The sequence below is a fragment of the Ralstonia sp. 22086 genome (genome assembly GCF_052045975.1).
Taxonomy (GTDB): domain Bacteria; phylum Pseudomonadota; class Gammaproteobacteria; order Burkholderiales; family Burkholderiaceae; genus Ralstonia; species Ralstonia wenshanensis.
Window position 1 is genome coordinate 113,260 of record NZ_JBQEPZ010000005.1, and the last position, 54,569, is coordinate 167,828.

Genomic DNA, 54,569 nt, shown 5'->3' on the forward strand with positions numbered 1-54,569 from the left:
CCGCACAGGCGTTGCTTGCGCGCGTCGCTGTTGCAAGGTCCGCTCAGGCGAGCGCCGCATCGATGCGCGCCCGCGTGCTGCGGCGCGCGCGCTCGAATACCGCCATGTCGCCCATCAGGAACGCCACATTGGCGTTGGAGCGAAACGATTCGATTTCGAAGACGAGCTGGTCGACGTCGACATCGGCGCGCAATTCACCAGCGGCCTGTGCCGCCGTAATCGTCTCGCGAAAGCGGGCGCGCATCGCCTCCCGATGCCCGCGCACACGGTCCTGGATGGCGCCTGGCCGCGCGCGGTATTCGTAGCTGGCCGCGCAGACAAAGCACCCACCCGGCGACGCCCCACTGGCCACGTAGTCGAACCAGCCTTCGGTCAGGGCACGCAGACGGGCAAGCGGGCTTTTCAGCGCCAGCGCCGGCTCGACCACCGTCGCGCGGTAATGCACGACGCCCGCGTCCAGCGTGGCCAGTTGCAGCGTTTCCTTGTCGCCGAAGAGCACTTGGATATTGCCCTTGCCCACGCCCGCATCCGTGGCCACCCGGCCGATCGTCAGGCCCTCCAACCCGTCGGTGGAGGCGATGGCGGTGGCGTGCTCGAGCACCTGCGCGCGCGCACGTTCGCCACGCTGGCGGCGGCCGTCGGTTTCGTTCATGGCAATGCCCTATCGGTGAGTGGGGTCAACGCAATCGGCGCTTGACGTGGGCAGATTGCTCTCTAGTATACGTACGACCGTATATTAATAAACCGAGATCCCCCATGTCAACGGAATCCCTTGCTGCCGGCGGCGTTGCCTCGCCAGCCAAACGGCACTGGCCGGCGTTGGCGGCGCTGCTCACCGGCAACTTCGTCACCATTCTCGACCTGTTCATCGTCAATGTGGCGATTCCGGACATCCGTGCCGGTCTACACACCAGTTTTGCCGAAATCCAGCTCGTGATGGTCGGCTACAGCGCCGCGTATGCGGTGTTCCTCCTCAACGGCGCGCGCCTGGGCGACCTGTTCGGGCGCAAGCGCATGTTTCTGGCGGGCATGGCGTTGTTCACGCTGGCATCCGCGCTGTGCGGCCTGGCGACCACGCCGTGGATGCTGATTGCCATGCGCGTCGGCCAAGGCCTGGGGGCGGCCATTCTGATGCCACAGGTGATGGCTTCGCTGCGCGTGCTGTTTGATGGCGATGCGCGTCGCCGTGCGTTCGGCACCATGGGCGCGGTGCAGGGCGTGGCGGCGTCGGTCTCGCAGATCATCGGCGGCTGGTTGATTGCGCATCCACTGGCGGCCGACGTGTCGGGCTGGCGCGCGGTGTTCCTGGTGAATGTGCCGATCGGCATTGTCGCCATCTTGGCGGCCCGAGCGTTCGTGGCGGAATCGCGTGCGCCGGTGGCGGCCCGGCTGGACGTGCATGGCGCCGTGGCAGGCGCGGTGGCGCTGGCGATGCTGCTGGTGCCGATCATGCAGGGCCGCGAGTCCGGCTGGCCATGGTGGTCGTGGGTGGTGCCGCTGGCTTCACTGCTGGTGTTCCGCCATTTTGTGCGGGTGGAACAAGCGCTGTCGGCGGCTGGCCGCGTCCCCATCATCGAGATGGCGCTGTTCCGCAACCGCAGCTTTGTGCTGGGCGTGCTGGCGATCTTCCTGTTCTACACGGCCATCAGCTCGTACTTCCTGGCGCTGACGATCCTGCTGCAGTTCGGGCGCGGCCTGTCGGCGCTGGCAGCGGGGTTGGTGTTCACGCCGGCGGCCATCGCCTTCTTTGCCGGCTCGCTCACAGCGCCTCGCCTGGCTGAACGCATCGGGCAGCGCGCCCTGCTGCTCGGCGTGGCGATCTTCGCCGTGGGCATGGTGGTGCTGGCGACAATGGCACAACTGGGCGCGGGCACCGCTTGGCTGATCCTGCCGCTGATGCTCAACGGCTTTGGGCAAGGCATGGTGATTCCGCTGTCGCTCAACACCATCTTGAGCGGCGTGGAAACGGCCCAGGCCGGCATGGGCGCCGGCACCGTCACGACCATGCAAGCCGTCGGCAACGCGGTGGGCGTGACGGTGGTGGGCGTGCTGCTGTTCTCGCTGCTGGGCCAGGTGGATGGCGCAAATGGCGCGGTGACGATGGACGCCGCCACGCACGCAGCGCACTACGGCCACGCGTTTGCACTGGCCACGCTCTACAACGTGGGCGCGACGGTGCTCTCGTTCGTACTGTTCTGGCGCGCGTGGCGCCGGCACGCCTGAGCCACGCTTACTTGCGCACCCAGCCGCGCCGCACGCACGGTGCCAGCACCACACCATGCAACGCCAGCCCCAAACGGTGCAACGGCTCCGACAGGGTATGCGCCACGCGGCCGCTGCACAGCCAGGCGCTCAAGGCCGACACGGCCGCCGCACCCAGCATGTCGAACGGATAGTGCACACCCAGGTAGATGCGCGCCCACGCCATCGGCAAGCCCAACAGCGCCAGCAGCACGCCCACCCGGCGCAGGCGTGCGTTCCACATCAAGCTGAACGCCACGGTCCACAGCGCGGTCAGGTGATCGCTAGGGAACGATGAATCCGGCGCGTGCGGCAGCAGATTGGTGCCCAGCGCAATCGCAAACGGCCTCGGGTGATACCACGCGAGACCGAAGCCAACGTTGACGGACAACGCCAGCGCGGCAGCCACACCGGTCTGCAGTGCCTGGCGCCGCGTGGTCGGCTCGCCCCATAGCCAGGCGGCCATAAGCGTCAGTGGCACCAGCCAGATCGCGTATTCGGCAAAGGCCATCGCCAGCCAGACGGTCGTGGCCGAAGCGTCGTCCGGCGCGTTGAGCCAAAGAAACAGCGTGTGATTGAGTGATTCCATACAGCGTCGGCCAACGGCCCGAGTGATTCAACAACGGCGAGAATGCCCGGCCCACACTACGGAGGATTCCCTTCAATTCCCTTGGAACACGGCCGCCGACTTAGGCCAGCCGTAGCGATATCCCGATCCCTGCCTAGGCTTTTCGCACCGTCGGCCGCTGCCTATGATGTAGGCACACCGACACGCGAGCAGGTCGGGTCACACAATCTCGAACCCCGGGGGGTCGATGGAAAGTTTTCTGATTCAGCGAGCCACACGCCGGCAAGCGATGGTTGCCGGCGCGATCGCGCTGCTGATCCTGTTGACGCTCGCCATGGCCGCACCACGTGCGGGCCTGCAATGGCCGGCAATCAACCCGTTCATGCCGATGTGCGCCTTGACGGTGTTCACCACGGCCGGCATTGCCGCGTTTCTGCTGGGCGCGCAGTTCACCGTGACACGGCAGCCGATGCTGGGGGCGCTGGGCGGTGCCTATGCCTTTACCGCGCTGGCCGTGGCGCTGCAATTGCTGACCTTCCCGGGCGTGTTCTCGCCCACCGGGCTGTTTGGCGCCCGCCCCGCCAGTGCGGCATGGATGTGGGTGTTCTGGCACGGCGGCTTTCCGCTGTTCGTGATCCTGGCGGTGCTCATGCGCGATCGGCTCTCGCGCGATGCCGTTGCTGACGGGCGTGTCGGCCGGTGGGCCTCGCTGCTGATCGGCGGGCCGGTGGTGGTGGGCGGCCTGCTGTGCAGCCTTGCAGTGCTGACCGACCTGCCGCCGCCGCTGCGCTCCAGCAATGGCAACAACCCTGTCGCGGTCGTCCTGTGGGCCATCAACACGGTTGCCGTGCTCGCGGTAGCGGCCAGCGGCCGCTTGCGCACGGTGCTCGACGTTTGGCTGGCCATTGCCGCACTGGCCTGCCTGACGGACACCACACTCAACCTGCTGAGCACCGATCGCTTTACCCTGGGCTGGTACGTCGCGCGCCTGTTCAGCATGTTCGCGCCCGGGGTGCTGGTCTGCATATTGGTTTGGGAAGTGACCACGCTGTACCGGCGGCTGTTCGAGGCGCACGTCTCGCTGCAGCAGGCGTCCATGCGCGATGCGCTGACGGGCCTGTACAACCGTACCTACTTCAACGAGCAGGTCGACAGCCTGATCAGCACCGCCCAGCGCAGCGGACAGCCGCTTTCGCTGGTGATGGTCGATGTCGACCACTTCAAGCGCTACAACGATGCCTTCGGCCACCTCAAGGGTGATGCCTGCCTTGCAGCCGTGGCCCACGCGCTGGCCGGCGTGGTGCACCGTCCGGCCGATTTCATCGCGCGCTACGGCGGTGAGGAATTCATCGTCGTCCTGCCCGACACCGATGCAAGCCAAGCGCAGGCTCTTGCCGAGCGCGCGCGCGAAGCCGTGCTGCGCCTGCGCATCGAAGCCACCGCGCCGTCGCGCTATGTGACCGTCAGCGCCGGTTGCGCCACGTCCGTACCGGGCGACGGCGCCCTCTCCATCGACACGCTGGTCGAGATTGCCGATGCGGCGCTGTATCGTGCCAAGGCGGGCGGACGCAATCTGGTGATGAGTGCGCAGCCACTGCCGGCCGCGCTTACGTAACGCACGTCAAACGATCAAGCATCTTGCGCGTGTGCCCCACCCGTCTTTGCTGTCGTCTTTATTTCTTCTGTATATAAAAATAGTAGTAGTAGATAACGGTGGATCGTTTCTGTGGATAGCTGCCGAAAACGCTTTCGCGTCAACGGCTTGCGAACTGCACAACCCATCGGACAGTGTGTGCCGACGCGTGGATGACTCGTGAAGAGCGCGCCCCACCCTCTCGGCAACCACCAAAGTTATTCCCGTGCTGTGGACAACCTGACCCCGGACAGCCAACACAGTTGTCCCTGAAGTTCTTCACGTGCTTATCCACATATCCACATGTCCACAGCGGCAATGGCGACCATGCTTCTCAAACGCGCACTGACGAGCGGCGCCCTGGTGGCTCTGCTCGCCGCATGTGCGCAGACGCCCGATCGCGCAGCGCCCCAACTGGCCACGGCCGACACAACCAACGCGGCTGTGCGTCACGCGATGGCCGATGTCCCCGCCAGCGGCATGGCGGTCGCGGTTATCGACGCTGGACAAACCGTGTACCTCCACGCGTTCGGGCGCCGCAACGCGGCCGGCGAACCGCTGCGAACCGACACAGTGATGGTGGCGGCATCGCTCACCAAGCCGGTCTTCGCCTACTTCGTCATGCAACTCGTTGATGAAGGACGTATCGATCTGGACACGCCAATCGAGCGCTACCTGCCGCAGCCGCTGCCAAGCTATCCGCCCTGGAGCAGCCTTGCCGCAGACGAGCGATGGCGTGCGATCACGCCGCGCATGCTGCTCAGCCATCGCTCGGGCTTACCCAACCTGCCGGCGCTCGAACCTGACAGGCGGGTGCATCTGCACTTCGATCCGGGTGCACGGTTTGCCTATTCAGGCGCTGGCATCAACCTGCTGCAGTTCGTGCTTGAGCGCGGGCTTGGCCTCGATGTCGATGCGGAACTGCGCCGCCGCGTTTTCCGGCGCTTCGATATGCGTCGCACCAGCATGACGTGGCAGCAGGCCAATGCCGACAATCAGGCCGACGGCACCACGCAGAACGGTGAGCCGCGCCGTCATCCGCACCGGCGGCGCGCCGCAGCCGCCAGCTCCATGGACACGACGGTCGAGGACTACGCCCGCTTTGTGGCAGGCCTTGTGCGAGGCGACGGCTTGTCGGCGGCATCGCGCGCCGCCATGACCGCGTCACAGGGGCCAATCACCACGGCCACGGAATTCCCCACCCTCCAGCCGGAACTCCCCGCAGCGCTTCGGCGGCCTGATCTCGCAACGGGCCTCGGTGTGGTGGTATTCGATGGGCCGCAAGGGCCCGGTTTCTTCAAAGGCGGGCACGAGGATTTCGCTGGCAATACCTTCGTCTGCCTCACGCGATCAGCGCGGTGCGTTGTGCTTCTGTCCAACGACGTTCGGGCAGAGCGGGCGTTTCCCGGTTTGGTGGCGGCAATCTTGGGGGAAACAGGCGCGCCATGGCGGTGGGAGTACGGATATTGAGCGGTTACCGCTTCGGCGCCCGCTCAAGCCGCGCCGGGAAAGCCTCCACCAGCCAGTCAATGAACACTCGTAGGCGATGCGTGACATGACGCGTCTGCGGATAGACGACGTGAAACGGGTAAGGCGCCGGCCGCCACGGCTTCAAAATTTCCACCAGCGCGCCCTCGTTGATCGGCGCTTGCGCCGCATAACCGAAGGTCTGCACGATGCCCAGGCCCGCCAGACACGCGGCCAGATGCGCGTTGCTTTCGTTCACGCCGATGCGATGCTCGACCTTGATCTCGGTCTTTTCGCCATCGCGCTCGAAGCGGAACGGAACCGCCCGGCCCGTCTGGCTGAACACGTAGCTCACCAGCCGGTGGCCATTCTTGAGTTCATCGGGGTAGGCCGGCGTGCCGTACTGCTTGAGGTATCCGGGCGTGGCGCACGTGATCAGCGGCGCATCGCCCAAGTGGCGTGCGACCAGAGAACCGCTGTCCAGCGGGCCACCACGAATCACGCAGTCGACGTTGTCCGCAATCAGATCCACCGAGCGGTCTGACACGCCAAGGTCAATCCTGATCTCGGGATAACGCGACGCGAACTCTGGCAGCAGCGGAATGAGCACGTCACGCGCGGTCGACCCGCCGACATCGATGCGCAACGACCCACGCGGCCGCCCGCGAGCGAGGCTGAACGAGGCATCGATGTCGTCCAAGTCGCGCAGGATGCGCATGCTCTTGGCGTAGTAGTCCTCACCTTCGGGCGTCACTGTCACGCGCCGTGTCGTCCGCTGCAGCAGGCGCACACCCAGGTGCGCCTCCAGTTCCTGCACCTGCTTGCTGACCGTGGCGATGGGCATGTCGAGCGAATCCGCCGCCCGCGTGAAGCTGCCCGCTTCCACCACCCGCGCAAAAGAGCGCATTGCCAGGAGCTGATCCATTCGAATGTCCGCGCAAATTATCCACAACTGTGGATAGTAATTCTATTTGCAGCGCTTTTTCGAAAAGTTTCTGAGCCCTACAGTGCCTCCATGCCCAACGCGACGGGGCGACGGGGCGACGCAGAGTAAGGCAGCGCAAGACACAAGCCGTCGCGAGGTCATTCATCCAAACCTGAAATCACGACATGGAGCACATCATGAGCAAGCAACTGGAAGGCAAGATCGCCCTCGTCACGGGTGGCAGCAGCGGCATCGGCCTTGGCGCGGCCAAGGAACTCGCAGCCCAGGGCGCGCGGGTTTTCATCACCGGCCGCCGTCAGGCGGAGCTGGATGCCGCCGTCGCAGAGATCGGCGCCGGCGCCACCGCATTGCGCGCCGATGCATCGGTGCTGTCCGACCTCGACGCCGTCTATGCCCAGATCGCCAAGGTGGCCGGCAAGCTGGACATCCTGTTCGCCAATGCCGGCGGCGGCGACATGATGCCGCTGGGCGCCATCACCGAAGAGCATTTCGACCGGATTTTCGGCACCAACGTGCGCGGCGTGCTGTTCACGGTGCAGAAGGCGCTGCCGCTGCTGACCGACGGCGCATCGATCATCCTCACGTCCTCCACGGTGTCCGTTCAGGGCACGGCCAACTTCAGCGTCTACAGCGCCAGCAAGGCCGCGGTGCGCAACTTCGCCCGCTCGTGGGTGATGGATCTGAAGGATCGCGGCATCCGCGTGAACGTGGTGAGCCCTGGCCCGATCCGCACGCCCGGCCTTGGCGGCCTGGCCTCGGATGAAACGCGCCAGGGCCTGTTCGACTACCTCGCTGCGCAAGTACCGCTGGGTCGCCTGGGCGAGCCGGCCGAAGTGGGCAAGGCCGTCGCGTTTCTTGCCTCGGATGCGGCAAGCTTTATCAATGGCATCGAGTTGTTTGTTGATGGCGGGATGGCGCAGGTTTGAGCGTCCGTAGCCGGAAGCGGCGACCAACTTCCAGGCCGCCGGCGTACACCTTGCAAAGCGAATGCTGAACAGCATGCAATGCGTGCGGGCAGCCAATCCTTGGCCAGGCACTTCTGGCACCTCATCGCAGTGGCCGGGCATGCTTTGATTGCTGTCGCCGGGCAGCATATTCTTATGCAGATGCACGGGAAGCGACTTCCAACAGGTTTGCCTTGGGCGCTCGAACCCGTTGCGATGAGGGCTTGGTATGGATACCAACGCAGGCAGATTGCGAAGACTGGGAAGCGATGCAGCAATCGCTCACGTGCCCGTGGAGGAGCGTTATCGCACCTTGGTGGACGCGATACAGGACTATGCAATCTTCCTGTTGGATCCGACAGGTCACATCGCCAGTTGGAATGCCGGTGCCCAACGCATCAAGGGCTATCGCGCCGATGAAGTCATCGGCCAACACTTCTCGGTCTTCTATCCTGCCGAGGCAATTGCGCAGAACTATCCGAGCGAAGAGCTCAAGCGTGCCGCCGCGCTTGGCCGCTGGGAGGACGAGGGGTGGCGCATACGCAAAGACGGCTCGCGTTTCTGGGCCAACGTGGTGATCACCGCCCTGCGGGATGAAGACGGCGAGCTGATCGGCTTTGCCAAAGTCACCCGGGATCTCACCGAGCGTGAGCGGCTCAAGCAACTTGAATACGCGAGCGAGCTGGCATCCCGAGTGGAGGCCACTCGCGAAGAAGAAAAGAAGCGTATTGCACGCGAGCTTCATGATGACCTCGGCCAACAATTGACGGCGCTGAAGATGATCATCACCGGCTTGCTTGCCGATGAAGGCACCACGCCAGAAGCCCAGGCGTATGCGCGCGAAAGAACTCAGACAATGAGCAGTGCCATCGACCATGCACTGGCGTCGGTCCGGCGTCTGGCCGCTGGGCTGCGGCCGACCATCCTCGACGACCTTGGGCTGCTCCCCGCGCTCGACTGGCTCGTGACCGACTTCGGCCAACATACCGGCCTGCGGGTCGCGCTGAATTGCAACACGCATGCGGTAGCGTTCAGCGACACCGCCTCCACTGCGCTGTTCAGAATCGTGCAAGAAGGGCTGACCAATGTTGCCCGGCACGCGACTTCGGCAACGGAAGTGGTGATCGATCTCCGATGCGACCGGTCCAGTTGCGAGCTGACGATTCGCAACGATGGCGCTGTTGTCACGCGCTCGACCGAACCGGCAGCCGGGCGGCCGCCGTCATCAGGTATCGCGGGCATTCGTGACCGCGTGCGCCGCCTGGGCGGGACTTTCACCGCAGGGCCGCAGCCACACGGCGGGTACCGCATCGAGCTTTCGATTCCGCGAAAAGCGGTTGAACTTGAATAGAAAGCCCTGCCGGGGACGAGCGGCGCTTCGTCGCAGCGGTATTGGGCGCCGGGCAGGCACGCTTTGACGACGGAGTTGCCCACTCGGCGGTCTGCAATGTCATGGACTCACCGCCCGCCTCGTCATGCCGCAGCAACACGCTGCCTCCAGGCGGCTTTGGCGACGGCAGTGCTACTCGGGCTTTTCCGCGCCCATCGCGTGGTGATGCATTGAACCGGAGTCGTGCCCCGCCATGGCGTCATGGCCGTGATCGGCCAATTGGGCATCAAACCACTGGTGCAGCGCGGTAACCAGGCGACGCCGATCGCTCTGATAGATGATCTCGGCGCCGTTGGACAGCTCGCGATAGCTTATTTTGAGCTCACCAGGCTTTGCTGCGCGCAGTGCCGCCAATCCGGGCATGGCGTTGCCATGGATATGCTCCGGGCCTGCGAAGTCGCCGTCGGAGAATTGCCGAGCGATCATTGCCAAGTGCTGGCGGATCAGCGCAGCCTGGCTGGGATCGTCCCGCTTGGTCACGACCTGCTGGACACCGCCGTCGGCCGTCTTGGTAAAGATGTGGGTGGTTGCCGAGAGGGAAAATGGCATGACGTCCGCCCCCCGCTGAGCGACCTCCTGCTGCCGCGCCTGCGTGTCGGCAATCGCGGGGCACGACAGTATTCCTGCCGTCAGCAATGCAGCGAGTAGATAAGCCACTGATGTGCGCGGCATGAATGTCTCCCGTGTCGGATGCAGCGCAGTCTGGCGTTACCGTCTACCGCGCACTATGACTGGAATCATATCGTGCGGTTTGGTGCTGGCGACGCGCGTTGTGACATTGCTGCGGCAGCGATCAGCGGTGGCGCAATGTTCGGCACCGCTCCCCGAGACCGTGCGGTAGCCAAACCGGAAGGCATTCATTGATCGGCGCTACCAGGCATCGATGCGCGGGATCAGGAGGGAACATCATGGTGCGAACCGTCAGCGCTCGTCGTTCTGTGATCAAGGCCGCGACATATCGGATCGTGATCATGTGCCTGGACTTCGGCACCCTTTATCTGCTGACCGGTACGGTTCACCTGGCAGTCGGTTTCATGATCGCCAGCAATATCTACACGTCGATCGCCTACTTTGCCCACGAACGCATATGGGCTCGCATCAAGTGGGGAGTCTTCGAAACGTAGATGAGCGGCCGTCCTTCGACAGAAGCAGAGAACAGCGACCGATCCGCATATACGAACCCCATGGGCAGTGCGACGCAGAATGCCCGCGCCGTCCGCACAGCGTGCAATAGTCGTCCATGACAATGACCTTTATCGAGAGCCGGGTGCCGACAGGTTCAGTATCGGAGGGGCGCCCGGCCGCCGCTATCAGGGGACGCCAATTGTCGTGTCCGGGCGTGCCCTTGTTTCTGTAGGTCAATCCCGCAGGCGCTGTCAGCGCAGGCTGACAGCATCCGGCGCCGCCGATTGTCGTGCGTGCAGTGCTGCTCAGGCTCTGGAAGCCACCCAGATCTTTTTGCGGTTCAGCAGCAGCGGGATCACGCCGATGGCGATGCCGCCCATCCCGACGAGGTTGGTGACCCAGTCGAAGGTCGGGATGCTGTAGAGCGCGATGAAAAACAGGAAGAGCCCGCTCGCGACCGGCCAGATGACATGGGTGATGGCGACCCACGGCCCCTGTGTCAGCACCTTGCGGTAATACCAGCCGCAGGCAAGCCCGGTAAGCCCGAGGTAGAAGCAGATCTGGAAGCCGATGGCGGTAATCGAATCCTGCAGGATGACGTTGATCGTCGGCAGGTAAGACGACACGAACAGCAAGGCAAGCCCGGTAATCCAGATGAAGAAGATGGCGATGTGGGGCGTGCGCCAAACCGGATGCAGTCGCGCATAGCGCGCGTGAAGTGCGCCGTCGCGGCTTTTGGCAAACAGCGTGCGCGTGAACTGCAACATCTGGGTTTCAACCGTTCCCACCGTGCTCAGCAATACCGCAACGATGGCGACGTAGCCCCAGGTCGGCCCAAACAACTTCTCTGCAATGGCGAAGATGATGTTCGTGTTGTAGTGCTGGATCTCGGTGTCGGACAGTCCAAGCTGCGTAATGACGATGAAGATGAGAAAGAACGCCATCAAGAACACCATCGACCAGAACGCAGCCCGGCCGGGCGTGTGGTTCGCGTCCCGCGTCTCTTCGCTGAGGTTCATCGTCACGTCCCAGCCGTAAAAGAAGAAGATGGCCACCAACGCGCCGTTGGCGAACATCTGGGGCGTGAACGTGAAGGGCCAGAACCAGACCCACGAGAACGGATGCGCTGGCGTATGCGGGAACACGATGAAACTCGCGACGATGATCACGAGCAGGATGATGCCCTCGACAATCGTCATCAGCACCTGCACGTAGCTGGTGAGCTTGATGCCCTTGACGACCACCGCGCTGACAACCGTGAGCCATGCCGCAGCGATCAGCGTCACGTAGTGCACGTTGTTCATCATGGGCCGATCAAAGATGAGCAGCGTGGCATTTGCCGCCGGAATCATCGCCGACACCATGAACACGCAGCACAGCACCAGAAGCGCCCAGCCCGCAAGGAAGCCGAGCGCACGCCCGAATACCATGCTCACCCACGAATATGAGGTACCGGCGCTCGCCAGGGCGCGATTCATATTGATGAACGCGTAGGCGATGCCAAACATGATCAACCCGCACACCAGAATGCTCGCCGGTGACTGCGTGCCAGCCGTCCCGATGATGGTGGAAGTCGTAATCTCGATGCTGTAGGCCGGTGCCGTGCCGGCAATGCCCATGATCACCGATTCGACGACGCCCAGGGAATCGGCATTGAGCTTGGCTGGTTGGTCCATGGGGGTAGGCGACTCCGGGTCGACATTGGGCAATAGACCGATTTTTACCCTGTGCCGGATGTGCCGGCAATAGGGGCCTCTCTGGACCGGGCCAGTGCTTGGGCGGGGGCTGGCAAGCCTTTGGCGATAGGGCGACGTAGCACGCGTTTGCGCATGGGTTCTTCGTCCAGCACGCAATGGCCTCTTGAAATTTCTCCTTGCTTCCTTATTTTAGGTGTCGTCAATGCAGTCGCGGTTTTCGCGCTGCGTGTTTCGATTTGTTTGTCAGTGGCCCGCCACGGACCGATGAACTGGAGCGCGTAGTTCGGTTCAGTCTCCGTGCGGGCCCTTCAGGAGCCAGCCATGAGCGATCTGTTTTTTGGCACCGATCTGCTGGGCGAATTCGATCGCCTGCAACGGCAGATGGCCACTCTTTTTGCGGGGGCACCCGCAAGCCTGCGCGCCACGCGCCTCGGCACTTTTCCTCCCGTCAACATTGGCAGCACCGATGACTCGGTCGAGATCGTCGCGTTCGCCCCGGGGCTCGACCCCGCGCAGATCGATGTCTCGATCGACAAGGGGCTGCTGACCATCAGCGGCGAGCGCAAGCGCCCCGATTTCCAGCTCACCGAAGAGACGCGCGTGTATGCCGACGAGCGCTTCACGGGCGCCTTCCGCCGTGTGATTGAGCTGCCACAGGACGTTGACCCCGACAAAGTCAGCGCGCGGTACGTCAACGGCTGCCTGACCATCAGCGTCGGCAAGTCGGAGGCATCGAAGCCGCGTCAGATCACAGTGCAAGGCTGAGTCGCGCCCGGCACAAGCATGAAGGAGCACATCATGAACGACACCACCCAATTGGCGACCCATGCACAGCCCGGCAAGGCTGCGGCTGCAAAGCAGATGGCTGAACAGGCGGCCGCCCGGCAGACTCACATGGCGCCCCCGGTCGACATCTTCGAGAACCGCCAGGGCATCACGCTATATGCAGACCTACCAGGCGTGCCGCGCGAGAAGCTTGATATTCGCGTTCAGGACGGCACGCTCACCGTCGATGCCGAATTGATGGTGCCCACACCGGCGGGGCTGCGGCTGCAGCACGGCGAAGTTCGGCACCCGCATTTCTCGCGCACCTTTGTGCTGAGCCCCGACTTTGACGCTTCGCGCATCGATGCGCAGTTGCGCGACGGGGTTCTCAAGCTGACGATCCCGCGCCGCGACGAAGCCAAGCCGCGGCGTATCGAGGTGCAGGCCGGCTGACCACATCCCCGGCCGTTGTTTGCCTTGCAAGCGGGCGCGCTACTTGCGCGCCCGCGCATTTGGCACGGTGCTCTCGGGCAATCGTTGTTTGTCACCAGGAGACAAAAGCGTAGCTCCGATCCGGCACTGAACAATTCACAGAAAAATAGCTTGCAATTCAGTAGCGCACTATCTATATTTGCGTTCATGAACACACGCAAGCCCTCCTCCGCACGCCGCGACCTCGCCCTGGACGAGCAGCTCTGCTTTGCCCTGTACTCGACCATGATCGGGATTAACAAGGCGTACCGGCCGCTGCTCAAGGCGCTGGACCTGACGTACTCGCAGTACCTCGTCATGCTGGTGCTGTGGGAACAGGATGCGCAAACGGTGTCGCAGATCGGTGAGCGGCTGTTCCTCGACTCCGCCACGCTCACCCCGCTGCTGAAGCGGCTGGAAGCATCCGGGCTGATCGAGCGACAACGCTCGGCCGAAGACGAGCGGCGGGTGATCATCTCGCTCACGGCGGCCGGCAAGACGCTGGAGAAGCGGGCCGAGAAAGTGCCGGCATGCATGGCTACGGCCATGGAGTGTGCGCCCGGCGAGTTGGAAGAGTTGCGCACACAGTTGAATGCATTGCGAGGACGGCTCTTCAAGAACGCCGCCTGAGCACACACGTATCACCGACGGGCGCCTGACCGCGTCCGTTTTTTTAAACCTATTAAGTAGCGCGCTATTTAATAGCAAGCAATGCGGCACGGCCTCGACAGCCGATGCGCGCACCTCAACCCCTCCCTAAGGAGAACCACCATGTCGATCGAAAACGTCCTCTACCGTGCCAATGCTCGTGCCACCGGCGGCCGCGATGGCCGCGCCATCACCGACGATGGCCGGCTCGAAGTCCGGCTGACCACGCCCGCCGAACTGGGCGGTGCAGGCGGCGAAGGGACCAACCCGGAGCAGCTGTTTGCTGCGGGCTACAGCGCGTGCTTCCTCGGTGCAATGAAGTTTGTTGGTGCGCGCGACAAGATCCGCGTGCCGGCGGATGTGTCCGTGCAGGGCAGCGTTGGCATCGGTGCCATTCCGAACGGCTTTGGCATTGAAGTGGACCTGAAGATCAGCCTGCCCGGCATGGACCACGCCGAAGCGCAAACGCTGATCGACCGCGCGCACATCGTCTGCCCGTATTCCAACGCCACGCGCGGCAACATCGACGTGCGCCTGAGCCTGATCTGACCCGCACGTCCATTCACACCATTCCCCAACCAACCGATTGGAAGCACTGCCATGAACCGCATCACCAAATTTGCCGCCGGCACCCTGCTCTCTTTGGCAGCGAGCGTCGCCCTTGCTGCGGGCAGCCCCGGCGTGGAGCGCAACACCCAGGCGTTCCTCGACGCCCTGGCTGCCGGCGGTGGCCAGCCGCTGGAAACGCTGTCACCCGCCGATGCGCGCGCCGTACTGGTGGGCGCGCAAGCCGCGGCAAAGGTGTCGCTGCCGCCCGCTGACGTCAGCCAGAAAACCATCACCGTGGATGGCAAGCCGATCAGCCTGACCATCGTGCGCCCGGCCGGCGCGAAAGGTACGTTACCCGGCTTCATCTTCGTTCACGGCGGGGGCTGGGTGCTGGGGGACTTCCCCACGCACGAGCGCTTTGTGCGCGACCTGGTGGCCGACTCCGGCGCCGTCGCCGTCTTCGTCAACTACACACCATCGCCCGAGGCGCGTTATCCGGTGGCAATCAACCAGATCTACGCCGCCACCAAATGGGTGGCAGAAAACGGCGCGCAAATCGGCGTAGACGGCAAGCGGCTGGCCATTGCGGGCAACAGCGTGGGCGGCAACATGGCGACCGTGGTGGCGCTGATGGCCAAGGCGCACGGCACGCCCGCACTGCGCGCGCAAGTGCTGTTCTGGCCGGTCACGAATGCCAGCTTCGAGAACGCGTCGTACGACGAATTTGCGCAGGGGCACTTCCTGACCAAGCCGATGATGCAGTGGTTCTGGAACGCCTACACGACCGACCCGGTGCAGCGTCAGGAGATCTACGCATCGCCGCTGCTGGCGACGCCCGATCAGTTGAAGGGGCTGCCGCCCACGCTGGTGATCACGGCCGAGAAGGATGTGTTGCGCGATGAAGGCGAAGCCTACGCACGCAAGCTCGATGCAGCGGGCGTGGATGTGACCGCCACGCGCTACAACGGCATGATCCACGACTTCGGCTTGCTCAATGCGCTGGCCGGCGTGCCGGCAACGCGTGCAGCGCTGCATCAAGCCAGCGAAGAACTGAAGGCGCGGTTGAAGTAATCGGCTGGGCGGGTTGTCACCGCCCATGCCTCATTGCAAACGCCGAGGAACAGCGCGTAGGCGGGATCACAGCTCAAGACAGAAGCCCTGCCTTGCGCAATGCTTCCTCGGCCGCCTCGTGGTCCTGGGCAGCGCTGCCCCCAGAGATACCGATGCCGCCCACCAGCCGACCCTCGTAAAAGATCGGCACGCCGCCGCCCACCGGCATCAGGCGCGGGTGGTGCGCCAGTGGGGCAACGGCGGGCTCGGCCATGTACTGGTTCCATTGGTGCGTGCTCATGCCGAACGAGGCTGCCGTCCATGCCTTGTTGATGGCAACCTCAGCGGTCAGGAAAGGCGCGGCGTCCGCACGCTCGAACGCGCGCAGGTGGCCGCCTGCATCGGTAATGGCGATGGTCGCGGCAAACCCGCGCGCAGCACAGGCACGGCGTGCCTCTGCCAGCAAGGCCTGCGCGGCTTCCAGGCTGATCGTTGCCGTGGGGACGATAGGGAGTGTCATGGTGAGGCTCCTTGTCAGATGTCTGCAGGGTTCAGCCGTTGGCAACAACGACTTTGCCGATCATGTTTCCGGCTTCCACCAGCGCATGCGCCTTGATCAAGTTCGCGGCGTTGATGCCATCGATACGCTGCGTCAGGGTGTGCTTGATGTCGCCGCGATCGACCAGTTCGGCCACACGGCGCAGCAACGCGTGTTGTCGGGCGATCGTGGCGGTGGTGAACATGGCGCGGGTGAACATCAGCTCCCAGTGAATCGAAATGGATTTCCCCTTGAACGGGCCGATATCCAGATCCGCCGGGTCGTCGATGAGGGCGAATTGCCCCTCGGGGCGCAGCACAGCGGCGATCTGCGGTACGTGAGCGGCGCTCTGGTTCAGCCCAGCCACATGCGTCACGTGATCAATGCCAAGCGCTGCCAGTTGGGGCGCCCACGGTTGACGGTGATCGATGACGTGGTGTGCACTATGCGCCAACACCCATTCACGGGTTTCGGGCCGCGAAGCCGTGCCGATCACGGTCATCCCCGTCAGCGCGCGCGCCAGCTGGGTCAGGATGGAACCGACACCGCCCGCCGCTCCGGTCACCAGCAGCACGCTGTTCTCCGTCGGATCGGCCGCCTGGACCCGCAGTCGATCAAACAGCAGTTCCCACGCAGTGATGGCTGTCAGCGGCAGCGATGCGGCCTGCGCAAAATCCAGCGATGCCGGCATGGGGCCCACGATGCGTTCGTCCACGGCATGCAGTTCGCTGTTGGTGCCAGGCCGCGTAATGTCGCCGGCATACCAGACACGGTCACCCGGCTTGAAGCGGGTGGCCAGCGGGCCAGTCGCGCGGACGATGCCCGCAGCGTCCCAGCCGGCAATACGCGCCTGCCCTCCTGGAATGTCTCCGCCACGCCGGATCTTGGTATCAACCGGGTTGACGGACACCGCTTTGACTTCCACCAGCAGATCGTGGTCGCGAAGTTCAGGCGTCGGCAGCTCGATGTCTTGCAGCGCCTGGGGATGGCTGATCGGGTGGTTCTGATAGAAACCGATGGCTTTCATGCACGTTCTCCAGGAAGTGAATGAGGGCCATGCTATCTTTCAGCGATATGCGGATAAACGGGCTGCGCGCCCAAACACTTTCGGCATTTCAATGAAAATCATCCGCCTCGATGACGTGCAAATCTTCGTGCACACGGCCGACGCCGGTAGCTTCTCGGAGGCGGCGCGGCAGCTGAACATCGCCCCCGCGCAGGCAAGCGCGTCTGTGCAGCGGCTGGAAAAAGCGCTGGATGCGCGCCTGTTCACCCGGTCCACACGCAGCATGCAGCTGTCAGAGGCTGGAGAGCGCTACCTGCCGCATGCGCGCGTCATGCTGGGCGCGCGAGAGCAAGGCGAACAGGCGCTGGCCGGTGGCCGGGAAGCACTCTCCGGCCCGTTGCGACTGTCTGCTCCGTCCGATTTCGGGAGAAACCTGCTGCTGCCGTGGCTCGACGATTTTCAGCATGAGCACCCCAGTTTGTCAGTGCACCTGAAACTGAGCGACCGGTCTGCCGACCTCATCCGCCAGCCGCTGGACTTTGCCGTGCGCTACGGGGCGCTGCCCGATTCATCCCTGCTGGCCATCAAACTGCTCGACAACAACCGGCGTGCGTTGTGCGCGGCGCCGTCGTACATCGAACGACATGGCGCCCCGGCCAAGGTGGACGACCTGCGGCGACACAACTGCCTTCGGTACATCTGGAGCGAGCAAGTCCACGAACGCTGGCGCTTTACGCTGCCCGGCGGCGAACGCACCGTGGCAGTCACCGGAAATCGCGTCAGCGACGATGCCGATGCGGTGCGCCGCTGGGCCATCGCAGGCGAAGGCCTGCTCTATAAATCGCGACTGGATCTCATCAACGATTTGAAGGCCGGCCGATTGGTCGAGATCTTTCCGCAGGAATACGGCGAGCCCGCGCCGCTGCATTTGATTTGCGCCCACCGCGCGCAACTGACACCCGCCATCAAAGCGCTGAGTGCCTTTCTGCGGGAGCGCTGTATGGCGCTGCTTGCAAGCTATTCCGCGAAAGGCTCGCCATCCGAGTAAAACGGTGCCGACCGACTCACACTGAATTCGCAGCCGGGCGCGGACAACTCGAAGGCTGCACGCTGAACAGCCGCGCTCCGGCGGCCCGCCTTACGATTGCGCGTTGCGGCCCGACGCAAGGTTTGCATGGATCCACGCTGCCACGTCAGTGACAGGAATGGCGTGGCGTTGATTGAACGTCCCGCGCTTGTCCCATGCGACACCCCGCCCTTGGGCAAAAGCCGCACGATACTTGCGCATCATGTTGTGCGGGTCGCGTGCCAACTCGTCGAGCAAATACTGCTCGGTCCACTCTGAGCGGCTGAAGGGACGACCGAGGGCCGCTTGCAGCTTGTCCGCGACTTCACCGTAGGTCACGGTGTCGCCGGCCAGATAGACGATCTCGTTGCGGATACGTGGTTGAGCGAACACGATCTCGGCAGTGAGCGCGCCGATGTCATCGGGCGTTGTCAGCGTCACAGCGGTGTCCAGGCTGCCGAGGGCGTGAACCGCATGGTTTTGCAGGTCGACAACACCAAAGTCCGGCTCAAACAGGTAGCTCATGAACATGCCGGTCGAGATGATGACCCACTCGGTCTTGTGCTGACCGCGCAGCAGTTCGCGCACATCCAACTGCGCATCGAAAATGTCCTGCGGACTGCCGCGACCGATCACATCAAAGTCCACCCCGAACTGCCATGGGAAGTACCTCGGGATACGCGCCTGCAAGGCAGCCCGCGCCAACTTCATTGGCGTGTCGATGCCGGCTGCATAACCCGCGCAGCCGATGACGGTGTCATATTGCGCGAAGACGTCGGCAAGCTCTTCGATGGAGCTTTTCACAAGATCGCCTACGACGATCTCGATCCCGAGACCTCGGATCTGAGCGATATCTTGTTGCTTGCCGGGTGCGCTGGACTCAACGGCACTGGCGCGCAGCAGCACGCTGATCTTCGCGCCGTCCACGCCCTGCGCGCGGCGTGCAAGATTGCGCAGTACAGGGAGACCGAGTTCACCGGCACCGAGCACGAGAATGTTCTGGGACGTAGCGTTAGGATCTGTTTGATTCATCATCTAGCCTGCCAAGGAATGTGTTGCGGCAGTCTAGCGATGCATGGGTGTGCATGGAAGAAGGCACACGCGTGATACTGGGAGCCACGCAGTTGGATCGAGACGAACTTCTCAACTATTCGCAGACCGTATGTGACGGCCTGAGAGACGACGATGATGGATTGCGGCGAGAGGTGCTCGCCCATGCCGGAAGCCGTTGGTCACTCGGCGTCGTCCACACGCTGGGCGTGTACGGCAGACTGCGCCATGCAGAAATCGGCAGGCGCATGCATGGCGTGACTCAACGCATGTTGACGCGCACGTTGCGACAGCTCGAGCGTGACGGCTTGGTGGTCCGTCACGACTTTGAAGAGATACCGCCCAGGGTGGAGTACGAGCTGTCCGACACGGGCATGGAACTGCTCGTTCGCATGGTCCCGTTGTGGACCTGGATCGTCGAGAATGCGGACCGCTTCCGAGAAGCGAGGCTGAATTTCGACAGCGAGCACCGCGATGCAGACGCATAGCCGGCTGGCGTTTCGATTCGCCTACGCGATGTTGGCTCGGGCCCTTCACCCCTCAGGCCGTCGACGCGCCCGGCAGGGTTGGTCCGCGCTTTACACCACGGAAGAGAAGGAGCGCCACGCCGAGCATGATTCCCATGTCTGCGACGTTGAACACCCCTGTTCGCAACTGGCCGATGCCCATGTTCAGAAAATCAAAAACCCGGCCATCGTAGACACAACGATCGAACAGGTTGCTCAGCCCTCCACCCAGAATGCAAGCTGCCGCAATGACTTCGGTACGGCGGAGCGTGGGCGAACGCAGCACCCACACGAACAGGCCGACCAGAATCGCCAGGACGCCATAGATGAAGACGATATTGCGCGTCGCATCCGACATTCCAGCCCCCAGGCTTAGGAACGCGCCGTGGTTATAGGTGGGTAGAACGAGCAGGCTTCCTGAAAGCAATGACACGACTTCGCCGGGCGTCAATATTTGCTTGAATAAAGCCTTCGTCGCCTGGTCGATGATGATCCAGGCGAGCGCGCCAAGCAGCGCAGTGGCAACTCTTTGTTTCGTCGTCATTCGAGAGGTCATCTGTAAGCGGGACCCCATTCTAGTCAGAGTCAGATTCGGGGAACGGCTGCACGGGAGTTGTCCACAACCGCACTGAGGATGTCGACCGGCCGCTCCTGGCCGTAAGCTGCCTGATGCGGCTTTCGTGAACTGCGATTAGGTATTCAGCAGCCGATTCCCGCATGCAGCGAAAGCGATGCCGCTGGCGTCAAAGAAGAAGGGGCCGAAGGTGGCGGCGTCAGCATGCCATCTGACAAAAAAAGGCCCCGGCCGGGACGGGTGGCCGAGGCTAGCTAGGACTGCATGGACGACTAGGGAGAGGGAGGAGCCTCCCCTTAATTTTCCAGGGGCGGAGTCTATGGAAAGGGCCCTGCCGAGGCAATTCAACAATTCTCAGCGGGACCGATGCTGCAAGGATGACGCCTCCGCAAACTGAGGGGTGTCTCGGGCCTCTTGAAGCATTGGAAGCGCTGACGTCATTGGACCAACGTCTGCTCTCTGCTGTGTGGGGAGGGGGGACTGCCACCCTCACCTTGCCCCAGCCTTCCCGGCCCGTCACGGGAAGGCGTCAATCCATTGCAATTGGTTGTAGCCCGTGCGCTTTATGGCGGCTACCACATGCAACGTTTTCGGATCGACATCGCGGCCCCCAGCAACATCGAGAACAGCCCAAGTTTTCTCCCTCGCACAGCGCGCAAACGTACAACCGGCATTTCCACGAGGAACGCCCCCCTTTTTTGCAAGCACGCCCTGCCTTTGTGGCACGCGTGAAAAGTTGATCCGTATCAGGCTAATCGCGTCGGAGCGTTTGACAGTTCCGGCAGCGGCGCCTTTCATAGATGAGCGTGCTGGTGAAAAAACCGAACAAAAAAAGTGGGGAGGGGCACCATGCGACGTTTCAATACTGCGCTCCGTGCGCTTGCGGGGCTGCTGATCGGCGGCCTGATGGCGTGGTCAGGACAAGCCAGTGCGGTACCGGCTTTCGCCCGCCAGACCGGAATGGCATGCATGGCGTGCCATGTCAGTTTTCCTGAACTGACACCCTTCGGCCGCTTCTTCAAGATGACCGGCTATACGCTGGCCAACAACAAGACGATTCCGCTCTCGGGCATGGTGCAGATTTCGCGCACCAACACGCGGACGATCGATCAGGACAACTTCGACTTCGTGCGCAACGGAGACACGGTGCCGCAGCAAGTGAGCCTGTTCTACGCTGGGCGCATTGCGGGGCCCGTGGGTGCCTTCGCACAGTGGACGTACGACGGTGTTGCGCACCACAGCGCGCTGGACAACACCGATATCCGCGCTGCATGGCACCTCACGCGTGAGGACGTTGAGTTCATCTACGGCGTCACGGTCAACAACAACCCGACGGTGTCTGACGTGTGGAACAGCACGCCGGCGTTCGGGTATCCCTATGCCGCGCCCAGCATCGGCGTGCCTCCACTGGCAGGCACCCTTGTCGACGGTGCATTGGCACAGCAGGTGGTAGGCGCCAGCGCATACGCATTCTGGCAGCGCCATATCTACGCAGAACTGGGCGCCTATCGGACTGCCGATCAGGCCTTCTCCGTGTTCCGTGCTGGGCAGGACACGGCAACCCCGGGCGGCGTTGCGCGCTTGAGCGGCGCGAACCCGTACTGGCGTCTGGCATACAACCAGGAGTGGGGTTCGCATTCGGTCATGTTTGGCACATTCGGGTTGCTGGCCAACCGGTATCCCGACAACACCATGCCGGGCACACCAACCGATCGCTTCAAAGACTATGCACTCGACGCGCAGTACCAGTACCTGACCATGACCCATGCGTTCACGGCGCAGATGGCATGGATTCACGAGCAACAGAACTGGCGGGCCAGCTTCCCGAGCGGTGGCATCGGCGCGGGCCCCACGCCGGCCAACCCAACCGATCACCTCGATACCTTCAAAGCCAAGGCGTCGTACTACTACCAGCGCAAGTACGGGGGGTCGGTTGCGTACTTTTCAACAACCGGCAGCGCAGACCCCGGCCTGTACGCTCCAGCGCCTGTAACCGGCAGCGCCAACGGGCGGCCCGACACGCAAGGCCTGATTCTGGAGCTGGACTATCTACCGCATCCGCAGATCAGGCTCGCGCTGCAGTACACGTGGTACCTGAAGTTCAACGGCGCCCATGCCAATTACGACGGCAACGGCAGAAACGCGGTCGATAACAACACGATTTACCTGCTTGGCTGGTTCATGTTCTAGCCGTAGGTCACGCGCGAAGATGCGAGGGGGGAGAACGCCATGAATGGATTCCATCAGCACAGGCGAGTCTGGCTGACCGCGCTGGCAGCGTTGGCGATGATCGGCTTGTCAAACATGGCGGGCGCGCAGGATGGCGAGAAGCTGGCCGCGCAGCTGTGTTCTTCGTGCCATGGGGTGCACGGCAAGAGCGAAGCGCCGATGTTTCCGCGCCTGGACGCACAGGTGCCGCAGTACCTGGAAGCGCAGCTGAAAGGCTTTCGCAACCGCGGCCGGGGTGAGACCGACGCACAGGCCTTTATGTGGGGTATTGCATCGCAGCTGGACGACGCAACCATTGCGTCTCTGGCCGAATACTATGCACGGCAGACTGCACCTGCCGGCCCTGCGGGTGACCCGGCACTGATGGCGCGCGGCAAAGAGATTTTCGAGCACGGCCTGCCTGCGGAAGGCGTACCGGCGTGCGCGTCGTGCCACGGGGCGCAAGCGCAGGGCAACGGAACCTTCCCGAGGCTGGCGGGCCAGCATGACGCCTATCTCTTGCGGCAGATTGCGGTGTTCAAGAACGGCACGCGCGCCAACGCTCCCGTGATGAGCGCCGTTGCACACACGCTGACAGACGACCAGGCGAAAGCCGTTGCTACGTTTTTACAGGCGCAGTAGCGGTCTGCATTTTTTTGATCGTACCGACAACGTACGTGACTGGCCGGAAGCGGCCGATCACGACAGCGTTTCGACAACGAACATCCGCGCTTGCTGGGCTTCCAGACGATCCGCCTTGATCGGCGCATAGGTCTCGGAATTGTAGAAAGCCAGCGCTTGGGCCAGCGTCGGGAACTCGAACACGCCAGCCATCGGCAACGGGTCTTCATCGCCCTCCAGAACCTGCGCGACCGGGCCGAAATGCAGGATTCGCCCACCCGCGTCTTGCAGTGCAGCTTGAAAGCGCGGAGCAAGCGCCGCCTGCTTGGCAGCGTCGAGGATGCGTAGATTGACGTGTACGTATGCCGGCATTGTGCCTCCTAAATAATGCATATACAGTATTGATGGCAGGCACGATTGTCAAACGAGGTAGGCATGAAGGGTTTTGATCCAGAGGCTTTGAAGAACGTTGCAGCGGAGTGCCCAGGCTTCCAGGCACGCGCAACGGCGCGCGCGCTCACGCGTTACTACAACGCCTGTTTCAAGCCGCTCGGGCTCACGGCGGAGCAGTTCAGCCTCTTGGTTGGTATCGGCGAGGCCGAAGGCACGACGCTGGTCGAGCTGGCGGATAAGGCCGGGGTCGACCCCACTACCCTCAGCCGATCTGTCCAGAATCTGGAAAGCCGGGATCTGCTCCATGCCACAGGCGGACGCGGCCGCGCTGGAAAGCAGTTGACCCTCACGACATCGGGGCGTCGGCTCGTGGCCGATGCGCTCCCGGTGTGGAGTTCGGCCCGAGCAGAACTTGCCGAGCAGATGGGCGACAAAGCGCTTCGTTCGGCAACGCAGGCAATGGCGAAACTGGCCAACGCTGCAGGATCTTCGCGGGCGTAATGCTTCAGGTCACGCAGGCCCCGATTTTTTGGACCAACCTGCGCTGCACTGGCGTCTTGAGCGCATGGGCCGTTCGGTAACGAGGTGTCACGTTGGCTTGTCGTGCTGGATGCAAAAAAAGGGGGATGCAGATACCTGAATCTACTGCCGTGAGAAGAGCGTACTCAGATACGCGCGAACGTCACGGATGGCCGCTTCGCGTGCCTGGGCGTTGGCTCCAACATGCGGGCCCAGTTGAACGCATGCATCCTTGAAGGTGAACTCGGAGTGGCTGGCGAGGTTGATCAATATCCCTTTCTCGTCTTCGGCGATCTCGCACGCGCGCACCGTTTGCGAGCCTTTGGCTACGGTGGGTGGCATGTCGAGCGGCAGATCGAATGCATGAGGCGCATCGGGGTACACCGTCATCGCAACGTCGTTACCGGCCTTGCGCAGGCGCTCCACATATGCCTCGCATTTTTGGGGCGGGTCGTAATCGTCGGCAGCGCCATGGAACTCCCGGATGGGGGCATCTACATCGGTGTCGTCCCGATAGCGCGTCATGCAGTCGGGATAAAACGGAATGTATGCCTGGAAGCGCGCACCGCTGGTATTCCACAGCCGGTGAAGCCGGCGCATCGCCGCATACAGCGTGGCCTGCCCGCCGCGCGAAAAGCCCATCAGCACGATCCTTTTGGAATCGATTCTCGGATGATGTGCCAGAACGGAAAGCGCACCATATGCGTCGATGATGAGATTCAGCCGCCCCAGCTGGCTTTGGTCACGACTTGTCGAAACGATGCCTCGCCCCGTGAAGCCGTCGATGGCAAAGGTGGCGATGCCCATGGCATTGAATATGCGCTCCCACATTTCGATGTTGGGGCCAATGCCGCTGGAACCGTGAATGAGCACCACTGCCGGCTGTCGCCCGCTCGCCTGGGCGAGGCGTAGCACGCCTCCCACCATCACAGGCTTTCCGTCTTTGCTGCCGGTCAAGACCTGAGTGTCCGACAGCGTGAACGACGGAATCGCATGCACTTCGACATGCGCCGCAATATCACCGCTTTGCGCGTGCGATGTGGTGGCCCAGCAGCACAGGGCAAGGGCGAAAACAGTCAACCACTTCATTGCCTAGCCTCCTGGCGTCAGCCGTCGGTTTTGAGCGTACCGCGCGAAGTCTGATCGCGCTCCAAAGACTTGAATACTGGCCAAAACAAAGCGACGCAAAGACATTTGCGCCAGCCGGCATCTGATTTCAGTCGATGACAGAAACCTTGATCGGCGTTCCATACGCATGCTGCCGGCTAAGCGCAAACAGCTGACCCAGGCTTAGCCTTTCGTTCCAGATATGGCGTAACTCCAACCCATACCTCGCCTCAACATCCTCAGCCAAGGTTTCGAGCTCAAGGGCGTCAGGAGTCCATTGCCGAGGATATAGCGCTCGGTATATAGCCAGAATCTCATCATCCGGGCTGAGCATCAGCTTCTGCCTATCAGGTAGCGCAAACGCGCCTACAAAGACGAGTAGGAATTCGCGGATCTCCAACTTTGAGGCGGACGGGAAAGCTCTGCGCCAACGCTTTCCCTGACAGCTCCGGCCACTGAACGTTGCAGGCAAGCCCCATCCAAGGGACGCTGACCATAGTAGGGAAACCAGAAGGAGTGCGATAACGATGAATGTGGTCACGACCTACCCATATTGGAAATGGAGATTCGGAAACCGCCCAGCCCACGAAATGCCGGCAAAGTCTTTACAGCCAGTTCTAAGGAGTGGTCCTATCGGCGGGCTTCAGCGTTTCGCGCCGTGCAATTTGTCGGCTCCTTGACTATAGGGCACTGCGCAAGGGCCTCGACTTTTACCGAGCCATTCGCGTTTTTATATGGGCCAAAGCATTCCTGCGCCTGGCGGTACAGCTTCCATTGCTCGGCGCAGCTGAGGCCATCGGTTTCCGTTGAGGGTGCAGCGGCATCGACGACCGCAGGCGCGGCGGGGGCCGATACGGAACGCTTCGCCCGCGGGGATTCCGTGGATTGCTGCAAGCGAAATAGCGCTTCTCGTTGCTCCGCCGGGCTTGGCGCATCGTTTCTTAGCGTCATGGCTTTGGCGTTGCCTCGGTATTTATCGGGCACAACGTCGCCATAGTGCACAACGCCTTTCTCATCCACCCATTTTGAAACCTGGGCCTGGGCCATGCCGGCGCCAAGCAGCGCCAATGCCAACGCGATCGATACACACCAGTTGCGCGCGAAGAGGGCTCTCATGAACATGCATCGGCTCGCTAGTTTTTGAAGGGAGGGAGCTTATTTGGGCGGCCACCGATCACACATGCCCGGCGTACCGGAACGTCGGTGCAATCCAAGCCTTGAAGCAAAGAAATCTCTGTCCGGATTCTCACTCTACGCGACTTGCATTGAAATCCCCCGCCCGTCTCGGGGAACCGTCTTGCTGCTGTTATTGGTTATAGCCCCGCCGCTCTATGGCGGCTAACACGTCCCACGTTTGCGGATCGACATCGCGGCCCCCCGAGCGACATCGATACGTACGCATCAATCGCATCCACAATGCCTTTGATGAAGGCCGGCGGGAATGGGTGTGCGCAGACCCGTCGCACAAAGCCACTACAATAGCGCCCCTTCGCCGGTGGCCCCCGCTCCTGATATCCCGTGCAGGCGCATGCCTCCAGCTGCACTCCAGAAGCCACATTCCTATGATGTCAAACGCCTGCGGCGTCGATTTCGGCACGTCCAACTCCACCGTTGGCTGGCTGAGATCGGACGCACCCACCCTGCTGCCGCTCGAAGACGGCAAGGCCACGCTGCCTTCCGTCATCTTCTTTCATGCCGAAGACCCGACGGTCAGCTACGGCCGTGCCGCGCTGGCCGACTATCTTGCCGGCTACGAGGGCCGCCTGATGCGCTCGCTCAAGAGCCTGCTCGGCACGTCGATGATGGACGACAGCACCGAGGTCATGGGCCAGGCCATGCCTTTCCGCAAGCTGCTCGCGTATTTCATCGGCGAACTCAAGCGGCGTGCCGAGCGCGCGGCCGGCCATGAATTCCGCCGCGCCGTGCTGGGCCGCCCCGTGTTCTTCATCGACGAAGATCCCAAGGCCGACCAGCTCGCCGAAGACACGCTCTCGGAAATCGCGCGCGACGCTGGCTTTGACGAGATCGCCTTCCAGTACGAGCCCATCGCCGCCGCGTTCGACTACGAGGCCGGCATCAGCGGTGAAGAACTTGTGCTGGTGGCGGACATTGGCGGCGGTACGTCGGACTTCTCCCTGGTGCGCCTGTCGCCCGACCGCGCGAAACGCCTTGACCGCCGTGACGACATCCTCGCCAACGGCGGTGTTCACATCGGTGGCACCGACTTCGACCGCGCCTTGAGCCTGGCCAGCGTGATGCCGCTGCTGGGCCTGAACAGCACGCTGCGCAACGGCAAGGCGATGCCGTCCGGCCAGTATTTCGACCTGGCGAGCTGGCACACCATCAACCACGTGTACACGCGCAAGGCGTGGACGGTGGTGATGGACAACTACCGAGATGCCGCCGACACCGAAAAACTCGACCGCCTCATCCGCCTGATCCGCGAGCGCGCCGGCCACTGGCTGGCCATCCAGGTGGAAGCCGCCAAGATCGCGCTGTCGGACGCTCCGGTGGCGGAGATCGACCTGCACCGCATCGCGCCCGAGTTGAAGCAGCCCGTCACGCGCGAGGACTTCGACCAATCGATTGGGAAGCTGGTCGGCAAGACGGTCTCGACGGTGCAGGCCATGCTGAAGACGGCGGGCGTTGCAGCGGAAGCGGTCGATACCATTCTCTTTGCCGGCGGCTCCAGCGGGGTGCCGTTGCTGCGCGAGCAACTGGCGCAAGTGCTGCCGTCGGCGCGGCGCGTCGAGGGCGACCTGTTCGGCGGGATCGGTTCTGGCCTGGCGCGCGATGCAGCGCGCAAGTTCGGCTGATGGGCGGCGGGACGTTTCGAGCGTATCGAACCAGACAACCCCGGGCGCGGCAGGATGTCTCTAAAGGAAAACCAGATGAAGCTCCTAGCCATCTCCGGCAGTGCCCGCCGCGATTCCGTCAACACGGCGCTACTGCTCGGCTTGAAAGACGTTGCCCCTGAGGGCGTTGAGCTATCGGTATTCCATCGCCTCGACACCTTGCCGGTCTTTTCCCCTGACCTGGAAGGGAAACAGACACCCGCCGAAGTGCTGGAATTCCTGGCGCTCGTGTCCGGATGCGACGGAATCATTATTGCCAGCCCCGAATACGTTCGCGCGATTCCGGGAGGGCTCAAGAACGTCATCGATTGGATGGTCTCGCGATTCGAAGTCATCGGGAAACCCATTGCGCTCGCACATGCATCTCATCGTGGCGACGACATGCTCACATCGCTCCGGCTGGTGCTGTCCACCGTCAGCGATCAGTTTCTCGAAGACGTATTTCTGCGCATCCCGTTGATTGGAAAAATGCCAGACGAAATCAAAACCCTACTGAAGGTGCCTGAGCGGCAGTCCGAAATGCGCGCATTTCTGTCGGCTTTCGTGGCTGCGATTCGCTCTCGGCAGACAGCTTCAACAGCCAACGCCTAGCTGCCACTCCGACCTAACGCAGGCATTCCCACCCGTCACGGGACTGCGTCAATCTCTTGTTATTGGCTGTAGCCGCCCGCGCCAAGTCCAATGCCCGCCAGGCGCATCTCGGTTGCCGGATCGCTCCTTGCGTGTGTCTATAACGTTGAAGATGACGTGATTGCGCATTGCGCATTCTTCCATGGTCATTGGCGCTGAATGCTGCAATGCTGCAATACTGGCGCACAGAAATAACGCACACCGGAGGCAACATGACACGCACCACCGACTACCGTGGCTTTCAGATTCATGTGGAGCTTGCTCAGACGTCTGAGGACATGTTTGATGTGTGGTTCCGGATCGAAGGGCCGATGGAGCCTGCGGGCGTGGCAGCCCTCGGCAAACGGATCAAGGCCCATGGCGGCCCGTTTTCACGGCGATGGGCGCACTTGGTGGGGGAGGTGGCGGGGCGCGCCGCAGTGGACGTCATTCTTGGCCCTGAGGACGTCCCTCCAGCGACGCAGGAATGGTGAGCGCGCTGGTGGCTTACCAAGTGCAGATGGCTTGGTCGGTCGGCATTGGCAGATCGGCCTTCGGCTCTGCGCTTGTGAGCGCGTGCACCTGGACGCTGGGACGCGCGGGTTCGACATCACCAAAGATCATTGCGACGGGGACTTCAGTGGCATCGCGGCCGGTGCCAATCCGCAGGAGCCCCATGGGCATCGATCCGTTTGATGGATCGAGCAGATTCCATCGATTGCCAAGGTACACCTCCACAAATGCGTGGAAGTCAGGTGGGCCGAGGGCAGGGTCGGCTCCGTAATTGACGCTCGTCGCGAAGCGGGCCGGAATGCTGAGCGCACGACACAACGCGATCATCAAGTGGGCGTAGTCCCGGCATACGCCATGCCGATCCACCAATGTGCTGACCGCAGAGGTCTGCTCGCTCGTGGAAAGCGGAATGAATTCCACGTACCGGCAGACCCAATCCCGAATCGCAAGGACAAGCGCGTACCCGCGCTGATATCCGCCAAACTCCCGGCGCGCAAACGCCATGAGGCGGTCTGATTCGCAATATCGGCTAGGGGCTAGGAAGGGAATAACGTCCAGCGGTAAATCCGCCACCCGCACCTCAAACAATGACTGAGGCGGCGTGAGCAAGTGATGCATATCAACGGTCGCAACATAGTTGATAGCGAGATGGCCGCGCGGTGCCTGCACCCGTAGATGACGGTTGAGCAGGCCCGGCTCAGTCTGAAGCGTGGTCGGAACTGCAGGGGTCAGTTGCAGCGATTCGGCAACGATGGTCTGCCGCGCAGTCTGCGCTGCATGGAAGTTGAAGATGAAGTCTGCAGACTGATCGTGAATCTCATAAGTTAGGCAGATCGAGTACTGCATTCGAACCATGCGCGCTCCTGGTGCCCAGCATTGCTGGGCTGCTTGATTGGATGATGGCGCCTGAACAGGCCACCGGGCAGACGTTCCGAGTTGGGCATCACAGAACCCTCTACTCGCCCGCCATGGACTGGCCAGGCACGAGCCCATCGATGATTTCCTCGGCGCCATGCGTGGCCGCGCGCTTTGCAGCGCCTACGTTGTCCCATGGCTCGCCTCTGAGGCGAAAGACGCGGGAACGCTCATCGTCCATCGTCTCGCCTTCACGGCAGATGACGACCGAGACGCTGTACGCACGGTCGGGGCGTTTTTCGTGCCACTCGCGTGGCGGGTTGAAGGGGTAAATCAGGGGGTAAATCGCGAACCCTTTGTAGAAGGATGTCGGGTAGGTATCCATGGCGGATCTCCCATAGGAAATGCAGGCAGGCCGGAGCGACTAAGCGTGATGCTTTGAGGGCAAGACGAGAATTCCCCGGGGCGGGTGAAGTGCGGGCCGTGCCGGAAAACCGGCTCGGAAAGGCAGCGTGGGTGGCTGGATCGAGGTGGGACGTCGGCGACGCGTCGATCAGAGGCGAAGCAAATTTTTCTTGTGCCGGGGCCGATGATGGCCCCGCTGAAATCCGTACCTCACTCTACTCCGATATCGGGATCGTGGGCCCGGGTATTTCTGGGGGCGCTGCACGTCACATTGCGCGCTGTGATGCTGTGGGTTGCCAGGTCAGCAATGCGAGTCGTTCATCCGCAGAGCTGTCACCCTTACCACGCCCCATCTGCTCAGCATTCCCGCCCGTCACGGGAATGCATCACTCTGTTGTTATTGGCTGTAGCCCCGCCGCTCTACGGCAGCTAACACATCCCACGTCTGCGGATCGACATCGCGGCCCCGAGCGACATCGAAACGTACCCAACGCCACCCGATCGCCGCAGCGCCACGCCCTGAGCGTGGGTGCGCTGCGCGTGTCGCGAGGTCTCAGAGGCCGAGATCGCTCAGGCCAGGATGATCGTCCGGACGGCGCCCCAGCGGCCAGTGATACTTGCGCTCGGATTCCTTGATCGGCATGTCGTTAATGCACGCATAGCGGCGTTGCATCAGGCCGTCTTCGCCGAACTCCCAGTTCTCGTTGCCATAGGAACGGAACCAGTTGCCCGAGTCGTCGTGCCATTCGTAGGCGTAGCGGACGGCAATGCGATTTCCGCCGAATGCCCACAGTTCCTTGATCAGACGGTACTCGTGCTCCTTCTTCCATTTGCGATCGAGAAACGCCTGCGCTTCCGCCCGATTGTTCGCAAACTCTGCGCGATTGCGCCATTTCGTATCGAGCGAATAGGCGAGCGCGACCTTGGCGGCATCGCGCGAATTCCAGCCGTCTTCTGCGAGACGGACCTTTTCCTTGGCCGATTCCAGCGTGAACGGCGGAAGCGGCGGACGAACTGCTGGCTGTTGAGTCGACATGACGGCCCTCCTTTTTCAGATTAGCGATTGGGTTGCATTGCACTTCATGCGTTGCGGATCGCCCGACCCGCGACGCGATGAACTCAGAACGGCTTGGTCGGCAGGTACTTGCCGTTGAGCGTGATGACGGCACGCTCGCCGCCTTCGGGGTCCGGCACCTTCTGGATATCGAGCTTGAAGTTGATTGCGCTGATGATGCCGTCGCCAAACTTTTCGTGCACGAGCGCCTTCAATGTCGAGCCGTACACCTGCACCATTTCGTAGAAGCGGTAGATGGTGGGATCGGTGGGCACGCCGCCCGGAATGCTGCCGCGCACGGGAATGGTTTGCAGCAAGCGCACGGCGTCGGCATCGAGTCCAAGGCGCTCGCCGACCAGCTTCGCCGCGTTCTCCGGCAGCGCGTGCTGACCGAGCAGCGCGGCTGTCGTGTACGCAACGCTCAAGCCCGTGCCTTCGTTGATGGCTTCAAACGTGAGGTTCTTGCGCACCTTCGCGTCGATGATGGTTTCCGTCAACGCTTCGCGCGCGTTTGGCGTGACTTGCGATTGGGTCATGATGTTGCTCCTTGAACAAGACAACGTGGTGAGATCTGCAGTCGGAATAACGCGCTGGAAATCAGTGCGCAGCCACGCACTCGGCGGGTGTTGCGGTGACATCGGGATGCGCCGCGAGCGGCACGAACCGGCGAGTCGCGGCGTCGAGCGCGTCGATCGAACCGGATTCGATGTCGTAGACCCAACCGTGCAGATTGAGGCGGCCCTGCGCGAGCGCCAGTGCAACGCAGGGATGGGTCTTGAGGTTGTTGAGTTGCACGATGATGTTCTCGCGCACCATCGAGTCGACGCGCGCGCGCTCGCTCGCATGTTCACGCGACTCGTTGACCAGCTTTGCCGAGTCCGCGTAGCGCAGCCAGTTCGCGACGGCAGGCATATGGTCCAGGCACTTGCACGTCGCGATGGCCGTCATCGCGCCGCAGTCCGAGTGGCCGCATATCACGACGTCCGTCACGCCAAGCGCGGCCACTGCATATTCGACCGTAGCCGACACGCCGCCAGGCTCGGGACCGAACGAAGGCACGATGTTGCCGGCATTGCGAATCACGAACAGATCGCCCGGTTCGCGCTGCGTAACCAGTTCAGGAACCATGCGGCTATCGGAGCAAGAAATGAACAGTGTGCGCGGCGTCTGGCTGGTGGCCAGCTTGCGGAACAACGCCTTGCGTGCGGGCACGACGTCCCGTTGAAACTTCAGAAAACCTTCGATGATCTCTTGCATGGTCTGCTCCGTTCAATCTGGCGTTCGCAACGTCGGTCAGTGCGATGCGTTGAACAGAGAATGGACCCGCCCCGTCATAGTGTCCAAGACGGGTTTATGATGCTCACCATAGGCAATACCAATAGTTAGAGGACGAGGGAGTTCGCCATGCTGTTGCGTCATATCCGTTACTTCCTGGCCGTCGCGGAACACCGCAATTTCACGCGCGCCGCCGAGGCGCTGCATGTTTCGCAGCCCACGTTGTCGCAGCAGATACGGCAACTGGAAGACGCGCTGCGCACTCAGTTGCTGGACCGTTCAGGGCGGAACGTGCAACTCACGGATGCCGGTGCGGCGTGGATGCGCTATGCGAAGCTCGCGCTGCAGGATCTGGATGCGGGCGTGCGAGCAATACATGACGTCGGTGAACTGAGCCGCGGCAATCTGCGCCTTGCCGTGACGCCGACCTTCACGGCGTATCTCGTCGGCCCCGCGATCGATCGTTTCTATAGCCAGCATCCCGGCATCGCGATCGACATTCAGGAAATCACGCAGGATCAGATCGAAGCGCAGCTCGCCGATGACAGGCTCGACGCCGGCATCGCGTTCGAGTCCTCTCACAGCGCGGAAATCGACAGCGAGCCGTTGTTTCGCGAGACGCTGAGCCTCGTCGTCGGCGGCGGCCACGCGCGCGCAAAGCGCCGCAAGCCGCTGTCAGCGCAGGACTTCGCCAACGAACGGCTGGTGCTGCTGAACAAGGCGTTCGCGACGCGGCGTTACATCGACGAATACTGCTCGCGGAACCAGATTCGCCCTCAGGTCGCCATCGAGGTCAGTTCGATCAGTGCAATCGTTGAGATCGTTCGGCGTGGGCAGCTCGCAACCGTACTGCCCGACGGCGTCGCGCGCGAGCATACCGAGCTGCACCCCGTGCTGCTCGACCCGCCGCTGCCGGCCCGCACGGCCGTGCTGCTGCAACGCAAGGATGCGTATCGGACGGCTGCGACCAAGGCCTTCGTCCAGGTGTTGAGGGAATTGACGGAGAACTTCCAACGCTGATGGGATGCGCGTTACGTGCCGGTCTCTTCGCTTGGCGAGTCGCGCGCTGTGATCTTCAGCTGACGCAGCACGCTCCCTCTCCCCTGGCCTAACCACTGTGGCATCCCCGCCCGTCACGGGAATGCATCAATCTGTTGTTATTGGCTGTAGCCACGCCGCTCTATGGCGGCTAACACGTCCCACGTTTGCGGATCGACATCGCGGCCCCCGAGCGACATCGATACGTAGGCATCAATCGCATCCACAAAACCTTTGATGAAATCCGGCGGGAAGGCGTGCGCAGAGAGGTGTTGAAGCTCTGCGCGCAGCATGCCCGGCCGGCATTGGCCGTGGCTGCACATGGCGGTGCGTGTGCGCTTGAGATACGCCTGTGCTGCGATGGCGCCGTTCAGGTAGGTGCGGTTCTTGGTGAGCCTGCCTGTGTCGGATGACGTGGGCGCTGGGCTGGGTGGTGGTGCTGGTGGAGATGGGTACGACGCTGGTCGCGTCTCGTCTGTAATAGGCATGGAGCCTCCGTGAGTATTGATTGGAGGTCCGCCTTCTCGTCGCCAAACGAGGTGGCGGGCCCGACGGCGGGGTTGGCGAACCGGTACTCACGGCAACCGGCAGACCTTGCGGTCTCCCCACCCGGCCCGCCATAGGAGGCATGCGCGAGTGTGCCCGAGCGTATCCGCCAAGCGGATGCTCGTTGTGAGTATGTCGAGTCGCCAAACCCGGCTGCCGTTGGTGCGGCAGCGGGATGGATTATAGCGACGGGGGCTGCTTCCAACTTCTGATTCTGTGCACCGAACCTCCGGGCTCCAATGGTCCCGCGCGCACTGCGAAATGTGGTCCAACGCGAGCGGCGGTTGCCCCTCCGCCAAGCACGTCCGCTCTTCTACCCCTCGCCGTTGTCCTGCAGACAGCCGAGCGCCGCAGTTTTAGGTGCGCGTGTCGACCTTAAACATTCGATCTCGACAGTCCGAGGGCGACACGCCACCCTCGGACACGGGCGCATGGCCCTCAGAGGCCCGAACACGGCCCAAAAACATCCGACACATCGGACCTCCGAGACCCGAGCTTGGCCCTCAACCCCCCGACGTTGACCCTTTGAGGCCGACGCTCCACCGTCTGAGGCTCACCGCCGGCAGTCTGAGGTCGAAATTTTCGAGCTTGGACGGCGGAAGGTGGGTGTTTGGGGGTCAAGCTCCGCCCTCGGAGGCCCGAGCTTGACTGTTGGAGGTCCACGTTCGGACCTCAGAGGCCCGTCATCGGCAGTTTCTGGCCCGTGCGCCGCCCTTCGACATCGGCGCGCAGAGGCCGCCGTGCTGCCGTCGCAGCCGCCCCGGGTTCTGTCAAATGTGGTGACCTGTCTTGATATCGGGGCGGTGGCAAACCAATCTCGCCGGGGTCGCGTCAACGGGCGCGACCTTGTTATTACGTAGAGAAGGAATGCAATGTCACAGAACCTGATTTCGCTTCAACTCACCACCGCAGACCTGAGCGCCATCGATGCCGCGCTGAAGACGCTCGAAGACAAGTTCGTCGGCCTGATCGACCTGTCGATCGAGCAACGCAGCACGGTCACCAAGATGGGCGACAAGTCGGAAGCGTTTTGCCGCAAGGCCGTTGAAGTGCTGGGCAACAACCCCGGCGTGCTGGCGGCCAACTACAACTTGGCCGAGGTGAAGCGTGACCTCGCAGCATTCGACGCCCTGCGCCCTCGCCTCGTCCGCGTGGAAAAGCTGGTTGAAAAGATGCGCGACTCGCAGATGGCGCTGGGTAGCGATTTGATGACGGCCTCGCTGGAGGGGTATGCGTACCTGAAGGTGGCCGGCAAGGGCGAAGCGCTGGATACAGCTCGGGCGGCGCTTTCGGTGCGGTTTAACCGGGGGCCGAGGAAGAAGGTGGAGGAGAGTGTGCAGTGAGGTGATGGGCTGCTGATGGTGGCCTAGATTTGGAAAAGCCCGCGATGCTTTTTGGGTCGCGGGCTTTTTCTTTGGCTTTGCTCGTTACGCCTTGGGGGCCGAAGGTCCCCCGAACAAATCCAACAAATGCCCGTGGTTAAGCCATTTATCTTCCAGTCCTCTGAGACTTGCCCCCAAACTTGCCCCCATAGGTAGGCATTCATCCGTTGCAGCGGCCAGGGCACAACTAGAACGGCTACCCATGAAAGCACACCATTGGGCCAACGGCGGCACAGATCTAATGTCACGAAACGTCAACGTAAACGGACCTCATTCAAATCGGCCATCCCTGGCGCGATCACGCTTGGTTTCGTTCTGCCGTTCTTCGTCTATGTTTCTCGCTAGCACTGCCCCCGCTTGCATTGCCACCGCGCGGAGTTCTGGATGTGACTGCACCTGTACGCTGTCCAACAGTCGGGCGTTCTCCTCAACAATGGCCGCTCTTGAACCGCTCCAGGCCGATGGCCAGAATCGTTCGATAAACAACTTAAGAACACTCTCTTTACTTGGGGCAGCGGCAAGGAGCATTTGCGCCTGCTCCGTCCACGTTGGAGCCGCCCCGTTTTTAGGACCGTAGGCGAAAGTCACAACGGAGGCGGCAACTGCAAACCTAATCGTTGGGTCTTCAGCGCACCATGCGGTGAGCACATCGGCGGGAATCACGTCTATCCAGTTCGCCCCCAATGTTGGCGTCGGCTGGAACTCAAGTACTGCAGCCTCGCGCTCCTCGGTGCTTCCGCCAAACAAGGCATCTAACACCGCCCGTGGCTGCGCACTGGCGAGGGCGACAAGAAATTCGGAACAATCAAATACGTATGCTTCGCGTGACTCAACAGCGCGACGAACCGCCATAGCCGCATCAGCAGCAACAAGCGCGGCATTTGGTCCAGTAACGCAAAATTTCACTAACTGACCAAGGTTGTAGTCATCGCTCGCGTTTCGCCTCCGGAACGTTGGCCTTCGTAAGAAATCGCGACCGCAATCAAGCAACTCTTGCGGCGCGGGCAGCCCATCGGTTTGATCGGAAAACAGGCGCAAATAGAGGATGTCCACCGCCACGTAGTAGCCGTCTGGTTGCTCCGCAATCTCAGCGAGTAGGTCGGCAAGAACCTGCCCGCTTAATTGAGAGGTAGTCCTCGCGTACGCTAAGTTCTCATATCTGCGCACAGGGACGTGACCGCTCTTTAGTGCTCGACTCAAGCGCTCCACGCTACGATCATCGAGAACCACGCTGGAATTTAGAGTCGGCAGCCACGGCAACAAGAGCGAACTGAAAAATGCGCCGTCTAGGAGTTCATGGGCAAGTTCGCGATCGTGATCCCATAGCTCGGCAACAAATCCGATAAGTACGCGGATGTCCAACTGTTCTGACGGAGTTTGCTCTAGTTGGCCCACAAGGAGTGTCCATGTAGCGCGAACATCTTGGGCCGCGCGGGCAAGCCCGCGCCCGAAAGATGCAGCTCTCACACCGCCGACTAACAGGTCAGGCAACACTGATCTAAGCGTGTCGTAATCTATAGCGACCGCACAGCCAAGCTCAATTGCAAGGTTCTCCATCCGCTGATATGGAGCCATTGGATCATCTTCATCGGCTTCCAGCGTTTCCATTCCTTCCCAATCTGTGGGATCTCCTTGCACCACTGCACGGGCCCTATCGGCAAGGTTTCCCGGTCTAAGCATGATCTCCAATGCTGCTACGCGGGATGTTAAATCTGGAGAAAGCTGGCCGGAATCGAAGCGAATAATCTGCCGGCATCCTCTCCACCCCTCCGGCCAAAATCCAACGGCCGCGATCTTGGTAGAAAAAGACTCCAACTCGTCATACATATGAGCCCAAGTCCATAGCGGACGGAACTTCTCACCTAACAAGCGCAGAAGTTCAGCCGTGAGTATCCCTTCCCCGAATGCAAGGCGATCTATGAGCACCAGTGCTGAGCTATACCAAAGTCGCTGTTCAACTGACGTTCCTGGCCGGTAACCAAAGTCTCGGGGCCTAGCTCCAAAATCAAACTCCCACGCCGGACCGAAATGAACGGCCTGAAGCACGCTCTTAAGCGCGGCAAGACCAAGCTTTTGCTCGCGGCGGTCAGCAGATCTCAGCAGCCCCTCTGTTACTTGAAGACGCTGCTCGATAGTGGCGTGCGTTCCAGACAGATAGAGCGGGAAGAGCGAGGTGAAGATATCTGTCGCCTGCTTGCGAGTTCGATCATCCACTCCATCCACCGCCACTCGCGCCAACAGCGCTGCGCAACGCTCAAACAATGCGGCGTCATATGCGATGGAACGGAGGACGGGCACGTATTTTTGCCATGCATAAGTGCTGAAGCATTCTGCATTTTCTGAACTTCTTTCCAGCGCCAAGAGGGCGAAATCAGGCGACACAGGAGCGACGTTCTGAAACATCGCCATACCTAGTTCGTTTAATGAGAAGACGTCCCCAAGAAGCCCGTTCGGTTCGAGCCAAGACCGGACAATCCTCTCCGCTGAAGGGTGTCCATGCAAAAAAGACAGCCGCCTTGAGAACGACCGGGCCAGTCGGTCAGCGCCCTTCTGCAAGAGCGCTTGCTCTATTAGGCTGTATGGGATGCCATCAAGAGCGCGAGCTGCAAGACGGTTCGCAATTGCGTGAGGAAGGACAGCGCGCCACACCCCGCGCCGCTGAACCAAATTTCGATGAAAGAGCTCGTCGACGTGCCGATATATCTCGGCCGCATTCTGATTCGCTAACGCGGCTAAACGCGAAAGTTCGCCGCCATCCCCTGACAAGGACTCGCCCTCGAACGAATAGACAAGTGAGCATACCTGGGCTGCAATTAGGAGAGCGTTGTCATGCTGGTGACGCTGTCGGAAGAGTCGATCAAAAAGCTCATCGTTCGACAATCCAGCGATAGAGCCCGAACGCTTGACCGTTTCGGCCAGTGCTATGGCGATTCGAGCATTACCACCTGAAACCTCCGCGAGGGTACGCGCATCCACGCGAGACAACTGCGGATACCTGCGTGCGACTAACTTCTCAATCAGCTCAGGTGACGACGTGTCGAGTGTGACAACCCTAGTTTGCTCGGGCTGATCGTCTCGGACATCGTATTCGATAGTAAGAACACTGACGGTGCTCCCTTGCTTGCTGCACACGTCGGCAAGCCTTCGGTGCAAATCCGGTGGACAGTTATCTACGACAAGAACGGCTCTCGTGCCGGTGGCAATTACATCTGAAGCTAGGCCGATGGGTTGTGGAGAGGGGTCGTCGGAGAGATTGGTATAAACAGCGAGCGAAGGTGCTAGAGCACGCGCACCGATCCGAGAATCGAATAGCGCCTGAGCCAACCTCGTTTTGCCGACACCCGACAAACCGACGAGCCGAACGACGCTCCCCGATCTAGCTAACTCGTCTCGTAAGTCGTCGATACACTGAGGTATTGGTTGTGCAGGCGCATCGTTTTGCTCTCCCATGTGCAAACGAAGCTTGCCATCCACCAGGTATTCGTCCTCAACGTTGCCTCCTGCCCATGGGCCATAGGGATGCCAACCGGCGAGCGCTCTTCCGACGCGCTCCCGCGTCCATGTGATAAGCCCCGGAAATTGCCGGACCCACGTGGCGAGGCGCGTCCGATCATAAAAGTCTGTGTGAAGGTCGTCGGCATGTTCCACGTCGACAAGCGCCTCTCTCATAGCTGCCTTTCGTGCTCGGAGAGGTCCATCTGCTGTCGAGCCATGAGAACTCACGATGATGTAGGCCCCCATCTCGTGAGCGAGGTCTTGGATAACGGATCGTATCGCTCCAGAGGGCCGCATTTCGGTAAGAATTTCGGCCCTCGGCATATCCGGTGTTTTGACCTGAAAGCCGGTGGATTCGCGAGGCACAAAACCGTCAATAGCGGCGGTTACAGGCAGGGCCACACGCACGTCCAATCCACCATCTGCGGCGGTTTGAGCGCCTCCCCATGTGACCGCCACAGGCGATAACCCGCGCTGAAACAACTCTGCTTCGCACAGACGGCCAACCAACTCCCGCAAATCAATATCGTTTAGTCGCGATATGTCATCCGGCGTGATATCAAACACGATGTTCCTTTTTTATTCTGTACTGGTCGGCTCTTGTCCTTTCCCAGTCTTAAGTTGACTGATACCGGACTACGCGTGCCGAGCGTAACTCTCGCCTCAACAACGCAACTCATTCATCCGCTTACGGATGTAGTTCAAATTGTCCCGCCAAGGCGACATCTGCTGCGTAGTCACAGACAGCCGCAAAATCCCATCTCGCTCCGCCTTAAGCCGCGCACACTCCGCATTAACACTGCTGACCTGCTGCTGAACCGCAACCGCCTCAGCCGCCAAGTCCCGATCCCGCTGCGCCATCCGCTGATCCCACTGCCGCGCAAGCTGCTCTTCAGCGCGCTTCGCCGCTGCCGCAGCCTCTTCCATCTCACGCTGACGAGCGTTGCCCGGCGCCTCGGTGGGCGCATTGCCAACGAGCGCGCGCATCGCCTGCCCGCACGGTGCTTCCGTGTAGACCGTCTGTCCGTTGATCACGCATTTGTTGACGCCGGCCGGAGGCGTGGTGGCTCGTGCTGTGGGTTGCTGCACTGTGGGCATCGGCTGACGCTGCGGCGGCGTCGCGATGGGCGCCGGCTGTGTTGAAACGGCCTGCTGGCTCGGCACGGCTGTGCCATTGCCAGTGAGCCGCAATTGCTTCGCGGCGATGTAGACGACCAAAAGAACGGCCACCCACACCATCAAGGAAATAATCCAGTGCACACCCTGCTTGGCGCCCTGGGGTGGCTTGCCATACCAGCGGGCGTATTCCTTTTGCCAGTCGGGATTGCGCAGCTGCGGCTCTCGACGGTCTCTGAACCAATCGCGATCTTGTACTCCCACGCCCTCACCCCTTTCTATGGCGGCTTGTTTGTTATTCGCTGGAACTGCGCCGGACATAATCCGCTGGTCGGAAATAAATGGTGCGCCTGCTCCCGGCGAGGACCTACGCTACAACGAATTTATTCGGCGCGAAATGCCACAAATTGGGGTATCGAACGCTCGCCTTGCTAAGGCTCAAAAATAGATAACGCCTTGCGACTGTCAAACGCCCTTCCCCGGCTGTTCGCCTGCTTCGACGTTTCTCTTTGATTTTTAAGGAGAAAGCGACGTGTGACGGACGCGGCCGAAACTGCGGCCTTTTGCAGGCAAACCCCGGGCGCTACTTCGGTCGTAAATCGAAAGGGTTAGGCGCATGCCTGCATTACGCCGCGCGATACGGTACGCAGAAAAATGCGGTCGAGTCGGAGAATGCGGACAATAAAAAACCCGCGACGCTCAACGCTTCGCGGGTTTTTTGGGGCATCGCTCATCAAACGCTGCCAGTAACTTGGTGGACCGAAGGAGGATCGAACTCCCGACCTCCGCATTGCGAACGCGGCGCTCTCCCAGCTGAGCTATCGGCCCGTGGAAAATGAGTCTACCCGAACTCCCCGGGCCCTTTCAATCGGGGGTTTAACCCCCGTTTTCCATGCCCGGATTGCCTTCCATGCCGACAATGCGCGGCGTGTTCAGCGGCCTTGCGGTCACTTCGCGCTGGTCGCGCAGCCAGTCGGCCAGCACGTCCCACACGGGGCGGCCGCCGGCCTTGCGGGCTTCGGGCGATACGGCGGCCCAGCCGGCCACTTTGTAGCGGCGGTCGGCGTCGATGGGCTTGCCGCTTCCCGGCCCCAGGCGCATGTCGGTAATGCGCTGGCCCATCGGCTTGGTGGGGTCGATGGTGTAGCGCAGGCCGCCGGTGCGCACCATGTCGCCGCCCTGTTGGTAGTACGGGTCCGGGTTGAACAGGTTGTCGGCCACGTCTTCCAGCACGGTCTTGATGGTGGCGCCCGTCATTTCGGTCAGCGTGGTGGCCGGATAGGTGATGGCGGTCTGGGCCATCAGCGCTTCCATGGTCAGGGCCTCGCCGGGCAGCAGCGTGGTGCCCCAGCGGAAGCCGGGCGAGAAGGCAATCTCGGCGCCCTGCGCGTGCATCAGGCCATCAACGATGAGCTGGTCGAACGTGCCGTTGAAGTTGCCGCGCCGGTACAGCAGGCCGCGGTTCGTGGCCAGCGTTTCGCCCAGCTTGTCTTGGTACGGCGCCCGCACGCGGTCAATCAGCGCGGTCATGGCGGGGTCGGGCGGCAGCAGGTTGGCAAACACGGGCAGCAACGTATAGCGGATGTCGCGCACGGTGCCGCCGCGCACATCCAGATCGAGCACCCCCACAAACTTGCCGTTGGCGCCTGCGTTGGTGACGAGCGTCACGCCGCCCGCGTTGCTGACCTTGACGGGCGCTGGCACCGCATCGTGCGTGTGGCCGCCCAGGATGGCGTCCAACCCGCGCACGCGCGAGGCCAGCTTCAGGTCCACATCCATGCCGTTGTGCGACAGCAGCACGACCACCTTGGCGCCCTTGCCGCGCGCCTCGTCAATCATCTTCTGCAGCCGTTCTTCCTGAATGCCGAATGTCCAGTCGGGCGTGAAATCTGCCGGGTGCGCGATGGGCGTGTACGGAAACGCCTGCCCGATGATGGCGACCGGCACGCCGTTCAGCTCGCGGAGCACGCACGGGTCGAACACCGGGTCACCAAAGTCGGCGGTCTGGATGTTCTGCGCAACAAAGGCGACCTTGTTCTTGAAATCGTGATCGACCACGTGGCGCACGCGGTCGGCGCCGTAGGTCATCTCCCAATGCGGGGTCATGACGTCCACGCCCAGCGCAAGGGCCGCGTCGACCATGTCCTGGCCGTTGGTCCACAGCGCGGTGGCAGAGCCCTGCCAGGTGTCGCCGCCGTCCAGCAGCAGCGCGTTGGGGCGCGTGGCGCGCAGGCGCTTGATGAGCGTGGCCAAGTGCGCGAAGCCGCCCATGCGGCCGTAGCGGCGGGCGGCCTCGGTAAAGTCGAGCGCGGTGAAGGCGTGCGCGGCCCGTGAGCCCGGCGCAATGCCGTACCGCTTGAGCAGCGCGTGCCCGACCAGATGCGGCGGCTGCCCGGCCCATTGCGCCACGCCCAGGTTGACGCTGGGCTCGCGGTATTCAATGGGCAGCAACTGCGCGTGGCAATCGGTGAAGTGCAGCAGGTGGACGTTGCCAAAGCGCGGCACGTCATAGCTGAACGTATCGGCGTGGGCGTCGGTCAGGCGCAGGCCGGCGGCTGCGGCAATCGCCAGGGCTTGAACGAATTCGCGGCGGTTCATTGTTTGGGGCTGTGTGCGTAGCGGGCCAGGTCGGCTACGTCGTCTTCCAGCATCTCGCCGACTTCCTTGCGCACCACACGGCCCTTGGCGTCGAGCACGAGCAGTTCGGGCAGGCCCTTGCGCGGGCCAGTGGCGGCGCAAAGCGCGTCGGTTTCCATCGCTACGGGCAAGGTGAAGTTGCGCTTGGCGACGTAATCCTTCGCGAGCTGCGGGTTGGCGTCGATGCTGATGGTGAGGATGCGCAGGTCGGTGCCGCGCGTGGCGTCGTAGAGCTTTTGCAGGCGCGGGTTCTGCAGCGCGCAGAACGGGCACCACGATGCCCACGTGGCGATGATGACGGGGTGCCCGCGCCACGCATCGCCCGGCACGCGTGTGCCGTCGAGCAACTGCACGTCGGGCAGCGCAACCACATCGCCCACTTCGACGGCCTGCGCGGTGCTTGCGGCAAACACCATCGCCGCTGCCGCCCACGTCAGGAACCGTCGAAGCGTTTGCATGGCGTTATTGGCTTACTGGTTCACTGGCGAGGCCGGATCGAACAACAACGCCATCACATCGCGGATCTGCTGCTCGGTGAGGATGCCCTTGTGCCCGAAGCGCGGCATGTTGGAGCACGCCGCATACGCGTTGGAGTTGTAGATCTTGCCCCAGGTGTAGCGCAGGATCGCTTCCGAATCGCCACGCAGCTTGCCGTACTGATACAGCGAGGGGCCGATGGTGCCGTACGACACCTCGTCTTTCGACAGGCGGTGGCAGGCGTAGCAGTTGGCGCCGTTCGCGCCGCCGGCCGGGTCGGAGAACTGCATGCCGCGGCCGCTCTGCGCGGTCTTCTCGCCTGCCTTCCAGTCGCCCAACCACTTGTTGTCTGCGGGGTAGTGGATGGTCTTGAGCTGTGCGTCTTCCAGCTTCTTGGCCACGGCGGCGGGCACGGCGTTGCGGTCGGCAAACTGGCTGCAGATCTTCTGCACGTCGTCGCGCTCGGTCACGCCTTCCACGGTGGCCGGGCCCTTGGAGACAAAGCTCTCGTGGATAACCTTGGCGAGGGCTGCGTCTGCCTTGGCATCGGGCTTGGGCGGGGTGACGGCCTTGGCGGGTGCCGCATCGGCGGCATGGGCAGCGCCTGCAACGATGGCCAGGGCGATGAGGGTCAGTCGGATCATGTGCGGCATGGTCGGCCTCATCGTTTGATGGACGGCGCGTCCATCTTGCCGCCGTTGGCGTTGCGGGCGAGGAACATCTCCAGCGCGGTGATCACCTCGCTGCCGTAGAGCGGTTCCGGAAAGCGCTGCTGGCGCAGGCAGTCGTACAGGCGGTGCTGCATCGTGCGTACCTCGCCCTGCGAAACGCGATAACCCGGCCATGTGGAATACGCATAGCGCGCGCCGTCGGCGGTCAGCAGGTCGGGCAGGTCTTGCAGGCGGATGCGCAAACCCGGCTGGGCATGGCACGTGGCGCAGGCAAAGTCATAGGCGCCGCCACGGTAGAAGAACATGCGGCGGCCGAGTTCATACACGCGCTTTTCTTCTGGGTGGGCGAGCGGAATGTCGATGGCCGCGCCGCGCGATTCCGAAGCCACGTACGCGATCAGCCGTTCAATGTCCGACGCCTTGCCCGGCGACGAGAACGGACGGGCTGATGCCTCTTCCTTGGTCAGCCCCTGCAGCGTCATGCGGCAATACATGAGGCGCTGTTCGGCGTCCATCACGCGGCCGGTGTCCTTAAAGAAGCGCGGCAGCTTGGCGTAGGCGCCCTTCACCACGCCGGGGCCGAGGCCCAGGTCGCACGCTTCAAGCGAGGCCTGCTTGGGGCCGGCGGGCTTCTTCCAGAGTTCTTCGCCGGCGGCTTCCCAGAGTTCGGCCGGGTTGCCGTCGGCCAGCATTTCGCGGTACTGCGCGATGCCGGCGGCGGTGCTGTCCTTGGTGTCCTGGGCGTTGGCGGCCAGCGTCAATCCGCCGGCCAGGGCCACGCCCAGCAACTTCGTCCATGTCTTGTGTTTCACGGTCCCCTCCGTGGGTCGCCTACGGTTTGATATAGGCGAAACCTTCTTCCTGCTGCAAGCGGGTGATTTCCACCACGCCGGCCGGCACCACCTTGGCTTCGAGCAGCAGCTTGTCTTCCGGCACCTTGAAGGCCATCAGCGAGTTGTGGCACACGCGAAACTCCACGCCCATGCTGGCCAGCGCCGCCACCGGCGCGTCGAAGGTGCGGCCCTGCGCATCTTTGGCGCCTTCAACGAGAAACTCAATGCCGTGCCCGAACGCCACCACCACGATCTTCGTGCCGGGTGCGCCGTTCAGGTGGTTGCGCAGGTTGCCGATGGCGCGCACGGCCTGGTCGATGCCTTCGCTCAACTGGTAGACGACCTTGTAGCGGGCACCGGCGCCACCAGCGCGCGGGGCGTTCTGGGCAGCGGCCTTGCCGGCCACACCCAAGGCCGCCAGCGCGGCGGTCACACGAAAGAAGCTGCGTCGCATGTGGGCCTCCTGGCGCTTACTGGATCGACGTCTCGTCGGTGCGCTTGTCGCCGTGGTTGTCCACCCACGTGACCGTCACCTTGTCGCCCTTGGCGCCGCCCTTGAACTTGAAATTGAGGAACGGATCTTTCGACACGGCCGGGCCGAACTGCGCGTCGAGCACCGTCTTGCCGCTGTGCAGCACCGTCACGTTGGTGATGTGCCAGGCGGGCACGACCTTGCCGGACGCGTCTTTGCGCTGGCCGGTTTCCATGTCGTGCTTCATCAGGATCTTCACGTCGGTGGTGCCGCCGTTTTCCATCGCGCGAATGCGCATCGGGTCTGCCATGTTGTTCTCCTGATGTTTAACCGCCGCAGCCACCAAGGGTGACCTTCACTTCCTTGCTCGCGAGCACCCACTTGCCGTTGGCGCGCACGGCGGCGTAGACCTGCGAGGTCTCGCCCATCTTCACGCGCGTGCTGACAAACGGGTCGGTGCCGGCCGGAATGGCGAACGTGGCGGCCAGCGTGTTCGGGTTCTTTTCCACCAGGATGGCGATGAGGTCGGTGCCTGGCAGCGTGCTCGTCACGACCAGCGGCACCACGGCGCCGTTTTCGGCAATGTCCGGTGCGGTGAGCTGGATGCCGGCGCCGCCCTTGTCGACAGCGCCGCCGCCCAGTTGCTTGAGCACGTCGTTCACGCCCTTCACGGCAAACGCGGCCTTGTTCCATTCGGCCGCCTGGGCCGGCGTGGCAATGCCGGCAGACACCAGCAGCGCCATCATGGCGCCGGCGCGCAGCACGTCGCGGCGGCTCAGGTTGATTGCGTCATTCATCGTGCGTTCCTCACTTGGCCGGGGCGCCCGCGAGCACCCAGTCGATCACGGTTTTCAGATCGGCATCGGCAATCTTGGGATTGGCCGGCATCGGGATCTGGCCCCAGTTGCCCATGCCGCCTTCGCGCACCTTCTTGATGAGCCTGGCTTGTGCGCCGGCATCGCCCTTGTACTTGGCGGCAACGTCCTGATAGGCGGGGCCGACGAGCTTGCGGTCGACGGCGTGGCAGCCCATGCAGGCGTTCTGGTTGGCGATGGACAGGGCGCGGGCAGCATCAACGGCAGCCAGCGCGGGCGTGGCGGACAGCGCCAGGCCGGCCAGCACCGCCGCAGCGGCGAGCGTGGGGGCGAACTTCATGTGGTCTCCAGAAGACGAGGCTGCCCGCATGCGTGTGCGGGCGAAATGGCGGGAATCGGACCCGGTATTGTGCCCGAAACGGGCCAAATCCTATGTCGCGCCCACAGCAAAACGCCCGGTACCTTCCGGCCCGGGCGCTTGTTTGAGCGGGGATGCGGCGATCAGGCCATTGCCCGCCGTGCCGCCAGCCGGCCACCAAACACGTTGAGCAACAGCCCGGCCATGACCACGGCGCCGCCCAGCCATTGGGCGGGCACCAGGCGCTCGCCAAGCAGCACGGCGGCCGACACCAGCCCCACCACCGGCACCAGCAGCGTGAGCGGCGCGACCTGGCTGGCCGCATAGCGCGCCAGCAGGCGGCTCCACAGGCTGTAGCCGAAGATGGTGGCGCCAAAGGACAGGTAGACGATCGCCCCGATGCTCGACGCGCTGATGTTCGCCAGGCTATGCGCAATCTGCTCCGGCCCCTCCAGCCAGTAAGACAGCAGGAAGAACGGAACGGGCGGAATGGCCGCGCCCCACACCACCAGGCTCACCACATTTACCGGCCCGACGCGCTTGGTGACGATGTTGCCGCTGGCCCACGAAAACGCCGCGCACAGCGTCAGCAAGAAGCCGGCGGTGGTCATGCCCGTGGCCGAACCGCCGCCTGCCATGCCGATGACGGCCAACCCGCCCGCAGCCACCGCCATGCCGGCCAGATGGAACCAGCGGATCGGCTCGCGCAACACGATGGCGGCAATCGTCAGCGTAAAGAACGCCTGCGACTGCAGCACCAGCGAGGCCAGCCCCGCCGGCATGCCCACGTACATGGCCGAGAACAGGAACGCGAACTGCCCGAAGCTGATGGTGGCGCCGTAAGCCACCAGCCACTTGAGCGCGATCTTGGGGCGCGGCACGAACAGCACGGCCGGGAACGCGACCAGCGCAAAGCGCAGCGCACCCAGCAGCATGGGCGGCACGCCGTGCAGGCCCACCTTGATGACGACAAAGTTGACGCCCCACACCAGCACAACGGTCAGGGCCAGCAGCAGATCCTTGGGAGACATGATGATCGGAAGGTTCAGACGGCCGCCCGTGCGGCCACATGACGCACTGTAGGCGCCGGCCGCTGACGCGACTTGCACAATCTTGCGCATTGTTTGTGCCGGGCGCCGCCGCCTTGCCTTCCCTAACCCAGCATGTCCGACCAGATGGCGCGGCTCCAGCCCTGAGCCAGCTTGCCCTCGGTTGCCGAAGGTGCATCGGAGAGCCCACCGGCGCCGGGCACCGTCACCATGGTGTGCTCGGCCGCGTCGTAGCGGTGGACGGTTACCACGTGCATGGCCTCGTCGGGCGTGGCGAAGCTGTAGCAGGTGTTCGTATACAGCGGCGACGCATCGGGCGCGTGCCCGGCCAGCATCGCCACCACGGCGGCGGCGGCCACCTTGCCGTGCTGGTTGGCCATATGGCCCGACTTGGGCATCAGCGGCGCGGTCTGGATGGCATCGCCAATCACATGCACGCCCGGTGCCACCTTCGATTCAAACGAGAGGAAATCCACTTCGCACCAGCGCCCGTTGGCCGTCGCCAGACCGGCCTGCACGGCGATTGCCCCGGCGCGCTGTGGTGGGATCAGGTTGACGACATCGGCCTGCACGTCGTCCTGCACATCGAACTTGAGCACGCGGCCCGTGGCATCGATGTCGACGGCGTTGTATTGCGGGCGATATTCAATGTGCTGCGGATAGCGCTCGGCCCACACGCGCTTGAACAGCGCGCCCTTGGAGGTGACGTCGTCGTTGGCATCGAGGATGAGCACGCGCGAATCGGGCTTGGCGCGTTGCAGCCAATGGGCGATGAGGCACGCGCGCTCGTACGGCGCGGGCGGGCAGCGGTACGGCGCCAGCGGAATGCTGATCGCCACCGTGCCGCCGTTGGGCATGGCTTCGAGCCGATGGCGCAGCGCCAGGGTCTGCATGCCGGCCTTCCAGGCGTGCGGCGCTTGCGCGGCGGTGGCCGCATTGGCGAGACCGGGAATTGCCCCCGGCACGAAGTCGATACCGGGCGAGAGAATCAGCCGGTCGTAATCGAGCGTGCCGCCGCCGGTCAGCCGCACCTGCTTGGCGGCCAGGTCGATGGCCGATGCGCGGTCGCGCACCCACCGCACGCCGTGGCGCTCGACCAGCGCGTCATACGGCACGGTGATCGACGCCATGTCACTGTTGCCCGACAGCACGAGGTTCGACAGCGGGCACGAGACGAACGCGGCGTTCGGCTCAACCAGCGTCACGTCGACATGGCTACCGGAAAACACGCGCACGTACTTGGCCGCCGTTGCGCCGCCATATCCGCCCCCAACTACGACCACACGCGCATTGCGCGCGCCCGACAGCGATGCACATGCGGCCAGCGGCCCGGCCAACGCGGTTGCCCCGAGCGCGCGCAAGATTGCGCGTCGATCCTTGCGCAGCCATTCGCTCATGGCGCCTCCTGTGGTTGGCGCGACAGCCAGCCGGCAATGGCGGCGATCTGCGCATCGTCATAACCGCGCGCGATCTGGCCCATCACCGTGGAGGGGCGCGTGCCGTTGCGGAATGCCTGCATTGCGTCGATCAGCTCGGCCTGCGAGCGGCCTGCCAGCGGTTGCAGCGTCTGCGCGGTCAACTTGGCACCGGGCGCGGTATCGGCGTGATGGCAGCTGGCGCACGTGGCGGCCCAGGTGCGGGCCTGCAGGTTGGAGGGTGGGCGATCGGCCGCATGGGCCGCATGAGCCGTGAGCAGCGCCGCAAGCAACGCTGCGGCGGCAAGGCGATGGACGACGGGCATCGGGGGGCTGCGAAGTCGCGGAAGCGTCATACGCTAACACGCACGGCGCGCCGTGGGCCCGGTGATGCGTTCAGCCAACAAAAAACGCAGCGCGGTGGCTGCGTTTCTTACATTGCGATGTAGCCGAGACGGCTTAAGGCAGTTGTTTGCCCGGCGGCAGCGCCGGCGAGTTGGTCGGCGACACGGTCACGCCAGGCGAGGCCGAGGTGACGGGCGCCGGGGCCTGCGTGGCCGTTGGCGTACCCTGCGCCGGCGCCGGCGTGCCTTGCGACGCATCGGGCGCGGTCGACGGGTTGGTCGACGTTGCATTGGCGTCCAGACGCTTGCGCTCGTCTTCGCTCACATAGTCGAACACCTTCACGACCTTGTTCACGCCGCTCACGGTGCGCACGGCTTCGGTGGCCTTGTTGCCTTCGGCCTCGGTCACCACGCCCATCAGGAAGACGGTCTGCGCTTCGGTCGTCACCTTGATGGAGTTCCAGGGCACGCCTTCGGTGCCGGCCAGCACGCTCTTCACCTTGGTGGTGATGTACGTGTCATTGGTGCGCGAGCCGAACGTGCTCGACACCGGCGTCACGACGATCTCGTTGACGACCTCACGCGCGTTCTGCAGCTTCTGCGCGTATTGGCCGATCTCCTGCTTGGTCTGCTCGGTGCCGGCTTCGCCGGTCAGCAGGACCTTGCGGTTGTAGACCGTCACGTTGACGTGGGCACGGCCGTCGTAGCGCGAGATCAGCGTGTTCTCGGCTTCCATCTGCAGGCCGCGGTCGATGGTCTGGGTGGCGGTCGGGCGGCGGTCGGTGGCAAGCGCCACGCCGCCGGCCACGGCGCCTGCAAACAGCGGGAAGCAGGCGGTCAACTGCGTGGCGGTAACGCCGGCCAGGGCGGCCAGCACGGCGGTGCGCGTGACCGTGCGACGGAAACGGGCAAACGTAGGCGACGAGAGTTTCATGCTGTCCTTGAATGAAGTCCGGATGAAAGAAGAGCGAGGTTTAGGCGTCTGCACCAAAGGCATCGCGCATCCATTCGATACGCGCACCGTCGATGGCGATGACGTCAAAGCGGCAGGCCGGCACATCTTCAACCTGCCGCGCGAGAAAATCTTCAGCCGCGGCAATCAGGCGCCGCTGCTTGGCGGGCGTGACACTCGCCGCCGCCCCGCCGAAGCGCTGCGTGGAGCGCGCCACGCGGGCACGCACCTCAACGAATACCAGGGCGCCAGCCGCATCGCGCATCACCAGATCGATTTCACCGCCCTTGCAGCGATAATTGCGGCTGACCACGGCCAAGCCGCGTGCCTGCAAGTAGCGCAGCGCGCGGTCTTCACCGGCTTCACCGGTGGCGGCTGTGATGGGCTGCGGCGCATGCATTCGCGGTTTGAACCTAGGGCCTGTCTTCATATGAAACGTGCGCGCGCAAGGGGAATCTGGGTCGCAGGGCTCGGCGCGGCCGGCGCCGCTTGGTCGTTCCAAGCAAGCCGGCTGCAACAACGCCGTGTGACCCAAATTCCCCTTGCCCTCCGGGTTGACCCAAGCCGGGGCCATCTACTTTGTCGGGCACCTTGCAAAGGGAATTACCCTTTGCGGCGGAACCCTTCGCGTATCTGACCCCGGCTTGGGTCAACGCGCGTACGTTTCATATGAAGACAGGCCCCAACCAAGAGAAGTTCTCGTGAGTGATCCTGACTGGACCCTGCTGGCGCACGACCAGCACTATCCCGCCGGCGCATTATATGTGGTGGCCACCCCCATCGGGAACGCTGCCGACGTGTCGCTGCGGGCGCGCTACGTGCTGGGCATCGTCGACGCGGTGGCCTGCGAAGACACGCGCAACACCGGGCAACTGCTCAATCGGCTGGGGCTGTCGCGACCGATGCTCGCGGCGCACGAACACAACGAGCGCGAGGCCGCTGCGCGCATCGTCGCGCGCCTCGCACAGGGCGAGCGCATCGCCTATGTGTCCGATGCGGGCACGCCGGGCGTGTCGGACCCTGGCTCGCGCATTGTCGAGGCGGTGCGCGCTGCAGGCCAGCGCGTGATTCCGCTGCCGGGCGCCAGCGCCGTGGTGACGGCGCTTTCTGCCGCCGGGGAATTGCTCGACACGTCCGGTGGGCAATTCACCTTCGTCGGCTTCCTCCCGCCCAAGGCCGGGCAACGCGACGCGGCCATCCGTCAATGGGCGGCGCACGGGCCGGCGTGGGTTCTCTACGAGGCACCGCATCGCATCGAGGCCACGCTCGCCGCATTGGCAGAACACTTGCCCGCCCGACGCCTCCTGATCGGTCGCGAGTTGACCAAGCTGTTCGAGCAGATCGTCGTGCTGCCTGCTGCGGAGGCACCCGCATGGCTTGCCGCCGATGCCTCGCATGGCAAGGGCGAATTCGTATTGGTGGTGGAAGGCGCAGGCGCGCAAGACGCGGCACCGACCGCCATGGCAGCCGATCAGGTCTTGCGTCTGCTGTTGGCCGAGCTGCCCGCCAAGCGCGCAGCCAAGCTGGCTGGAGCGATTACGGGGGCGCCCGTCGACGCGCTATATCAAAGCGCGCTGGCGTTGAAAAACGAGAGGAAGGACTGAGGCAGGAAGGCGGCCGAATCAGCGGCTCAGCGGTGGTGCCTGACGCGACGCTTGACCGCTTTCTTCTTCACCGGTGCCGGTTCATCGCCACCCACATCGGCATCACCATCGTTGCTGGCGACATCGGTTTGCGTCAGCTCAGGGCGCAGCGCTTCGACTTCAGCGCGCGACAGTCGGCGGATTTCCACCTGCGTTGAACCGCGCTTGACGAAGTCGAGCCGCTTGGCAGCGGCGTACGACATGTCGAGGATGCGCTTGCCATAGTACGGGCCGCGATCCGTCACCTTGGCCACGACCACACGATCATTGGCGAGGTTGCGCACGAGCACCCAGCTCTGCAGCGGCAGGGACGGATGCGCCACCGTGAAGGCGTTCATATCGAAGCGCTCGCCACTGGCGGTGCGGCGGCCGTGGAAGCCGCGGCCGTACCACGAGGCCAGGCCGCGCTGCTCAAACGTGCCGAGGTCGGCGCGCAGGCCGGGGCTCGTATCGGTGTTCTCGTCGAGCTTCAGGCTGCTCGAATCAGGCGCGCCGCGGAACGACAGCGTGCCCCAGGCATCGGGGTTGTCGCGCGGGTCGGCCACCTTCAAGGTGGGCGCTGCGGGCTTGCTGGCCTGAAGGCCGGATTGCCCACCCGCGGGCGGCTCGCCAGGAACGGCGGCACAGCCCGCCAGCACCAGCAGCGCGGCGCCATGCGTCAGCCAGGCACGCAGCGTGCGGCCGGCCGAATGGCTGGAATTGAGGTGGGTCAACTTAAGCATGGGCGCGAGTCTAACATGCATGCTTCGATCGATTATTTACATTTCCTATTAAAACGATCACATCATGCTGTCATCTCGCACCAATTTTGTAATATTTTCTTTCCGATGTAACAGCGCACCCCGCGAGCCCAGTGCTGGCGCGGGCTCGGGCCGATACAATCGGGTTATCCCTGCCATGTGCAAATGCGCACAAAAAATCACATGAAAGTCGTTGTCGTTCCCGTTACGCCGTTTGAACAGAACTGCACGCTGCTGATTGGCGACGATGGCACAGCCGCCGTCACCGACCCGGGCGGCGACATCGAACGCATCCTGGCTGCCGCCGAGCAGCACGGCGCACGCATCGAAAAGATCCTGCTCACGCATGGCCACGTCGACCACTGCGCCGCCGCCGATGCGCTGCGCACACAGCTTGGCGTGCCCATCGAAGGGCCGCAGAAGGACGAGGCATTCTGGATCGATCAACTGCCGATGCAGAGCCAGCGCTTTGGTTTTCCGCCGGCCAAGGCATTCGTGCCCGACCGCTGGCTGGAAGACGGCGACACCGTGCAAGCCGCCGGCCGCACGCTGCAGGTGTTCCACTGTCCTGGCCACACGCCCGGCCACGTGGTGTTCTTCAGCCCCGAAGACCGCGTCGCCATCGTCGGCGATGTGCTGTTTGCGGGGTCGATCGGCCGCACGGATTTCCCGCGCGGCAACCATGCAGACCTGATCAACGCGATCCGCACGAAGCTCTGGCCGCTGGGCGACGACGTCACGTTTGTGCCGGGCCATGGGCCGGTCTCGACCTTTGGCGATGAGCGTGCGAGCAACCCGTACGTCGCCGATCGCCTGTTTGCCAACGAAGGCTCGGCATGAGCGCAAACACCAACGACAGCGCCAGGGACAGCGCCAACGAGAGCGACGACCCCTTCGCCGACACCGCGCCCGCTGCGCCGGCCGACAAGCCCCGCCGCAAGCGCGGCAACCAGCCGCCCGACACGCGGCCCGAAATCTACGTCAGCACCGACATCGAGGCCGACGGCCCCATCCCCGGACCGCACTCGATGCTGAGCTTTGCCAGCGCAGCGTACCTGGCCGACAAGACGCTCGTCGGCACCTTTGAAGCGAACCTGGAAACGCTGCCCGGCGCAGAAGGCCATCCGATCCAGATGCAATGGTGGAAGACGCAGCCCGAGGCATGGGCTGCGTGCCGCGCCAACCTGGAGGCACCCGAGGTGGCCTTGCCGCGTTACGTGGAGTGGGTCGAGAGTCTGCCGGGCAAACCGGTGTTCGTGGCGTTTCCGGCGGGCTTCGATTTCACGTTCATGTTCTGGTACATGATGCGTTTTGCGGGGCGCTCGCCGTTTGGCTGGGCGGCGCTCGACATCAAGACGCTGGCCTTTGCGCTCACGGGCATGCCCTATCGGCGCAACGTCAAAGCGGCCTTTCCCGAGCACTGGCACGACCCGCTGCCGCACACGCACATCGCGCTGGATGACGCAAAAGAGCAAGGCGCCCTCTTCTGCAACATGCTGGCCGAATTGCGCAAACGCGAAGCCGAGCGCGCCGCCGCACAATTGCCCCACCAATCTGCTCAGGATTGAGCGCCGGACACATCACGCATCTGGCGAAGACCCGCACGCGGTTTGCCTCTTGCCCGCGTGATGCGCGCACCATGCCGCAACGCAACTTGCGGCGCCACAAACCCCCGTCTACGCTGGGCTTGTGCGAGCGACCAGACGACTGCGCCACCCGGCGCCGACAAGCAAAGCCACTCGCATACGCCATTTGCTTGCCGTATCGTTTTCGGGCCGCACGTGCCCCCGACGCCGGTGCGTGCCGGCGTCGGCTATCAGCCAACAACGGGGAGGTACCGCGATGCGATTTTCCCGTGACGCGTTTGACACGCAACACTGGCGAGCGATGACGGAGCGCTTGCATTGGCATCGCAAATCCTCTGCGAAGGCGGTTCCG

Annotated in this window: 59 protein-coding genes and 1 tRNA gene (1 of these 60 running past the window's edge); 25 read left to right on the top strand and 35 right to left on the bottom strand. The window is 63.0% G+C overall.

Annotated features, from left to right (window positions below; all coding sequences use genetic code 11):
* Positions 1–43: 43 nt before the first annotated feature.
* The gene (locus ACTJK6_RS21270; protein ID WP_316870608.1) at positions 44–652 is read right to left on the bottom strand and encodes a TetR/AcrR family transcriptional regulator; all 609 of its coding nucleotides are present in this window, start codon (positions 650–652) and stop codon (positions 44–46) included.
* Between the two features lie 104 nt (positions 653–756).
* On the opposite strand from ACTJK6_RS21270, the gene ACTJK6_RS21275 reads away from it, so the two are divergent.
* Positions 757–2,223, top strand: a complete 1,467-nt coding sequence (locus ACTJK6_RS21275) for an MFS transporter (RefSeq protein ID WP_440840116.1) — start codon at positions 757–759, stop codon at positions 2,221–2,223.
* Positions 2,224–2,230: 7 nt separating this feature from the next.
* Here ACTJK6_RS21275 and ACTJK6_RS21280 read toward each other — a convergent pair whose 3' ends face one another.
* Positions 2,231–2,830 (bottom strand): undecaprenyl-diphosphatase, encoded by a 600-nt coding sequence (locus ACTJK6_RS21280; RefSeq protein ID WP_440840117.1) that lies wholly within the window; start codon positions 2,828–2,830, stop codon positions 2,231–2,233.
* 226 nt (positions 2,831–3,056) lie between these two features.
* On the opposite strand from ACTJK6_RS21280, the gene ACTJK6_RS21285 reads away from it, so the two are divergent.
* Together ACTJK6_RS21285 and ACTJK6_RS21290 are read left to right on the top strand one after the other, a co-directional pair.
* On the top strand, positions 3,057–4,424 hold the full coding sequence (locus ACTJK6_RS21285; RefSeq protein ID WP_440840118.1) for a sensor domain-containing diguanylate cyclase: 1,368 nt from the start codon (positions 3,057–3,059) through the stop codon (positions 4,422–4,424).
* Positions 4,425–4,769: 345 nt separating this feature from the next.
* Positions 4,770–5,912 (top strand): serine hydrolase domain-containing protein, encoded by a 1,143-nt coding sequence (locus ACTJK6_RS21290; RefSeq protein WP_440840120.1) that lies wholly within the window; start codon positions 4,770–4,772, stop codon positions 5,910–5,912.
* Positions 5,913–5,916: 4 nt separating this feature from the next.
* Here the strand turns inward: ACTJK6_RS21290 and ACTJK6_RS21295 are convergent, their stop codons facing one another.
* Entirely contained in the window at positions 5,917–6,834 is a 918-nt protein-coding gene (locus ACTJK6_RS21295; RefSeq protein WP_440840121.1) for a LysR family transcriptional regulator, read from the bottom strand.
* 197 nt (positions 6,835–7,031) lie between these two features.
* Between ACTJK6_RS21295 and ACTJK6_RS21300 the strand changes: the two genes are divergently transcribed.
* Both ACTJK6_RS21300 and ACTJK6_RS21305 read left to right on the top strand, forming a co-directional pair.
* Complete coding sequence (locus ACTJK6_RS21300) at positions 7,032–7,781, top strand: SDR family oxidoreductase (protein WP_260803904.1); 750 nt, start codon at positions 7,032–7,034, stop codon at positions 7,779–7,781.
* 247 nt (positions 7,782–8,028) lie between these two features.
* Entirely contained in the window at positions 8,029–9,150 is a 1,122-nt protein-coding gene (locus tag ACTJK6_RS21305; protein ID WP_440840122.1) for a PAS domain-containing sensor histidine kinase, read from the top strand.
* Positions 9,151–9,321: 171 nt separating this feature from the next.
* Here ACTJK6_RS21305 and ACTJK6_RS21310 read toward each other — a convergent pair whose 3' ends face one another.
* Positions 9,322–9,861: an aspartate carbamoyltransferase gene (locus ACTJK6_RS21310; protein WP_440840124.1), complete on the bottom strand. Its 540-nt coding sequence runs from the start codon at positions 9,859–9,861 to the stop codon at positions 9,322–9,324.
* A 236-nt stretch (positions 9,862–10,097) separates the two neighbouring features.
* On the opposite strand from ACTJK6_RS21310, the gene ACTJK6_RS21315 reads away from it, so the two are divergent.
* Entirely contained in the window at positions 10,098–10,313 is a 216-nt protein-coding gene (locus ACTJK6_RS21315; RefSeq protein WP_232041305.1) for a DUF2061 domain-containing protein, read from the top strand.
* A gap of 306 nt (positions 10,314–10,619) precedes the next feature.
* Here ACTJK6_RS21315 and ACTJK6_RS21320 read toward each other — a convergent pair whose 3' ends face one another.
* On the bottom strand, positions 10,620–11,990 hold the full coding sequence (locus ACTJK6_RS21320) for an APC family permease (protein ID WP_232041306.1): 1,371 nt from the start codon (positions 11,988–11,990) through the stop codon (positions 10,620–10,622).
* Between the two features lie 342 nt (positions 11,991–12,332).
* Between ACTJK6_RS21320 and ACTJK6_RS21325 the strand changes: the two genes are divergently transcribed.
* The 5 genes from ACTJK6_RS21325 to ACTJK6_RS21345 all read left to right on the top strand — a co-directional run bounded on the left by ACTJK6_RS21325 (position 12,333) and on the right by ACTJK6_RS21345 (position 15,515).
* Positions 12,333–12,776, top strand: a complete 444-nt coding sequence (locus ACTJK6_RS21325) for an Hsp20/alpha crystallin family protein (RefSeq protein WP_232041307.1) — start codon at positions 12,333–12,335, stop codon at positions 12,774–12,776.
* A gap of 33 nt (positions 12,777–12,809) precedes the next feature.
* Positions 12,810–13,229 (top strand): Hsp20/alpha crystallin family protein, encoded by a 420-nt coding sequence (locus ACTJK6_RS21330; protein ID WP_260803908.1) that lies wholly within the window; start codon positions 12,810–12,812, stop codon positions 13,227–13,229.
* Between the two features lie 186 nt (positions 13,230–13,415).
* Positions 13,416–13,877, top strand: coding sequence for a MarR family winged helix-turn-helix transcriptional regulator (locus tag ACTJK6_RS21335; protein ID WP_440818904.1), 462 nt, complete (start codon positions 13,416–13,418; stop codon positions 13,875–13,877).
* Between the two features lie 141 nt (positions 13,878–14,018).
* Positions 14,019–14,444: an organic hydroperoxide resistance protein gene (locus tag ACTJK6_RS21340; RefSeq protein ID WP_440818905.1), complete on the top strand. Its 426-nt coding sequence runs from the start codon at positions 14,019–14,021 to the stop codon at positions 14,442–14,444.
* 51 nt (positions 14,445–14,495) lie between these two features.
* On the top strand, positions 14,496–15,515 hold the full coding sequence (locus ACTJK6_RS21345) for an alpha/beta hydrolase (protein WP_260803909.1): 1,020 nt from the start codon (positions 14,496–14,498) through the stop codon (positions 15,513–15,515).
* A gap of 73 nt (positions 15,516–15,588) precedes the next feature.
* Here the strand turns inward: ACTJK6_RS21345 and ACTJK6_RS21350 are convergent, their stop codons facing one another.
* Together ACTJK6_RS21350 and ACTJK6_RS21355 are read right to left on the bottom strand one after the other, a co-directional pair.
* Positions 15,589–16,014 (bottom strand): GlcG/HbpS family heme-binding protein, encoded by a 426-nt coding sequence (locus tag ACTJK6_RS21350; protein WP_260803910.1) that lies wholly within the window; start codon positions 16,012–16,014, stop codon positions 15,589–15,591.
* A 31-nt stretch (positions 16,015–16,045) separates the two neighbouring features.
* Positions 16,046–17,059 (bottom strand): zinc-binding alcohol dehydrogenase family protein, encoded by a 1,014-nt coding sequence (locus tag ACTJK6_RS21355; protein WP_440840125.1) that lies wholly within the window; start codon positions 17,057–17,059, stop codon positions 16,046–16,048.
* Between the two features lie 97 nt (positions 17,060–17,156).
* Between ACTJK6_RS21355 and ACTJK6_RS21360 the strand changes: the two genes are divergently transcribed.
* A complete protein-coding gene (locus ACTJK6_RS21360; protein WP_440476316.1) occupies positions 17,157–18,086 on the top strand; it encodes a LysR family transcriptional regulator in 930 nt (309 codons plus the stop codon).
* A gap of 90 nt (positions 18,087–18,176) precedes the next feature.
* Here the strand turns inward: ACTJK6_RS21360 and ACTJK6_RS21365 are convergent, their stop codons facing one another.
* Positions 18,177–19,136 carry an aromatic alcohol reductase gene (locus ACTJK6_RS21365; RefSeq protein ID WP_440818942.1) on the bottom strand — a complete coding sequence of 320 codons (960 nt, stop codon included), beginning with the start codon at positions 19,134–19,136 and terminating at the stop codon, positions 18,177–18,179.
* 92 nt (positions 19,137–19,228) lie between these two features.
* On the opposite strand from ACTJK6_RS21365, the gene ACTJK6_RS21370 reads away from it, so the two are divergent.
* The gene (locus tag ACTJK6_RS21370) at positions 19,229–19,642 is read left to right on the top strand and encodes a winged helix-turn-helix transcriptional regulator (protein WP_313903713.1); all 414 of its coding nucleotides are present in this window, start codon (positions 19,229–19,231) and stop codon (positions 19,640–19,642) included.
* Positions 19,643–19,694: 52 nt separating this feature from the next.
* On the opposite strand, the gene lspA is transcribed toward ACTJK6_RS21370, so the two are convergent.
* On the bottom strand, positions 19,695–20,204 hold the full coding sequence (gene lspA / locus ACTJK6_RS21375; RefSeq protein WP_260803912.1) for a signal peptidase II: 510 nt from the start codon (positions 20,202–20,204) through the stop codon (positions 19,695–19,697).
* Between the two features lie 879 nt (positions 20,205–21,083).
* Here lspA and ACTJK6_RS21380 point away from each other — a divergent pair.
* Both ACTJK6_RS21380 and ACTJK6_RS21385 read left to right on the top strand, forming a co-directional pair.
* Complete coding sequence (locus ACTJK6_RS21380) at positions 21,084–22,424, top strand: cytochrome C (RefSeq protein WP_440840126.1); 1,341 nt, start codon at positions 21,084–21,086, stop codon at positions 22,422–22,424.
* Between the two features lie 39 nt (positions 22,425–22,463).
* On the top strand, positions 22,464–23,084 hold the full coding sequence (locus ACTJK6_RS21385; protein WP_322018693.1) for a c-type cytochrome: 621 nt from the start codon (positions 22,464–22,466) through the stop codon (positions 23,082–23,084).
* A gap of 57 nt (positions 23,085–23,141) precedes the next feature.
* On the opposite strand, the gene ACTJK6_RS21390 is transcribed toward ACTJK6_RS21385, so the two are convergent.
* A complete protein-coding gene (locus tag ACTJK6_RS21390) occupies positions 23,142–23,435 on the bottom strand; it encodes a DUF1330 domain-containing protein (RefSeq protein WP_316870592.1) in 294 nt (97 codons plus the stop codon).
* A gap of 63 nt (positions 23,436–23,498) precedes the next feature.
* Between ACTJK6_RS21390 and ACTJK6_RS21395 the strand changes: the two genes are divergently transcribed.
* Positions 23,499–23,957, top strand: coding sequence for a MarR family winged helix-turn-helix transcriptional regulator (locus ACTJK6_RS21395; RefSeq protein WP_440840128.1), 459 nt, complete (start codon positions 23,499–23,501; stop codon positions 23,955–23,957).
* Between the two features lie 141 nt (positions 23,958–24,098).
* Here the strand turns inward: ACTJK6_RS21395 and ACTJK6_RS21400 are convergent, their stop codons facing one another.
* Positions 24,099–25,064, bottom strand: coding sequence for a dienelactone hydrolase family protein (locus ACTJK6_RS21400; RefSeq protein WP_440840129.1), 966 nt, complete (start codon positions 25,062–25,064; stop codon positions 24,099–24,101).
* A 648-nt stretch (positions 25,065–25,712) separates the two neighbouring features.
* Positions 25,713–26,204, bottom strand: a complete 492-nt coding sequence (locus tag ACTJK6_RS21405) for a DUF4124 domain-containing protein (protein WP_440840130.1) — start codon at positions 26,202–26,204, stop codon at positions 25,713–25,715.
* A gap of 440 nt (positions 26,205–26,644) precedes the next feature.
* On the opposite strand from ACTJK6_RS21405, the gene ACTJK6_RS21410 reads away from it, so the two are divergent.
* From ACTJK6_RS21410 to ACTJK6_RS21420, 3 genes are all read left to right on the top strand, one after another.
* Positions 26,645–27,898 (top strand): Hsp70 family protein, encoded by a 1,254-nt coding sequence (locus ACTJK6_RS21410; RefSeq protein WP_440840131.1) that lies wholly within the window; start codon positions 26,645–26,647, stop codon positions 27,896–27,898.
* A 75-nt stretch (positions 27,899–27,973) separates the two neighbouring features.
* Positions 27,974–28,528 (top strand): NADPH-dependent FMN reductase, encoded by a 555-nt coding sequence (locus tag ACTJK6_RS21415; RefSeq protein ID WP_440818910.1) that lies wholly within the window; start codon positions 27,974–27,976, stop codon positions 28,526–28,528.
* 251 nt (positions 28,529–28,779) lie between these two features.
* On the top strand, positions 28,780–29,040 hold the full coding sequence (locus tag ACTJK6_RS21420) for a hypothetical protein (RefSeq protein WP_316880944.1): 261 nt from the start codon (positions 28,780–28,782) through the stop codon (positions 29,038–29,040).
* A gap of 13 nt (positions 29,041–29,053) precedes the next feature.
* Here the strand turns inward: ACTJK6_RS21420 and ACTJK6_RS21425 are convergent, their stop codons facing one another.
* The 5 genes from ACTJK6_RS21425 to ACTJK6_RS21445 all read right to left on the bottom strand — a co-directional run bounded on the left by ACTJK6_RS21425 (position 29,054) and on the right by ACTJK6_RS21445 (position 32,630).
* Positions 29,054–29,914 (bottom strand): transglutaminase-like domain-containing protein, encoded by an 861-nt coding sequence (locus ACTJK6_RS21425; protein WP_440076372.1) that lies wholly within the window; start codon positions 29,912–29,914, stop codon positions 29,054–29,056.
* 100 nt (positions 29,915–30,014) lie between these two features.
* Positions 30,015–30,299: a hypothetical protein gene (locus ACTJK6_RS21430; RefSeq protein WP_147215574.1), complete on the bottom strand. Its 285-nt coding sequence runs from the start codon at positions 30,297–30,299 to the stop codon at positions 30,015–30,017.
* A gap of 573 nt (positions 30,300–30,872) precedes the next feature.
* Positions 30,873–31,355, bottom strand: coding sequence for a nuclear transport factor 2 family protein (locus tag ACTJK6_RS21435; RefSeq protein WP_232041328.1), 483 nt, complete (start codon positions 31,353–31,355; stop codon positions 30,873–30,875).
* Between the two features lie 83 nt (positions 31,356–31,438).
* On the bottom strand, positions 31,439–31,909 hold the full coding sequence (cynS, locus tag ACTJK6_RS21440) for a cyanase (RefSeq protein ID WP_252692356.1): 471 nt from the start codon (positions 31,907–31,909) through the stop codon (positions 31,439–31,441).
* Between the two features lie 61 nt (positions 31,910–31,970).
* Positions 31,971–32,630, bottom strand: coding sequence for a carbonic anhydrase (locus tag ACTJK6_RS21445; protein ID WP_232041330.1), 660 nt, complete (start codon positions 32,628–32,630; stop codon positions 31,971–31,973).
* Positions 32,631–32,777: 147 nt separating this feature from the next.
* Here ACTJK6_RS21445 and cynR point away from each other — a divergent pair, with 147 nt between their 5' ends.
* On the top strand, positions 32,778–33,668 hold the full coding sequence (gene cynR, locus ACTJK6_RS21450; protein WP_252692355.1) for a transcriptional regulator CynR: 891 nt from the start codon (positions 32,778–32,780) through the stop codon (positions 33,666–33,668).
* Positions 33,669–33,805: 137 nt separating this feature from the next.
* On the opposite strand, the gene ACTJK6_RS21455 is transcribed toward cynR, so the two are convergent.
* The gene (locus ACTJK6_RS21455; protein ID WP_440840133.1) at positions 33,806–34,174 is read right to left on the bottom strand and encodes a hypothetical protein; all 369 of its coding nucleotides are present in this window, start codon (positions 34,172–34,174) and stop codon (positions 33,806–33,808) included.
* Positions 34,175–35,104: 930 nt separating this feature from the next.
* Here ACTJK6_RS21455 and ACTJK6_RS21460 point away from each other — a divergent pair.
* Entirely contained in the window at positions 35,105–35,575 is a 471-nt protein-coding gene (locus ACTJK6_RS21460; protein WP_232041333.1) for a hypothetical protein, read from the top strand.
* 309 nt (positions 35,576–35,884) lie between these two features.
* On the opposite strand, the gene ACTJK6_RS21465 is transcribed toward ACTJK6_RS21460, so the two are convergent.
* The 16 genes from ACTJK6_RS21465 to ACTJK6_RS21540 form a co-directional block, all read right to left on the bottom strand.
* Positions 35,885–39,676, bottom strand: coding sequence for a hypothetical protein (locus tag ACTJK6_RS21465; protein ID WP_440840134.1), 3,792 nt, complete (start codon positions 39,674–39,676; stop codon positions 35,885–35,887).
* Between the two features lie 96 nt (positions 39,677–39,772).
* Positions 39,773–40,546: a hypothetical protein gene (locus ACTJK6_RS21470; RefSeq protein WP_440840135.1), complete on the bottom strand. Its 774-nt coding sequence runs from the start codon at positions 40,544–40,546 to the stop codon at positions 39,773–39,775.
* 431 nt (positions 40,547–40,977) lie between these two features.
* Positions 40,978–41,053: transfer RNA gene (locus tag ACTJK6_RS21475), tRNA-Ala, on the bottom strand.
* Between the two features lie 48 nt (positions 41,054–41,101).
* Positions 41,102–42,823 carry a thiosulfohydrolase SoxB gene (soxB, locus tag ACTJK6_RS21480; RefSeq protein WP_440840136.1) on the bottom strand — a complete coding sequence of 574 codons (1,722 nt, stop codon included), beginning with the start codon at positions 42,821–42,823 and terminating at the stop codon, positions 41,102–41,104.
* Complete coding sequence (locus ACTJK6_RS21485) at positions 42,820–43,320, bottom strand: TlpA family protein disulfide reductase (RefSeq protein ID WP_440840137.1); 501 nt, start codon at positions 43,318–43,320, stop codon at positions 42,820–42,822. Before ACTJK6_RS21485 ends, soxB begins: the two co-directional genes overlap by 4 nt.
* A 12-nt stretch (positions 43,321–43,332) precedes the next feature.
* Positions 43,333–43,983 carry a sulfur oxidation c-type cytochrome SoxX gene (gene soxX, locus ACTJK6_RS21490; RefSeq protein WP_440840252.1) on the bottom strand — a complete coding sequence of 217 codons (651 nt, stop codon included), beginning with the start codon at positions 43,981–43,983 and terminating at the stop codon, positions 43,333–43,335.
* 17 nt (positions 43,984–44,000) lie between these two features.
* Complete coding sequence (soxA, locus tag ACTJK6_RS21495; RefSeq protein ID WP_260780573.1) at positions 44,001–44,822, bottom strand: sulfur oxidation c-type cytochrome SoxA; 822 nt, start codon at positions 44,820–44,822, stop codon at positions 44,001–44,003.
* A 19-nt stretch (positions 44,823–44,841) separates the two neighbouring features.
* Positions 44,842–45,297 carry a DsrE family protein gene (locus ACTJK6_RS21500; RefSeq protein WP_232041337.1) on the bottom strand — a complete coding sequence of 152 codons (456 nt, stop codon included), beginning with the start codon at positions 45,295–45,297 and terminating at the stop codon, positions 44,842–44,844.
* Between the two features lie 16 nt (positions 45,298–45,313).
* Positions 45,314–45,625, bottom strand: a complete 312-nt coding sequence (gene soxZ / locus ACTJK6_RS21505) for a thiosulfate oxidation carrier complex protein SoxZ (protein ID WP_024977295.1) — start codon at positions 45,623–45,625, stop codon at positions 45,314–45,316.
* Between the two features lie 16 nt (positions 45,626–45,641).
* Positions 45,642–46,112 carry a thiosulfate oxidation carrier protein SoxY gene (gene soxY / locus ACTJK6_RS21510; RefSeq protein WP_252692346.1) on the bottom strand — a complete coding sequence of 157 codons (471 nt, stop codon included), beginning with the start codon at positions 46,110–46,112 and terminating at the stop codon, positions 45,642–45,644.
* A 10-nt stretch (positions 46,113–46,122) separates the two neighbouring features.
* Positions 46,123–46,470, bottom strand: coding sequence for a c-type cytochrome (locus ACTJK6_RS21515; protein WP_065858224.1), 348 nt, complete (start codon positions 46,468–46,470; stop codon positions 46,123–46,125).
* Between the two features lie 161 nt (positions 46,471–46,631).
* Positions 46,632–47,519, bottom strand: coding sequence for an EamA family transporter (locus ACTJK6_RS21520; RefSeq protein WP_260803934.1), 888 nt, complete (start codon positions 47,517–47,519; stop codon positions 46,632–46,634).
* A gap of 122 nt (positions 47,520–47,641) precedes the next feature.
* The gene (locus ACTJK6_RS21525; protein WP_440818929.1) at positions 47,642–48,934 is read right to left on the bottom strand and encodes an NAD(P)/FAD-dependent oxidoreductase; all 1,293 of its coding nucleotides are present in this window, start codon (positions 48,932–48,934) and stop codon (positions 47,642–47,644) included.
* Positions 48,931–49,278, bottom strand: a complete 348-nt coding sequence (locus ACTJK6_RS21530; protein ID WP_440818930.1) for a c-type cytochrome — start codon at positions 49,276–49,278, stop codon at positions 48,931–48,933. Before ACTJK6_RS21530 ends, ACTJK6_RS21525 begins: the two co-directional genes overlap by 4 nt.
* Positions 49,279–49,411: 133 nt before the next feature.
* The gene (locus ACTJK6_RS21535) at positions 49,412–50,230 is read right to left on the bottom strand and encodes a BON domain-containing protein (protein WP_260803936.1); all 819 of its coding nucleotides are present in this window, start codon (positions 50,228–50,230) and stop codon (positions 49,412–49,414) included.
* Between the two features lie 40 nt (positions 50,231–50,270).
* A complete protein-coding gene (locus ACTJK6_RS21540) occupies positions 50,271–50,648 on the bottom strand; it encodes a YraN family protein (protein WP_232041343.1) in 378 nt (125 codons plus the stop codon).
* 301 nt (positions 50,649–50,949) lie between these two features.
* Between ACTJK6_RS21540 and rsmI the strand changes: the two genes are divergently transcribed.
* The gene (gene rsmI / locus ACTJK6_RS21545; RefSeq protein WP_316870556.1) at positions 50,950–51,852 is read left to right on the top strand and encodes a 16S rRNA (cytidine(1402)-2'-O)-methyltransferase; all 903 of its coding nucleotides are present in this window, start codon (positions 50,950–50,952) and stop codon (positions 51,850–51,852) included.
* 26 nt (positions 51,853–51,878) lie between these two features.
* On the opposite strand, the gene ACTJK6_RS21550 is transcribed toward rsmI, so the two are convergent.
* The gene (locus ACTJK6_RS21550) at positions 51,879–52,613 is read right to left on the bottom strand and encodes a septal ring lytic transglycosylase RlpA family protein (RefSeq protein WP_232041345.1); all 735 of its coding nucleotides are present in this window, start codon (positions 52,611–52,613) and stop codon (positions 51,879–51,881) included.
* A 201-nt stretch (positions 52,614–52,814) separates the two neighbouring features.
* On the opposite strand from ACTJK6_RS21550, the gene ACTJK6_RS21555 reads away from it, so the two are divergent.
* The 3 genes from ACTJK6_RS21555 to ACTJK6_RS21565 all read left to right on the top strand — a co-directional run.
* Positions 52,815–53,471 (top strand): MBL fold metallo-hydrolase, encoded by a 657-nt coding sequence (locus ACTJK6_RS21555; RefSeq protein ID WP_414561258.1) that lies wholly within the window; start codon positions 52,815–52,817, stop codon positions 53,469–53,471.
* Positions 53,468–54,199 carry an exonuclease gene (locus tag ACTJK6_RS21560; RefSeq protein ID WP_232041347.1) on the top strand — a complete coding sequence of 244 codons (732 nt, stop codon included), beginning with the start codon at positions 53,468–53,470 and terminating at the stop codon, positions 54,197–54,199. Before ACTJK6_RS21555 ends, ACTJK6_RS21560 begins: the two co-directional genes overlap by 4 nt.
* A gap of 274 nt (positions 54,200–54,473) precedes the next feature.
* Positions 54,474–54,569 carry the 5' end (the start) of a hypothetical protein gene (locus ACTJK6_RS21565; protein ID WP_313903712.1) on the top strand. The gene runs 171 nt beyond the window's last position, so only the first 96 of its 267 coding nucleotides appear in the window; it begins with the start codon at positions 54,474–54,476; its stop codon lies beyond the right edge, outside the window.

Bases quoted from the DNA above. Each gene is read 5' to 3' on its own strand.
- cynS (WP_252692356.1), bottom strand. From the start codon at position 31,909: ATGACCCAATCGCAAGTCACGCCAAACGCGCGCGAAGCGTTGACGGAA.
- ACTJK6_RS21500 (WP_232041337.1), bottom strand. From the start codon at position 45,297: ATGCGACGCAGCTTCTTTCGTGTGACCGCCGCGCTGGCGGCCTTGGGT.
- ACTJK6_RS21470 (WP_440840135.1), bottom strand. From the start codon at position 40,546: ATGTCCGGCGCAGTTCCAGCGAATAACAAACAAGCCGCCATAGAAAGG.
- ACTJK6_RS21535 (WP_260803936.1), bottom strand. From the start codon at position 50,230: ATGAAACTCTCGTCGCCTACGTTTGCCCGTTTCCGTCGCACGGTCACG.
- ACTJK6_RS21325 (WP_232041307.1), top strand. From the start codon at position 12,333: ATGAGCGATCTGTTTTTTGGCACCGATCTGCTGGGCGAATTCGATCGC.
- ACTJK6_RS21270 (WP_316870608.1), bottom strand. From the start codon at position 652: ATGAACGAAACCGACGGCCGCCGCCAGCGTGGCGAACGTGCGCGCGCG.
- ACTJK6_RS21520 (WP_260803934.1), bottom strand. From the start codon at position 47,519: ATGTCTCCCAAGGATCTGCTGCTGGCCCTGACCGTTGTGCTGGTGTGG.
- ACTJK6_RS21305 (WP_440840122.1), top strand. From the start codon at position 8,029: ATGGATACCAACGCAGGCAGATTGCGAAGACTGGGAAGCGATGCAGCA.
- ACTJK6_RS21335 (WP_440818904.1), top strand. From the start codon at position 13,416: ATGAACACACGCAAGCCCTCCTCCGCACGCCGCGACCTCGCCCTGGAC.
- ACTJK6_RS21280 (WP_440840117.1), bottom strand. From the start codon at position 2,830: ATGGAATCACTCAATCACACGCTGTTTCTTTGGCTCAACGCGCCGGAC.
- ACTJK6_RS21410 (WP_440840131.1), top strand. From the start codon at position 26,645: ATGATGTCAAACGCCTGCGGCGTCGATTTCGGCACGTCCAACTCCACC.
- ACTJK6_RS21430 (WP_147215574.1), bottom strand. From the start codon at position 30,299: ATGGATACCTACCCGACATCCTTCTACAAAGGGTTCGCGATTTACCCC.
- ACTJK6_RS21425 (WP_440076372.1), bottom strand. From the start codon at position 29,914: ATGGTTCGAATGCAGTACTCGATCTGCCTAACTTATGAGATTCACGAT.
- ACTJK6_RS21340 (WP_440818905.1), top strand. From the start codon at position 14,019: ATGTCGATCGAAAACGTCCTCTACCGTGCCAATGCTCGTGCCACCGGC.
- ACTJK6_RS21350 (WP_260803910.1), bottom strand. From the start codon at position 16,014: ATGACACTCCCTATCGTCCCCACGGCAACGATCAGCCTGGAAGCCGCG.
- ACTJK6_RS21460 (WP_232041333.1), top strand. From the start codon at position 35,105: ATGTCACAGAACCTGATTTCGCTTCAACTCACCACCGCAGACCTGAGC.
- ACTJK6_RS21555 (WP_414561258.1), top strand. From the start codon at position 52,815: ATGAAAGTCGTTGTCGTTCCCGTTACGCCGTTTGAACAGAACTGCACG.
- ACTJK6_RS21540 (WP_232041343.1), bottom strand. From the start codon at position 50,648: ATGCATGCGCCGCAGCCCATCACAGCCGCCACCGGTGAAGCCGGTGAA.
- ACTJK6_RS21435 (WP_232041328.1), bottom strand. From the start codon at position 31,355: ATGTCGACTCAACAGCCAGCAGTTCGTCCGCCGCTTCCGCCGTTCACG.
- ACTJK6_RS21300 (WP_260803904.1), top strand. From the start codon at position 7,032: ATGAGCAAGCAACTGGAAGGCAAGATCGCCCTCGTCACGGGTGGCAGC.
- ACTJK6_RS21275 (WP_440840116.1), top strand. From the start codon at position 757: ATGTCAACGGAATCCCTTGCTGCCGGCGGCGTTGCCTCGCCAGCCAAA.
- lspA (WP_260803912.1), bottom strand. From the start codon at position 20,204: ATGACGACGAAACAAAGAGTTGCCACTGCGCTGCTTGGCGCGCTCGCC.
- soxY (WP_252692346.1), bottom strand. From the start codon at position 46,112: ATGAATGACGCAATCAACCTGAGCCGCCGCGACGTGCTGCGCGCCGGC.
- ACTJK6_RS21395 (WP_440840128.1), top strand. From the start codon at position 23,499: ATGAAGGGTTTTGATCCAGAGGCTTTGAAGAACGTTGCAGCGGAGTGC.
- ACTJK6_RS21330 (WP_260803908.1), top strand. From the start codon at position 12,810: ATGAACGACACCACCCAATTGGCGACCCATGCACAGCCCGGCAAGGCT.
- ACTJK6_RS21290 (WP_440840120.1), top strand. From the start codon at position 4,770: ATGCTTCTCAAACGCGCACTGACGAGCGGCGCCCTGGTGGCTCTGCTC.
- ACTJK6_RS21285 (WP_440840118.1), top strand. From the start codon at position 3,057: ATGGAAAGTTTTCTGATTCAGCGAGCCACACGCCGGCAAGCGATGGTT.
- ACTJK6_RS21380 (WP_440840126.1), top strand. From the start codon at position 21,084: ATGCGACGTTTCAATACTGCGCTCCGTGCGCTTGCGGGGCTGCTGATC.
- ACTJK6_RS21405 (WP_440840130.1), bottom strand. From the start codon at position 26,204: ATGTTCATGAGAGCCCTCTTCGCGCGCAACTGGTGTGTATCGATCGCG.
- ACTJK6_RS21445 (WP_232041330.1), bottom strand. From the start codon at position 32,630: ATGCAAGAGATCATCGAAGGTTTTCTGAAGTTTCAACGGGACGTCGTG.
- ACTJK6_RS21345 (WP_260803909.1), top strand. From the start codon at position 14,496: ATGAACCGCATCACCAAATTTGCCGCCGGCACCCTGCTCTCTTTGGCA.
- ACTJK6_RS21400 (WP_440840129.1), bottom strand. From the start codon at position 25,064: ATGAAGTGGTTGACTGTTTTCGCCCTTGCCCTGTGCTGCTGGGCCACC.
- ACTJK6_RS21420 (WP_316880944.1), top strand. From the start codon at position 28,780: ATGACACGCACCACCGACTACCGTGGCTTTCAGATTCATGTGGAGCTT.
- soxZ (WP_024977295.1), bottom strand. From the start codon at position 45,625: ATGGCAGACCCGATGCGCATTCGCGCGATGGAAAACGGCGGCACCACC.
- ACTJK6_RS21530 (WP_440818930.1), bottom strand. From the start codon at position 49,278: ATGCCCGTCGTCCATCGCCTTGCCGCCGCAGCGTTGCTTGCGGCGCTG.
- ACTJK6_RS21315 (WP_232041305.1), top strand. From the start codon at position 10,098: ATGGTGCGAACCGTCAGCGCTCGTCGTTCTGTGATCAAGGCCGCGACA.
- cynR (WP_252692355.1), top strand. From the start codon at position 32,778: ATGCTGTTGCGTCATATCCGTTACTTCCTGGCCGTCGCGGAACACCGC.
- ACTJK6_RS21310 (WP_440840124.1), bottom strand. From the start codon at position 9,861: ATGCCGCGCACATCAGTGGCTTATCTACTCGCTGCATTGCTGACGGCA.
- ACTJK6_RS21455 (WP_440840133.1), bottom strand. From the start codon at position 34,174: ATGCCTATTACAGACGAGACGCGACCAGCGTCGTACCCATCTCCACCA.
- ACTJK6_RS21485 (WP_440840137.1), bottom strand. From the start codon at position 43,320: ATGCAAACGCTTCGACGGTTCCTGACGTGGGCGGCAGCGGCGATGGTG.
- ACTJK6_RS21550 (WP_232041345.1), bottom strand. From the start codon at position 52,613: ATGCTTAAGTTGACCCACCTCAATTCCAGCCATTCGGCCGGCCGCACG.
- ACTJK6_RS21525 (WP_440818929.1), bottom strand. From the start codon at position 48,934: ATGAGCGAATGGCTGCGCAAGGATCGACGCGCAATCTTGCGCGCGCTC.
- soxX (WP_440840252.1), bottom strand. From the start codon at position 43,983: ATGATCCGACTGACCCTCATCGCCCTGGCCATCGTTGCAGGCGCTGCC.
- ACTJK6_RS21390 (WP_316870592.1), bottom strand. From the start codon at position 23,435: ATGCCGGCATACGTACACGTCAATCTACGCATCCTCGACGCTGCCAAG.
- soxB (WP_440840136.1), bottom strand. From the start codon at position 42,823: ATGAACCGCCGCGAATTCGTTCAAGCCCTGGCGATTGCCGCAGCCGCC.
- ACTJK6_RS21415 (WP_440818910.1), top strand. From the start codon at position 27,974: ATGAAGCTCCTAGCCATCTCCGGCAGTGCCCGCCGCGATTCCGTCAAC.
- ACTJK6_RS21560 (WP_232041347.1), top strand. From the start codon at position 53,468: ATGAGCGCAAACACCAACGACAGCGCCAGGGACAGCGCCAACGAGAGC.
- ACTJK6_RS21365 (WP_440818942.1), bottom strand. From the start codon at position 19,136: ATGAATCAAACAGATCCTAACGCTACGTCCCAGAACATTCTCGTGCTC.
- ACTJK6_RS21355 (WP_440840125.1), bottom strand. From the start codon at position 17,059: ATGAAAGCCATCGGTTTCTATCAGAACCACCCGATCAGCCATCCCCAG.
- ACTJK6_RS21385 (WP_322018693.1), top strand. From the start codon at position 22,464: ATGAATGGATTCCATCAGCACAGGCGAGTCTGGCTGACCGCGCTGGCA.
- ACTJK6_RS21295 (WP_440840121.1), bottom strand. From the start codon at position 6,834: ATGGATCAGCTCCTGGCAATGCGCTCTTTTGCGCGGGTGGTGGAAGCG.
- ACTJK6_RS21515 (WP_065858224.1), bottom strand. From the start codon at position 46,470: ATGAAGTTCGCCCCCACGCTCGCCGCTGCGGCGGTGCTGGCCGGCCTG.
- ACTJK6_RS21320 (WP_232041306.1), bottom strand. From the start codon at position 11,990: ATGGACCAACCAGCCAAGCTCAATGCCGATTCCCTGGGCGTCGTCGAA.